The organism is Chloroflexota bacterium (assembly GCA_015478725.1).
Taxonomy (GTDB): Bacteria; Chloroflexota; Limnocylindria; order Limnocylindrales; family CSP1-4; genus C-114.
This window is the reverse complement of the sequence record JADMIG010000013.1, coordinates 1-57,383: the sequence shown is the minus strand read 5'-3', so window position 1 is coordinate 57,383 and position 57,383 is coordinate 1. Positions and strand designations below refer to the sequence as shown.

Annotated in this window: 53 protein-coding genes and 1 riboswitch (1 of these 54 running past the window's edge); of the genes, 29 read left to right on the top strand and 24 right to left on the bottom strand. The window is 69.7% G+C overall.

From position 1 onward, the window contains the following. On the top strand, nt 1-716 hold the 3' portion of the coding sequence (locus IVW53_09730; GenBank protein ID MBF6605846.1) for an alcohol dehydrogenase catalytic domain-containing protein. 280 nt of this gene lie to the left of the window's left edge; 716 of the gene's 996 nt are visible here — the last part of the coding sequence; its start codon lies beyond the left edge, outside the window; the stop codon is at nt 714-716. A gap of 28 nt (nt 717-744) precedes the next feature. Here the strand turns inward: IVW53_09730 and IVW53_09725 are convergent, their stop codons facing one another. Further along, the gene (locus tag IVW53_09725) at nt 745-1,710 is read right to left on the bottom strand and encodes a helix-turn-helix domain-containing protein (GenBank protein ID MBF6605845.1); all 966 of its coding nucleotides are present in this window, start codon (nt 1,708-1,710) and stop codon (nt 745-747) included. A 234-nt stretch (nt 1,711-1,944) separates the two neighbouring features. On the opposite strand from IVW53_09725, the gene IVW53_09720 reads away from it, so the two are divergent. Genes IVW53_09720 through lhgO form a run of 5 tightly spaced genes read left to right on the top strand, consistent with a single transcriptional unit; the run spans nt 1,945 to nt 7,974 of the window. Continuing rightward, nucleotides 1,945-3,468: an aromatic amino acid lyase gene (locus IVW53_09720; protein MBF6605844.1), complete on the top strand. Its 1,524-nt coding sequence runs from the start codon at nt 1,945-1,947 to the stop codon at nt 3,466-3,468. A 41-nt stretch (nt 3,469-3,509) separates the two neighbouring features. After that, nucleotides 3,510-4,262, top strand: a complete 753-nt coding sequence (locus IVW53_09715) for a glucose 1-dehydrogenase (GenBank protein ID MBF6605843.1) — start codon at nt 3,510-3,512, stop codon at nt 4,260-4,262. Further along, nucleotides 4,259-5,581: a histidinol dehydrogenase gene (gene hisD / locus IVW53_09710; GenBank protein MBF6605842.1), complete on the top strand. Its 1,323-nt coding sequence runs from the start codon at nt 4,259-4,261 to the stop codon at nt 5,579-5,581. The genes IVW53_09715 and hisD overlap by 4 nt, the downstream gene beginning before the upstream one ends. A gap of 56 nt (nt 5,582-5,637) precedes the next feature. Further along, complete coding sequence (locus IVW53_09705) at nt 5,638-6,732, top strand: alpha-hydroxy-acid oxidizing protein (GenBank protein ID MBF6605841.1); 1,095 nt, start codon at nt 5,638-5,640, stop codon at nt 6,730-6,732. 15 nt (nt 6,733-6,747) lie between these two features. Further along, nucleotides 6,748-7,974: an L-2-hydroxyglutarate oxidase gene (gene lhgO, locus IVW53_09700; GenBank protein MBF6605840.1), complete on the top strand. Its 1,227-nt coding sequence runs from the start codon at nt 6,748-6,750 to the stop codon at nt 7,972-7,974. A 270-nt stretch (nt 7,975-8,244) separates the two neighbouring features. On the opposite strand, the gene IVW53_09695 is transcribed toward lhgO, so the two are convergent. Together IVW53_09695 and hutH are read right to left on the bottom strand one after the other, a co-directional pair. Beyond that, nucleotides 8,245-9,018 (bottom strand): hypothetical protein, encoded by a 774-nt coding sequence (locus IVW53_09695; protein MBF6605839.1) that lies wholly within the window; start codon nt 9,016-9,018, stop codon nt 8,245-8,247. 14 nt (nt 9,019-9,032) lie between these two features. After that, a complete protein-coding gene (gene hutH / locus IVW53_09690; protein MBF6605838.1) occupies nt 9,033-10,709 on the bottom strand; it encodes a histidine ammonia-lyase in 1,677 nt (558 codons plus the stop codon). Nucleotides 10,710-10,783: 74 nt separating this feature from the next. Here hutH and IVW53_09685 point away from each other — a divergent pair, with 74 nt between their 5' ends. Beyond that, complete coding sequence (locus IVW53_09685; GenBank protein ID MBF6605837.1) at nt 10,784-11,440, top strand: DedA family protein; 657 nt, start codon at nt 10,784-10,786, stop codon at nt 11,438-11,440. Nucleotides 11,441-11,470: 30 nt separating this feature from the next. On the opposite strand, the gene IVW53_09680 is transcribed toward IVW53_09685, so the two are convergent. Together IVW53_09680 and IVW53_09675 are read right to left on the bottom strand one after the other, a co-directional pair. Then, the gene (locus tag IVW53_09680) at nt 11,471-12,757 is read right to left on the bottom strand and encodes an MFS transporter (protein ID MBF6605836.1); all 1,287 of its coding nucleotides are present in this window, start codon (nt 12,755-12,757) and stop codon (nt 11,471-11,473) included. Further along, complete coding sequence (locus IVW53_09675; protein MBF6605835.1) at nt 12,711-13,391, bottom strand: histidine phosphatase family protein; 681 nt, start codon at nt 13,389-13,391, stop codon at nt 12,711-12,713. Before IVW53_09675 ends, IVW53_09680 begins: the two co-directional genes overlap by 47 nt. 43 nt (nt 13,392-13,434) lie before the next feature. On the opposite strand from IVW53_09675, the gene IVW53_09670 reads away from it, so the two are divergent. Next, nucleotides 13,435-13,584 carry a hypothetical protein gene (locus tag IVW53_09670; GenBank protein MBF6605834.1) on the top strand — a complete coding sequence of 50 codons (150 nt, stop codon included), beginning with the start codon at nt 13,435-13,437 and terminating at the stop codon, nt 13,582-13,584. Between the two features lie 37 nt (nt 13,585-13,621). Here the strand turns inward: IVW53_09670 and IVW53_09665 are convergent, their stop codons facing one another. The 8 genes from IVW53_09665 to IVW53_09630 all read right to left on the bottom strand — a co-directional run bounded on the left by IVW53_09665 (nt 13,622) and on the right by IVW53_09630 (nt 21,005). Continuing rightward, on the bottom strand, nt 13,622-15,325 hold the full coding sequence (locus tag IVW53_09665) for a formate--tetrahydrofolate ligase (GenBank protein MBF6605833.1): 1,704 nt from the start codon (nt 15,323-15,325) through the stop codon (nt 13,622-13,624). Further along, entirely contained in the window at nt 15,322-16,170 is an 849-nt protein-coding gene (locus IVW53_09660; protein MBF6605832.1) for a bifunctional 5,10-methylenetetrahydrofolate dehydrogenase/5,10-methenyltetrahydrofolate cyclohydrolase, read from the bottom strand. Before IVW53_09660 ends, IVW53_09665 begins: the two co-directional genes overlap by 4 nt. Nucleotides 16,171-16,211: 41 nt before the next feature. Continuing rightward, on the bottom strand, nt 16,212-16,892 hold the full coding sequence (locus tag IVW53_09655; GenBank protein MBF6605831.1) for a cyclodeaminase/cyclohydrolase family protein: 681 nt from the start codon (nt 16,890-16,892) through the stop codon (nt 16,212-16,214). 155 nt (nt 16,893-17,047) lie between these two features. Beyond that, nucleotides 17,048-17,311 carry a hypothetical protein gene (locus tag IVW53_09650; GenBank protein MBF6605830.1) on the bottom strand — a complete coding sequence of 88 codons (264 nt, stop codon included), beginning with the start codon at nt 17,309-17,311 and terminating at the stop codon, nt 17,048-17,050. A 209-nt stretch (nt 17,312-17,520) separates the two neighbouring features. Further along, entirely contained in the window at nt 17,521-18,801 is a 1,281-nt protein-coding gene (dinB, locus tag IVW53_09645; protein ID MBF6605829.1) for a DNA polymerase IV, read from the bottom strand. 8 nt (nt 18,802-18,809) lie between these two features. Further along, entirely contained in the window at nt 18,810-19,973 is a 1,164-nt protein-coding gene (locus IVW53_09640) for a hypothetical protein (protein MBF6605828.1), read from the bottom strand. A 25-nt stretch (nt 19,974-19,998) separates the two neighbouring features. Further along, entirely contained in the window at nt 19,999-20,445 is a 447-nt protein-coding gene (locus IVW53_09635) for a 50S ribosomal protein L9 (GenBank protein ID MBF6605827.1), read from the bottom strand. Then, nucleotides 20,442-21,005, bottom strand: a complete 564-nt coding sequence (locus IVW53_09630) for a DUF1232 domain-containing protein (protein MBF6605826.1) — start codon at nt 21,003-21,005, stop codon at nt 20,442-20,444. Before IVW53_09630 ends, IVW53_09635 begins: the two co-directional genes overlap by 4 nt. 201 nt (nt 21,006-21,206) lie before the next feature. Between IVW53_09630 and lexA the strand changes: the two genes are divergently transcribed. From lexA to IVW53_09590, 8 genes are all read left to right on the top strand, one after another. Further along, nucleotides 21,207-21,857 carry a transcriptional repressor LexA gene (lexA, locus tag IVW53_09625; protein MBF6605825.1) on the top strand — a complete coding sequence of 217 codons (651 nt, stop codon included), beginning with the start codon at nt 21,207-21,209 and terminating at the stop codon, nt 21,855-21,857. 173 nt (nt 21,858-22,030) lie between these two features. Continuing rightward, the gene (dnaB, locus tag IVW53_09620) at nt 22,031-23,377 is read left to right on the top strand and encodes a replicative DNA helicase (protein MBF6605824.1); all 1,347 of its coding nucleotides are present in this window, start codon (nt 22,031-22,033) and stop codon (nt 23,375-23,377) included. Nucleotides 23,378-23,568: 191 nt separating this feature from the next. Next, complete coding sequence (locus tag IVW53_09615; GenBank protein MBF6605823.1) at nt 23,569-23,880, top strand: zinc-ribbon domain containing protein; 312 nt, start codon at nt 23,569-23,571, stop codon at nt 23,878-23,880. 49 nt (nt 23,881-23,929) lie between these two features. Continuing rightward, entirely contained in the window at nt 23,930-24,109 is a 180-nt protein-coding gene (locus IVW53_09610) for a dodecin domain-containing protein (GenBank protein MBF6605822.1), read from the top strand. Between the two features lie 111 nt (nt 24,110-24,220). Further along, nucleotides 24,221-27,607 (top strand): hypothetical protein, encoded by a 3,387-nt coding sequence (locus IVW53_09605; GenBank protein ID MBF6605821.1) that lies wholly within the window; start codon nt 24,221-24,223, stop codon nt 27,605-27,607. Nucleotides 27,608-27,715: 108 nt separating this feature from the next. After that, a riboswitch (cyclic di-GMP riboswitch) is annotated at nt 27,716-27,799 on the top strand. 622 nt (nt 27,800-28,421) lie between these two features. Beyond that, nucleotides 28,422-29,477, top strand: coding sequence for an HD-GYP domain-containing protein (locus IVW53_09600; protein MBF6605820.1), 1,056 nt, complete (start codon nt 28,422-28,424; stop codon nt 29,475-29,477). A gap of 3 nt (nt 29,478-29,480) precedes the next feature. Next, on the top strand, nt 29,481-31,613 hold the full coding sequence (locus IVW53_09595; protein ID MBF6605819.1) for an MFS transporter: 2,133 nt from the start codon (nt 29,481-29,483) through the stop codon (nt 31,611-31,613). Nucleotides 31,614-31,685: 72 nt separating this feature from the next. Beyond that, nucleotides 31,686-32,273 carry a hypothetical protein gene (locus IVW53_09590; protein MBF6605818.1) on the top strand — a complete coding sequence of 196 codons (588 nt, stop codon included), beginning with the start codon at nt 31,686-31,688 and terminating at the stop codon, nt 32,271-32,273. 37 nt (nt 32,274-32,310) lie between these two features. On the opposite strand, the gene IVW53_09585 is transcribed toward IVW53_09590, so the two are convergent. Beyond that, entirely contained in the window at nt 32,311-33,789 is a 1,479-nt protein-coding gene (locus tag IVW53_09585) for an ATP-binding protein (GenBank protein ID MBF6605817.1), read from the bottom strand. Between the two features lie 130 nt (nt 33,790-33,919). Here IVW53_09585 and IVW53_09580 point away from each other — a divergent pair, with 130 nt between their 5' ends. From IVW53_09580 to IVW53_09570, 3 genes are all read left to right on the top strand, one after another. Further along, entirely contained in the window at nt 33,920-35,008 is a 1,089-nt protein-coding gene (locus tag IVW53_09580) for a PIG-L family deacetylase (GenBank protein ID MBF6605816.1), read from the top strand. Between the two features lie 72 nt (nt 35,009-35,080). Beyond that, on the top strand, nt 35,081-36,205 hold the full coding sequence (locus IVW53_09575) for a DUF2029 domain-containing protein (protein MBF6605815.1): 1,125 nt from the start codon (nt 35,081-35,083) through the stop codon (nt 36,203-36,205). A 35-nt stretch (nt 36,206-36,240) separates the two neighbouring features. Continuing rightward, on the top strand, nt 36,241-37,161 hold the full coding sequence (locus IVW53_09570) for a DUF2029 domain-containing protein (GenBank protein MBF6605814.1): 921 nt from the start codon (nt 36,241-36,243) through the stop codon (nt 37,159-37,161). A gap of 52 nt (nt 37,162-37,213) precedes the next feature. Here IVW53_09570 and IVW53_09565 read toward each other — a convergent pair whose 3' ends face one another. Genes IVW53_09565 through IVW53_09555 form a run of 3 tightly spaced genes read right to left on the bottom strand, consistent with a single transcriptional unit; the run spans nt 37,214 to nt 39,858 of the window. Beyond that, nucleotides 37,214-38,125 (bottom strand): DUF2029 domain-containing protein, encoded by a 912-nt coding sequence (locus tag IVW53_09565; protein MBF6605813.1) that lies wholly within the window; start codon nt 38,123-38,125, stop codon nt 37,214-37,216. 18 nt (nt 38,126-38,143) lie between these two features. Continuing rightward, the gene (locus IVW53_09560) at nt 38,144-39,139 is read right to left on the bottom strand and encodes an NAD-dependent epimerase/dehydratase family protein (GenBank protein ID MBF6605812.1); all 996 of its coding nucleotides are present in this window, start codon (nt 39,137-39,139) and stop codon (nt 38,144-38,146) included. Beyond that, on the bottom strand, nt 39,136-39,858 hold the full coding sequence (locus IVW53_09555; GenBank protein MBF6605811.1) for a glycosyltransferase family 2 protein: 723 nt from the start codon (nt 39,856-39,858) through the stop codon (nt 39,136-39,138). Before IVW53_09555 ends, IVW53_09560 begins: the two co-directional genes overlap by 4 nt. 74 nt (nt 39,859-39,932) lie before the next feature. On the opposite strand from IVW53_09555, the gene IVW53_09550 reads away from it, so the two are divergent. After that, the gene (locus tag IVW53_09550) at nt 39,933-40,970 is read left to right on the top strand and encodes a DUF2029 domain-containing protein (protein ID MBF6605810.1); all 1,038 of its coding nucleotides are present in this window, start codon (nt 39,933-39,935) and stop codon (nt 40,968-40,970) included. Nucleotides 40,971-41,130: 160 nt separating this feature from the next. Here IVW53_09550 and IVW53_09545 read toward each other — a convergent pair whose 3' ends face one another. The 6 genes from IVW53_09545 to IVW53_09520 form a co-directional block, all read right to left on the bottom strand. Beyond that, entirely contained in the window at nt 41,131-41,766 is a 636-nt protein-coding gene (locus IVW53_09545) for a helix-turn-helix domain-containing protein (protein ID MBF6605809.1), read from the bottom strand. A gap of 151 nt (nt 41,767-41,917) precedes the next feature. Continuing rightward, on the bottom strand, nt 41,918-43,120 hold the full coding sequence (locus tag IVW53_09540; GenBank protein ID MBF6605808.1) for a glycosyltransferase: 1,203 nt from the start codon (nt 43,118-43,120) through the stop codon (nt 41,918-41,920). A gap of 1 nt (nt 43,121) precedes the next feature. Beyond that, entirely contained in the window at nt 43,122-44,288 is a 1,167-nt protein-coding gene (locus IVW53_09535) for a GNAT family N-acetyltransferase (protein MBF6605807.1), read from the bottom strand. A 149-nt stretch (nt 44,289-44,437) separates the two neighbouring features. Beyond that, complete coding sequence (locus tag IVW53_09530) at nt 44,438-45,703, bottom strand: hypothetical protein (protein ID MBF6605806.1); 1,266 nt, start codon at nt 45,701-45,703, stop codon at nt 44,438-44,440. A gap of 291 nt (nt 45,704-45,994) precedes the next feature. Next, complete coding sequence (locus tag IVW53_09525) at nt 45,995-47,071, bottom strand: DUF2029 domain-containing protein (GenBank protein ID MBF6605805.1); 1,077 nt, start codon at nt 47,069-47,071, stop codon at nt 45,995-45,997. Then, nucleotides 47,068-47,886 carry a glycosyltransferase family 2 protein gene (locus tag IVW53_09520; GenBank protein ID MBF6605804.1) on the bottom strand — a complete coding sequence of 273 codons (819 nt, stop codon included), beginning with the start codon at nt 47,884-47,886 and terminating at the stop codon, nt 47,068-47,070. The genes IVW53_09525 and IVW53_09520 overlap by 4 nt, the downstream gene beginning before the upstream one ends. Nucleotides 47,887-47,975: 89 nt before the next feature. Between IVW53_09520 and IVW53_09515 the strand changes: the two genes are divergently transcribed. Beyond that, nucleotides 47,976-48,794 carry a hypothetical protein gene (locus IVW53_09515; protein ID MBF6605803.1) on the top strand — a complete coding sequence of 273 codons (819 nt, stop codon included), beginning with the start codon at nt 47,976-47,978 and terminating at the stop codon, nt 48,792-48,794. Between the two features lie 53 nt (nt 48,795-48,847). Here the strand turns inward: IVW53_09515 and IVW53_09510 are convergent, their stop codons facing one another. Continuing rightward, nucleotides 48,848-50,071, bottom strand: coding sequence for a DUF2029 domain-containing protein (locus IVW53_09510; GenBank protein ID MBF6605802.1), 1,224 nt, complete (start codon nt 50,069-50,071; stop codon nt 48,848-48,850). 121 nt (nt 50,072-50,192) lie between these two features. On the opposite strand from IVW53_09510, the gene IVW53_09505 reads away from it, so the two are divergent. The 8 genes from IVW53_09505 to IVW53_09470 form a co-directional block, all read left to right on the top strand. Continuing rightward, nucleotides 50,193-51,854 carry a glycosyltransferase family 39 protein gene (locus IVW53_09505; GenBank protein ID MBF6605801.1) on the top strand — a complete coding sequence of 554 codons (1,662 nt, stop codon included), beginning with the start codon at nt 50,193-50,195 and terminating at the stop codon, nt 51,852-51,854. Beyond that, entirely contained in the window at nt 51,851-53,497 is a 1,647-nt protein-coding gene (locus IVW53_09500; protein ID MBF6605800.1) for a hypothetical protein, read from the top strand. Before IVW53_09505 ends, IVW53_09500 begins: the two co-directional genes overlap by 4 nt. 59 nt (nt 53,498-53,556) lie before the next feature. Next, entirely contained in the window at nt 53,557-54,579 is a 1,023-nt protein-coding gene (locus IVW53_09495) for a sensor histidine kinase (protein MBF6605799.1), read from the top strand. A gap of 5 nt (nt 54,580-54,584) precedes the next feature. After that, nucleotides 54,585-55,322 (top strand): response regulator transcription factor, encoded by a 738-nt coding sequence (locus IVW53_09490; GenBank protein ID MBF6605798.1) that lies wholly within the window; start codon nt 54,585-54,587, stop codon nt 55,320-55,322. Between the two features lie 14 nt (nt 55,323-55,336). Further along, nucleotides 55,337-56,650, top strand: a complete 1,314-nt coding sequence (locus tag IVW53_09485; GenBank protein MBF6605797.1) for a hypothetical protein — start codon at nt 55,337-55,339, stop codon at nt 56,648-56,650. Further along, nucleotides 56,647-56,817, top strand: a complete 171-nt coding sequence (locus IVW53_09480) for a Flp family type IVb pilin (protein MBF6605796.1) — start codon at nt 56,647-56,649, stop codon at nt 56,815-56,817. The genes IVW53_09485 and IVW53_09480 overlap by 4 nt, the downstream gene beginning before the upstream one ends. 131 nt (nt 56,818-56,948) lie before the next feature. Beyond that, a complete protein-coding gene (locus tag IVW53_09475; protein MBF6605795.1) occupies nt 56,949-57,119 on the top strand; it encodes a Flp family type IVb pilin in 171 nt (56 codons plus the stop codon). A 112-nt stretch (nt 57,120-57,231) separates the two neighbouring features. Further along, nucleotides 57,232-57,383 (top strand): hypothetical protein (locus IVW53_09470; protein MBF6605794.1); only part of this gene is annotated, 152 nt, incomplete at its 3' end.

Below are 57,383 nucleotides of genomic sequence, written 5' to 3'. Positions count from 1 at the left end.
GCCTCGAGGGACAACTCCAGCGCTGCCCACAGCTCGGTTTCCTGGGCGAGGTCTGCGACGGTGGGTTCGCCCAATCGGTGGTCGTGCCCGGCGATCACGTCTGGACGATTCCAGACGGTCTGCCGTTCGAGGTGGCCGTCCTCGCCGAACCAACCGCGGTGGCGCTGCACGCTTGGTCCCGCCTGCGCGCTGTCGCGCGTGACGTTGCGCGCGTTGCCATCCTCGGCGCCGGTCCAATCGGCGTGCTCCAGGCCCTCGTAATCCCTGAGGCGATTGAGGTCCTGCTTGTGGAGCCGAATCGCGGGCGGGCGCAGGTCGCGCGCAGGATCACCGGTCGGTCGGTCGTCGCCCCGGGCGCCTTGCCTGCCGGCGCTGATGGGTTCGACGCCTGCTTCGACTGCGCGGGTTCCGGCGGGTCGATCTCAACGGCCGCCCTCATGGTGCGGCCGGGCGGAACCGTCGCCGCCATCGCGCTCCACCACTACCCAGAGGAACTCGACACGAACGTGATCATCGCACGCGAGATCGTCATCACCGGCGCTCACGTCTTCGCCGACGAGATGCCCGAGACGCTGGAGTTGCTCCGCATCCAGACGGGCCGCTTCGCGCCCGTCGTGGACCGCACTGTTGGTCTGGAGGAGCTTCCGGCGCTGGTCGCCGCGGCCGCCGATGGACACCAAGAGCACCTCAAGCTTGCGGTGGCACCCTGGGCCTGATTGCCGGAAACGTCGTTGACCAGAACTGTCATCGGCGATTGTCCGTCGAACGATGCATCTCGCCGGTCCCGGTCGGCTCCGGCGCGGATCCGACCACAGCCGCGCGCGATCGGGAACTCGCCAGCTGCGCAGTCAGCTCGGCCCCGATCCGCGCCGCCGTCACCTCAACGTGGTGCATCGCTACCTTGAGGTCCGACCCAACCAACCGGAACGATGGGGCCGTGATGCTAACGGCAGCGGGCGGGTGGCCCGACCACGAGATCCGACAGGCAACGGCGGTGATCCCGGCCTCCACCGCGTCCGCCGCGACTTGCGCCCCACCAAGACCGGACAGAGCTGCTCCACCTGCCGTTCCGATGAGAGGTACCGTCCGTCCGGCCCAGCCGCTGTGGCGTAGCGCTCGAGGGCTCTCTACCTGGTCGAGGAAGACGGACTGGGTCCCGTCCTGGACGAGGAGGTTCGCCGTTTCTCCAGTTAGATCGCGGAGTTCGCTGAGCAGGGGGAGTGCGATCGTCCGGAGAAGCTCGATCGGCTCGATCCGCGCGGCGAGCCGAACTGTACGAAGTCCCAGCGAGTAGAGCCCCCCCGGGGCCACCGCGACAAGGCCTTCGGCTTCCAGGACCGAGAGGGTGCGCTGCACCCGTTCCAGATCCAGGCCGGTGCTCTGGGCCACCGATGCTGCGGTCTGGCGTACGACCTGCCGGTCGAATGACTCGAGGATCTGGAGAGCCGTCGGGATCGTCGGGACCTCGGCGCCGATCTCACGGGCCCGATCGCCGACGGCCCACGTCCGCCCCGTGTGATCGTATTTCACGAAGCCACGGTCGCGCATCGTGTTCAGGAGTTGGTGAGCGCTCGACTTCGGTATGTCGCACTCGCGCGCGACGACCATGGTGGGCAGCCCGTAGCTGCGGCGTTCCAGGAGATCGAGGACTCGCAGTGCGCGGTCGGCCGACCTCGAGGCGCCGAGCACGGGCGTTTGTCTGTCCACCATATCGCCTCCAGCAGGCGCGTTTTGAAGAACCGGCGGATATGGCCTCTGTCTTCAATACTAGACGGAAGTTCGGCACGTCGCCCTTGTTCTTGTACGGAAGGGCGTCGTAGGCTGCTCGCATGAATGCCGCTGAGTCCAGCATCTTGGACAGTTCGGAGAACCTGCCGCGCACGCACCGGCGGTGCCCAAGCAGTGTCGTCCAAAACCCGGCCCGACGCACCAGGGAAGCTGCCGATGTCCATCGTCCTTGATGGCTCCTCGCTCACAATCGAGAAGCTCGTCCGGATCGCCCGCGACGGGGAACCGGCGACGCTCGATCCGGCGGCAATCAAACGGATTCGCGCCTGCCGGACGATGCTCGAGGAGAAGCTCGCCGCGCACGAGACCATGTACGGGGTGAACACTGGGATCGGCGAGTTCTCCGAGGTGGTCCTGACGGACCAACAGGTCGAGCAGTTCCAGCGCTATCTCATTTACAACCACGCCGCAGGGATCGGCGAGCCCGCCTCGATCGAGTCCGTCCGGGCCGCGATCGCCGGCAGGGTCAACGTCCATGCTCACGGCAATTCCGGCCCTCGTCTGGAGATCCCGCTGACGCTCCTCGATATGCTCAACCGCGACGTCACCCCGGTCGTCTGCCAGAAGGGCTCCGTCGGTGCGTCCGGCGACCTTGCTCCGATGGCCCAGGTGGCGCTTCTGCTCATGGGCGAGGGCGAGGCCTACCACCGGGGCGAGCGGCTGCCCGGACGCGTGGCGATGGAACGGGCGGGGATCCCGATCCCGGGCCTCGCGGCGCGCGACGGCTTGGCCACGATCAACGGCTCGAACCTGCTCACCGCGATGAGCGCGATCGAGCTGTACGACATCGACCGGCTCCTGCGCCAGGCTGAGATCGCCGCTGCGATGACGCTGGAAGCACTGCTCGCCAACCTCAAGCCCTATGACCCGCGCCTCCACGAGCTGCGCGGCTTCCCGGGCGCGATCCGGAGCGCTCGTTCGATCATGGCCTGCATCGCCGGCAGCGACCTGGTGACCGACAAGGTGAAGACGAAGGTCCAGGACGCGTACTCGATGCGTTCGTCGCCGCAGGTGATCGGCGCCGCCCACGATGTCGTCGCCTTTGCCTGCCGCCAAGTGGAGATCGAGCTCAACGGCGTCGGCGACAACCCGATCTTCCTGCCCGAGGAACGGCTCACGCTCACCGGCGCGAACTTCCAAGGGACACCGGTCAGCCTGCCCATGGACATGGTGGGCGCGGCCGTGACGATGGTCTGCGTCCTCTCCGAGCGCCGGCTCAACCGGCTCACGAACCCGGCCCTCAGCATGGGGCTGCCCGCATTCCTGACCAAGGGTGCCGGGATGTTCTCGGGGATGATGCTCAGCCAGTACACGGCCGACACGCTCATCACCGAGCAGCGCATCCTCTCCGCGCCCGCCTCGATCCTCTCGATCCCGGCCGCTGCGGACCAGGAGGACTTCGTCTCGATGGGCATGAATACCGCGATCAAGACCGGCCAAATCCTCGCCAACGCCTACGGCGTCATCGGGATCGAGATGATGGCTGCCGCGCAGGCCCTCGACTTCCGGAACTTCACGTTCGGCGCCGGTGTCGAGGCCGCCCGCTGGGCCATCCGCCGCCAGGTTGCTCATCTTGACGAAGACCGCCCGCTGCATGTCGACCACACGGCGATCGCGGAGCTCGTCCGCTCCGGTGAGATCCTGCGTGACGTCGAGGCGGCGGTGGGGCCGCTCGCGTGACGGAACCGGCCCCGAATCAGGGCTCCTTGATCATGCGGCGGATGACCGGCCGGACGGCCTTGGTCACCGGCGGCACCAGCGGAATCGGCTTGGCTGCCGCCACGCGATTGGCCAGGGAAGGTGCGAGCGTCTTCGTGGTCGGCCGCGACCGGCACCGCCTCGACGGCGCTCTCGACGAGATTCGCGCAGCCGTTCCCGGCGTCACAGTCACGGGCAGGGCTGCGGACGTCACCGACGCTGAGGCGATGGCAGCCGCTGTCGCCGAGGCCGCCCGGTTCGGATCGCGACTCGACGTGCTCGTTGCGGCGGCCGGCATCGACGGCGAGGGCCGCGACGTCCTGGACCTCGACCCGTCTGCCTTCATGCACGTGCTCGACATCAACGTGCGTGGCCTGTTCGTCGCCGCGCAGGCCGGGGGTCGGCGGATGGCGGCCGATGGCGGTGGCGGAGCGATAGTTCTGGTCGCGTCCGTGAACGGCCTCGTAGCCGAGGTCGGCTTCGCCGACTACAACGCCTCGAAGGGTGGCGCCGTGCTGCTCGCCCGTTCGATGGCCCGCGACCTCGCCGACCGCCGGATCCGCGTCAACGCGGTGTGCCCGGGGTATGTTCGTACCCCGATGACCGCGGGGTACCTGGCTGACCCGGCCACGATGGCCACGATCACCAGGGGGATACCGTTGGGGCGAGTCGCGGACCCCGACGAGATCGCGGCAGTCATCGCATTTCTCGTCTCCGATGAAGCGTCCTACGTCACCGGATCAGCCATCGTCGTCGATGGCGGGAGGACTGCATGAGGGTGCTCACCCTGCGCCGTTGGGCGGAACTCGACGCCGCGGAGCGGAACCGGATCCTCGAGCGCGCGACGAGCCAGATCCTGGATCCCAAGCTGCTTGAATCCATCGGCCGGATCTACGCCGACGTGGCAGCTCGCGGCGACGCCGCCGTGGCCGACGCGACCGAGCGCTTCGACGGCGTGCGGGTCGACCCGAATGCGCTGCTGGTCGACCAAGCCGATATCGACGCGGCGCACGCGGCGCTCTCGCCGCCACTCCTCGATGCGATCCGCTTCGCGATTGCGTCGGTTCGTTCGTTCAACGAGGCGCAGCTGGCGGCCAGCCCCGACTGGCGCCGCGAGATCCGCCCCGGCGTCGAGGTGGGCGAGCGGATGCTGCCCATCCCCAGCGCCGGGCTCTTCGTGCCCTGCGGCAAGGGTTCGTACCCGTCAGTCCTGGTGATGATCGGCACTCCGGCGGTCGTGGCTGGGGTGCCAGAGATCACGGTCGTCGTGCCGCCGATGCCCGGTACGGACAGGGTCGACCTTGGCGTCCTCGCGACCGCGAAGGAGCTCGGGATTCGGCGGGTCCTGCGGGCGAACGGGCCGGCCGGCGTTGCCGCGGTCGCGCTCGGCACGGCCACGATCCCACGCGTCACGAAGATCGTCGGGCCGGGCAGCCCGGCTGTCACGGCCGCCCAGGTCCTGGCTCAGATCCACGGGGTCGCCACGAACATGCTCTGCGGGCCGTCGGAGTCCCTCATCATCGCCGACGAGTCGATCGACCCCGTCCGCCTCGCCGCCGACCTGCTCAATGAGGCTGAACACGGCGCCGATTCGGCCGCGCTGCTTGTCACCGACTCTCTCTCGGTCGTCGAGGCGGTCGACAACGAGATCGCCGGCCAACTCGCCCGCCTGCCTGAGCCCCGCGCGTCGTACGCGCGATCGGCCCTCTCGGTGCTGGGTGGTGCGTTCCTCTTCGACTCCATGGACGAGGCGGTCGAGTTCGCCGGGATCTACGCGCCGGAGCATCTTCAGATCGCGACGAGAGACCCGGAAGCGACCCTCGCGCGACTGACCTACGCGGGAGAGGTGCTGCTCGGCCAGGATTCGCCGGTGAGCGCCGCGAACTTCACGATCGGTGTGCCGGCGACGCTGCCGACCGGCGGCTTCGCCCGGATCAACGGCGGCGTCACGTCGCGGACCTTCATGACGACCACGTCCATCGCCAGGCTCACCGCCGCCGGACTGGCGTCGCTCGCGGCGGCGACGCTCGCGCTCGCCGACCACGAGGGATTCCCCGCCCACGCAGCAGCGCTGCGCATCCGGGGCCTGGGGTGACCGACCGGCCCGGCCCGGCCGTCGGCCGGTCTCCGGTGGACCTCGGCATCGCGCCCGTGGAGGGAGGGCCCGGGCCCCTCAACCTCGCCGAGTTCGAGGCGTTGGCCCTCGCCGAGCTCGATCCCGGGGTCGCCGCGTACTTCGGCGGCGCGGCGGCCGACGAAGTGACTCTGGCGGACAACCTGGACGCGTTCCGCCGCTGGCGCATCGTTCCGCGCGTCTTGGTGGACATCGAGACACGCGACCCGTCGGTGGAGATGCTCGGCCGACGCTGGCCCGCCCCGATCATGGTGGCGCCGATGGCGCTCCAGCGGATGGCCCATCCCGACGGGGAGGTGGCCGTCGCCCGCGCCTGCGCGGCTCGCGGGATCACGATGAGCCTGTCCACGGTCGCCAGCGCCACGATCGAAGACGTGGGCGCGGCCAGCGCGCCCACGTGGTTCCAGCTGTATCTCCTGCGCGATCCTGGACGCAACCGCGAGCTGCTCGACCGGGCGGCCGCAGCCGGTTACGAGGCGATCATCCTGACGGTCGACGCTCCCATCCTCGGTCGGCGGGAGCGGGACCTGCGGACCCAGTTCCATCTCCCCCCGGGCGTGGGGTACGCCAACATCCACCGTAGCGGAACGAAGCGCGACCATGCGAAGGGCGACGATATCTACGGCGACGACGACATCAAGCCCGCGAACACCCTGGAGGATCTCGACTGGACGACGGCCAACACGCGCCTGCCGGTCATCGTGAAGGGGATCCTGCATCCCGTGGACGCACGCGCCGCGATCGACCACGGTGCGGCCGCAGTCGGCGTCTCGAACCATGGCGGCCGCCAGCTCGACAGCTCGATCGCCGCGCTCGACGCCCTGCCGGGCGTCCTCGACGCGGTCGTCGGGCGCGTCCCCGTCATCCTCGACGGCGGCATCCGGCGCGGCACCGACATCCTGATGGCGCTCGCCCTGGGGGCTCGCGCGGTGATGGTTGGTCGTCCCATCCTGTGGGCCCTCGCGTGGGGTGGCGAGCGAGGCGTCGGGCTCGCCCTCGACATGCTGGTGAAGGAATACGACCTGGCCCTGGCGCTGGCAGGCGTGCCGCGGTCGGCATCCCTGTCGCCGGGGCTGCTCGTCCGCGCGGCCTCCGCAGCGGCCGGGGCCTGACCGCGCGGTATCGGCGTGACCGGCGACCGCTTCGACCTGGCGATCATAGGCGGCGGGATCGTCGGGCTGGCGACGGCCGTCCAACTGCAGCGCCGGCGGCCGGACCTGCGCATGGTGGTGCTCGAGCAGGAGGGGAAGCTGGGGGCCCACCAATCGGGCCACAACAGTGGCGTCCTCCACGCCGGCCTCTACTACGCCCCTGGCTCGCAGAAGGCACGCCTGTGCCGCGAGGGCAAGGCAGAACTCGAGGCGTTCTTGGAGGGGCACGCAATTCCATTCGAACGGTGCGGCAAGCTCGTCGTGGCGCTGACGCTGGACGAGTTGCCTCGCCTGGAGGAACTCCGGCGACGGGCGACCGCGAATGGCGTGCCCCGGCTGGAGGAGATCGGCCCGGAGCGCATCCGAGAGATCGAGCCGCACGCGGCCGGCCTCCGGGCCCTCTGGAGCCCCACGACCGGGATCACCGATTTCCGGCTGGTCGTCGCGGCCCTCGCCCGCGAGATTCAATCGGCCGGCGGCACGATCGAAACCTCCCGCCGGGTCACGGGAGTCGCAGATCACGGAAGGGATCGGGTTCTTCAGACGAGCCGCGGTCCGCTCATCGCTCACAACGTCATCGCCTGTGCGGGGCTGTGGGCCGACCGGGTGGCGAAGCTCACCGGCGACTCCGGGCGTGATCGCATCGTCCCGTTCCGCGGCGACTATTACACGCTCACCGCTGACGCTAGGTCACTCGTCCGCGGCCTCATCTACCCCGTCGCCGACCCACGCTTCCCGTTCCTCGGAGTCCATTTCACCCGGCGCATCGACGGTGAGGTCTGGGCCGGGCCGAACGCAGTGCTGGCATTCGCTCGCACCGGCTACCGGCGGACCGACGTGAACCTGCGCGACCTGGTCGATACACTCACCGATCGCGGGTTCCTGCGCCTGGCGGCCCGCTTCTGGCGGATGGGAGCCGTCGAGTTGTGGCGCGACTGGTCGAAAGCCGCGTTCCTCGGGGCACTCCTCCGTTACGTTCCGGAGCTCCGAGCGGACCAGCTGGTCTTTGGGCCTTCCGGCGTCCGCGCCCAGGCGCTCGATCCGGACGGGACGCTCGTCGATGACTTCCGGTTCGGCGGCAACCGCCACGTCCTTCACGTTCGGAATGCCCCATCTCCCGCAGCCACGGCGTCGCTCGCGATCGGCCGGGAACTCGCCGAGCGAGCCATCGAACGATTCGAGCTCACTCGCGCGCGTCCGTAGGTCGCCCAAGCACTTCGTCGGATTCGGTGACGGTCGCCCCTCCGCGGGTTCGACGAACATTGGGGCGCCGCGGCACGTCAGCTCGGAGCCGCGCGGAGCGCGGACGGGCCGGGCGCCCGGGAGCGCCGTGCCCCGATCCGAGCCGCCGACCGTCGCTGTCATCCGCGTCCCTCCCGAGGCCTGGGTCAATGCCACCGGAGTCCTCCGTCAGGCGCGCCCTCCGCCGCTCGTGGCGTGACGGTAGCACTCCCGCGATCCGTCGGAGTCCGCTCAGAGTTCGCGGCGCACCACCGGGAAGTGCGGGTCGTCGACCGCGAGGGTGAACCCGACGCCGAGCCAGAACGCCGTGGTCGCCGCGCTCGTCGCCTCGGGCCGCGCGCCGATCTCCGGATACGCCTCCACGGCGGCGAACCCGCGCCCGGCGAGATCCGCGCAGACCGCGTCCACCAGTCGCCGGGCGTGACCGGCATGACGACCGTCGGCCGTGCTCGCGACGCAGGTGATGACGGCCGGGGGTGGCGCATCCGGCAGCTGCCGATACAGCTCCCGAACGCGAGCCGCTCGCGGATACGCGGACAACGGCCCGAATTGCGCATACGCGAGCGGGACGTCGTCCACGAGGAGGACCTTGGCGTAGCTCCCGAAGACCGCGGCGCCGCGCCCGAGGAGGGCGAGTTTTCGAGGGGCGACCGGAGCGGGTCCGCGGGCTGGCGCGCGCCGCGGGGCGAACGGATTGTCGACGAGCGGATCGGCGTCGCCGGGCGCGGCGAACGGATTGGATGTCGGGGCGCGCTGGACCGCGGGCGCGAACGGGTTGAGCGAAGGGTTGAGCGAGGGACCCTCGCCGAAGGGGTTCGGCCGGGGACGCAGGGCGGCTGCTGCCGCCGATGTCGCCTGGGCGGCCGGGGAGACCCGCGCCCGTTTGGAGCCTCGGTCCGCGTCCTCCCAGTAGTCGCAGGTCCGATGGTCGAAGGCCGGGTCGGCGCACGGTGGCAGGACGGAGAACGACACCTCGTCCTCGACGTCCACGATCCGGACCGCCATCGCGACCGTCTGCCTCAGGACCGGGACCGCACGTCCGGGCGGGGCCCGGGGCCAGCAGCAACGGTCAGGCCGGCGGGTACGGCGAGGTCCGCTGGACCCGCGAGGTGGGAGAGCGTGCCGTCATGGACGAGTGCGAAGGCTGCGGCGAGGTCCGGGCCCGGCTCTCGATCCACCTCGAGCCGCGGGATCGCCGCCCGGATGATCCGGTGGGCTTCGGCGACCCCGGCTCCCGGTCGAGCATCCGGGAGCTGATCGAGGCGGAAGTCGAGCGCCTGGGTGGCGCATATGAGCTCGATCGCGACGATCCGCTCGACGTGCTCGAGGACGGCCCGGGCGTGCCGTGCGGCGATCGAGCCCATCGAGACGTGGTCCTCCTGGTTCGCGCTCGTCGGGATCGAGTCGGCCGAGGCGGGATGCACGAGGACCTTGTTCTCGGAGGCGAGAGCGGCGGCCGTGTACTGCAGGATCATGAGGCCGCTGTTCGTGCCCGGATCCGCGGCGAGGAACGGCGGCAGACCCCCGTTGAGTCGCGCGTCCACGAGGAGTGCCGTCCGCCGCTCCGAGATCGATCCGAGCTCGGCAACAGCGAGCTTCGCCGCGTCGAGGGCGAGGGCGACCGGCTCACCGTGAAAGTTGCCGCCGCTGATGACGAGGCCGCCGCCTGTCGCGATCGCCGTCGGGTCCGCCGCGCCGCCGCCCGCAAAGACGAGCGGATTGTCCGTCGCCGAGTTGAGCTCGATGTCGAGCACCCGGCGGAGGTGGTCGAGCATGTCGCGGACCGCACCGTGGACCTGCGGCACGCAGCGAAGCGAGTACGGGTCCTGGACCTTGTGGGCGTCGCCGTGGTGGCCGGTCTGGAGGCTCGAATCGCGGAGGAGGTGCCGCAGCTCCGCGGCCACGGCGATCTGGCCCGGGTGCGGACGAGCGAGCTGGTACGCGGCGGAGAATGCGACATCGGTCCCGAGAAGTGCCTCGACGGACATCGCGGCCGCCACGCTTGCGGTCCGGGTGAGCCGATCCGCGTCGGCCAGGAGGAGCGCTCCGAGCGCGCTCATCATCTGGGTCCCGTTGAGGAGCGCGAGACCCTCTTTCGCCTCGAGGACGAGCGGCTCGAGCCCGGCCTCGCGGAGCGCGAGGAGCGCCGCCATGCGCCGGCCGCCGAACTCCACCTCGCCACGGCCGATGAGCGGGAGGGCAAGGTGGGCCAGCGGTGCGAGGTCGCCGGACGCTCCCAGGCTCCCCTGTTCGGGCACGACGGGGTGGATCCCCGCCTCGAGGAACGACAGCAGCCGATCCACGAGGTCCGGCCGGCACCCCGAGTGGCCGAGGGCGAGCGTGTTCGCCCGGAGGAGGAGCATCGCCCGGACGATCTCGCGCGGGAACGGCGCACCCACGCCGGCCGCGTGGCTCATGAGGAGGTTCTGCTGGAGTCGTCCGACGTCCTCGCGGGGGATGAACGTGGTCGCCAGGTCACCGAAGCCGGTCGTCACGCCGTACACCACGGCGCCCTCCGCCACCAGCCGCTCGATGACCCCACGCGCCTCCGCCATGCGGGCCCTGGCGTCCGGGTCGAGGACCGCCCTCCTCCCCCGTCGAGCGACCGCCTCCACGTCGGCGATCGTGAGGTCGGCGCCGGTGAGGATGACGGCGCTCGGGGTCTCGCCGTTCTGTTCAGTCACGCCCCGGAGCATAGCCGCCCGCCTCGGCTCGGCGCAGCCGGTCGAGTCGCGAGCGTTCCGGGCGTCCCCTCGGCTATGCTCCCCCGATGCTCGGTTTCATCGACACGATCGTCATCCCGTTCCTCAACAGCCTGTACGGTGCCGTCGGGTACGTCGGCGTCGCCGTGGCCATGGCGATCGAGTCGGCCATGATCCCGCTCCCGTCCGAGCTCATCCTCCCCTACGCCGGGTTCCTCGTCTCCGACCCGACGCAGATCGAACCGCTGACCCACGGCCCGTGGTCCTTCTGGATCGTCGTCATCGTGGCGACCATCGGCAACACGATCGGGTCGCTCATCGGGTACGCGATCGGCGCGTACGGGGGCCGACCGCTCCTCGCCCGGTGGGGCCGCTTCCTCCTCATCCGCGAGGACGAGCTCGCCGCCACCGAGCGATTCTTCGCCCGACATGGCGCGGCGACGGCATTCGTCAGCCGACTCCTCCCGGTCGTGCGGACCTTCATCAGCTTCCCGGCCGGCGTCGCTCGCATGCCGCTCGCCACGTTCATCGCCTTCTCGGCCGCCGGCGCATTCCTCTGGTCGGTCGCTCTCGTCTTCGCCGGCACCCAGCTCGGCGCCCACTGGCAGGACATCCGCCACACGCTGCAGCCGTTCGACACCCTGATGCTCGTGGTGGTCGTGGCGCTCGTCGCGGTCTTCGTCTGGTGGCGGCTCGGCCGCCCTGGCTGGCGCCGCGCGAGCTGACCGCCTCCCGGTTCTCGCACCGCCTCCCGGCTACTCGAAGATCTCCTCCGGCGGAGGCATGCCGCGGAAGCGCCGGTACAGCGCGATGTCGTAGACGATCTTCAGCGCACCGGACAGGTAGAACGGGATCGCCGCGAGCGCGGCGGCGCCCACGAGTGGAGCCGCGATGAGCGGCGAGACGGCCGCTCCAGTCGTCCGCGCGATGCCCGTCACGCCGGCGGCGGCAGATCGTTCGTCCGGCTCGACGATCGCCATCGTGTAGCTCTGCCGGGTCGGCACGTCCATCTGGCTGATGCTCGCCCGGATGAGGAGGAGGAGGATCGCGAGGGGCAGACTCGGCATGATCGGGATGAGGATGAGCAGGATGTTGCTCGGCAGGTGGGTGAACACCATCGTCCGGATGAGGCCGAACCGGGCGGCAAGGCGCGACGCCGAGAGCGCCGAGATGGCCGCGAGGATGTTCGTCCCGAAGAAGATCGCCCCGAGGACGGCCGGATCGACCTGCCATCGGAGGTGGAACCAGTACGCGACGAGACTCTGCGTGACGAGGCCGCCGGCGAACGCGTCCAGGCCGAAGAGGGCCGACAGTCGGAGGACGATCGACCGCGACCGATGCAGTCCGAACCGCGCTCGGACGCTCGCCGGCACCCCGCTCCGATCGAACTCCACGGCCGGTGTGAGGCGACCGAAGCCGAGGGCAAGGAGGAGTCCGACCACCGCGTAGACGACGAGGACCGCCCGATAGCTGTCGATGGGCGTCGTCCCGGCCGCCTGGAGCGCCTGGGCGATGAGCCCCCCGGATAGCGCGCCGACCGCCGCGGCCACGGAGCCGACGAGGTTGTACCAGGCGAAGACATGGGTCCGCGACGCGCCGGGGATGGAGATCGTCAGGGCCGCCTGCTCAACGGCGAGGAACGGCCCCACCTCGTTGCCGGATGGCGAGATCACCCCGATCGTCGCGGCGAGAAGAAGGAGCAGCGGATCGCGCGTCACGACGAAGACGGCTCCCGCGGCCGCCATGAGCAGCGCGCCGGCGATGAGCACGCGCCGCCGACCGAGCCGATCGGCATTCGTCGTGAGCCACAGGCTGACGAGCGTGTCGCCGGCGAGGGTGAGGCTGAGCACCACCCCGATCTGCGGATCGGACAGGCCGACCGCGGCGAGATAGAGGACAAGGACGACCGCCACCGATCCGTAGGCGAACATCCGGAGCGTCCGGGCGACGAACAGCGCCCGGCCGTCGCGTGTCAGTTCCGGCACGGTCGACGGTTCACTCCCATGGCGTCGCCGTGGCCGGACGGACGTGGGCAACGTCATTGAGGAGGACGAGACGGGCATCGGACGGGCCGATGCCGTGCTCGAACCGGAGGACCGTGAGGTTCACCTGGCTCTGGAGGAAGCGGAGCCGGAACTCGCGGACCGGCAGATCGAGGGCGACGCAGACGAGGATCCGGTTGAAGCTGCTGTGGCCGACCGCCAGGACCGCGAGCGCGCCGGGATCGTCCGGCTCATGGCTGTCCGGGTGTGCGACGAGGAGGTCGTCGAGGAAGCTCCGGGCCCGAGCCGCGACATCGCCGCCGGACTCGCCCCCGGGACAGCGGAACGATGCGGGATCGGCCTCCCAGGCATGCCGACGCAGCCGGTCCGTCGCCTCGATCTCATCGTACGTGTGGCCCTCCCATTCGCCGTAGTCCATCTCGAGGAGACGGGGATCGGTCGTCACCGGTGCCGGATCCGCGAGCCCGGCGACGATGATCTCAGCCGTCTGGCGAGCACGGAGGAGGGGGCTCGAGACGATCCGCTCGAAGCGAGTCGCTGCGAGCCGGATGGCGAGCGCCTGGGCCTGGGCGCGACCGGCGTCCGAGAGCTCCACGTCGATGCGCTGGCCGAGATGCTGCTCGGGCACGGACCGTGGAGTCAGGCCGTGCCGCGTCAGGACGAGAGTCAGCATCGCGGCACAGTGTAGGATGCCCGCCGGAGGCACCGCCGACTGGATGATCGACCCCAGACCACCCGCCGCTCACGACGATCACGGCCACGACGTGGCGCTCGGGCCGCCCGACTGGGCCGCCTGGGGCGCGGGGCTCCTCGGGGTCGCGCTCGGCCTCGCCGTCTGGATCTGCCTCGCCGTCGCGACGGGCTGAGCGCAACGACGGGCTGAGCGCACAAGGGCGGCGTCACTCAGAAAAGGCCGACAACCTCGCCGTCCGCGTCGATGTCGATCTTCTCTCCGCCCGGCCGCGAGGGCAGGCCAGGCATCGTCCGCATCTCGCCGCAGATGGCGGTGACGAAGCCGGCCCCGGCGGAGAGCCGGATCTCGCGGATGGGGACGGTGAAGCCGCTCGGGCGCCCCTTGAGGGCGGCGTCGTGACTCAACGAGTACTGCGTCTTCGCCATGCAGATCGGCAGCTGGCCATAGCCGAGATCCTCGTATTGCATGAGCGACCTGCGGGCCGCGGGAAGGAACTCCACCCCGTCGGCTCCGTAGATCCGTGTCGCGATCGTCGCGATCTTCTCGGCAAGCGGCATCTCGTCCGGGTAGAGAAGCCGGAACTCGGCGGGCTCCGAGGTCGCCGCCCAGACCGCCTCGGCGAGTGCCGTGGCGCCCTTCCCACCGTCCACGAAGTGCGTCGCGACGACTGCGTCGCGGGCACCCGCCGCGAGCGCGACCTCGCGGATCGCGTCCACCTCCGCCGGCGTATCCGTCGGGAACGCATTGATCGCGACCACCGCGGGGATACCGAAGAGCCGGACGTTCTCGATCTGTTTGGCGAGGTTCGCAGCACCGGCCCTGACGGCTGCCACGTTCTCCTCGAGGAGAGCCGGGTCGAGCGGCTTGCCGGCGACGATCTTCCCGACCCCCCCGTGCATCTTCAGCGCCCGCACGGTGGCGACGACGACCGCCGCGTTCGGCACGAGCCCCGACGCCCGGCACTTGATGTCGAAGAACTTCTCGGCACCCATGTCCGCCCCGAACCCCGCTTCGGTGCAGACGATGTCGTTCGTCACGAGAGCGAGGCGGTCGGCGATGATCGAGTTGTTGCCGTGGGCGATGTTGGCGAACGGCCCGCAATGGACGAACGCCGGCCCACCCTCGAGCGTCTGGAGAAGGTTCGGCTTGATCGCGTCGCGGAGGAGCACCGTCATCGCTCCGGCGACGCCGAGGTCCTCCGCGGTCACCGCCTTCCCGTCCGCCGTCGTCGCCAGCACGATCCGGCCGAGCCGGGCGCGGAGGTCGTGGAGATCGCTGGCCAGGGCGAGGACCGCCATGACCTCCGAACCCACGGTGATGACGAACTCCGTCTCGCGGGGGACGCCATCCTCGCGACCGCCGAGGCCGATGACGACGTGGCGAAGCGCGCGATCGCTGATGTCGAGGACCCTCGGCCAGAGGATCCCGTGCGGGTCGATCCCGAGCGGGTTCCGGTGGTGGAGGCTGTTGTCGAGGAAGGCCCCGGCGAGGTTGTGCGCCGCCCCGATCGCATGAACGTCGCCGGTGAGATGCAGGTTGAAATCCTCCATCGGGATCACCTGGCTGTAGCCGCCACCAGCGGCGCCGCCCTTGATCCCGAAGACCGGACCGAGGGACGGCTGCCGGATGTTCACCGACGCCCGATGGCCGATCGCGTTGAGCCCCTGCGCCAGACCGACCGTCGTCGTCGACTTGCCCTCACCGAGAGGCGTCGGCGTGATCGCCGTCACCACGACGTAGCGGCCGCGGGGGCGCTCGGCTTCGAGGCGTTGGATCGCCCCAAGCGTGACCTTCGCCTTGGACGGGCCATAGAGCTCGAGCTCATCGTCGCGGATGCCGAGGTCGGCCGCCACCGCCGCGATCGGGCGCGGGCGGACAGCTCGGGCGATCTCGAGGTCGGACGGGAAGCTCATGCGAGCCTTCGAGCCTGCTGCTCGGCGGCGCGAAGGACGTGGGTCATGAGGAGGGCGTTCGTCACCGGGCCGATGCCCCCGGGGACCGGCGTCAGGGCGGAGGCGACCGCTGCCACGGACTCCTCGTCGACGTCCCCGACGAGGCGCTCGCCGACGAGATTGATCCCCACATCCACCACGACCGCACCTCGCTTGAGCATCTGACCGGTGATGAGCGCCGGGACGCCGGCAGCCACGACGACGATGTCCGCCGCGCGGACGTGAGCCGCGAGGTCCTCCGTCCGGCGGTGGCAGACCGTGACGGTCGCATCCTCTCGAAGAAACAGGAGCGCCGCCGGCTTGCCGACGACATTCGATCGGCCGACGACCACGACCCGCCTGCCGCGGATCTGGACACCCGAACGCTTGAGGATCTCGACCGCGGCCTGCGCCGTGGTCGGCAGAAAGCCGTCGTTGCCGAGGGTGAGCCGCCCCGCGTTGAGGGGGTGGATGCCGTCGATGTCCTTCGCCGGATCGAGCGTCTCCGTCACCGTGACGAGGGGGATCCGCTTCGGCAGCGGCATCTGGACGATGATCCCGGCGACGAGTGGATCCTCGTTGAGGTCAGCGATGGCGTTCCGAAGCTGCGCTGCAGACGCTCGGCCCGGCACCTCGACGAGCCGACCGGCGATCCCGACGCCCCGGCACGTGCGAAGGATCTGCCGAAGGTAGACGGCCGACGGCGCGTCCCGGCCGACGAGGACGACCGCGAGCGTCGGCGCATACCCGTGCCGCCTCCGGAACGTCGCGACGTCCGCCTTGACGCCCGTCGTGATCTCCGCTGCGATCGGGGCGCCGAGGAGCATCCGGGCGTGCGTGGGTCCCCGTCGCCTTGGCGCTGCGACCGTCACTGCTCGAGATCGGCCGGCAGCGGGTCGCGCGCCTCGCCGGAGGCGACGACCGAGCGAGTCCTCTCGGCGAGCGAGGTGACCTGGACGAGGAGCGCGTCGACGCGACTCTCGATCTCCGCCGCGCGCGCGGGGTCGCCGAGAGCCGGGAGGTTGATCCGGACATTGGCCGCAGCGCCACGCGCCGCGGCCTCGCCGAGCAGCGACGCGACCGCCAGGTCACTCGCCGCGTTGACGTTGCTCCGGCCGGCGAGCTCCTCGGTCGCGGCCACGAGATCGCGGCACGCCTCGACACAGGCGAATGGAACCTGGGTGGCCGTGAGCGCCGCGGCTCGGAGTCTCGCCGATCGCCGGGCCCGGTCGTCTTCCGTCTCGCGCGGCATCTTCATCGCGATCGCAAAGGACCCATACGCCGCGGCATCGTCGTCCGCGAGCTCGAGGAACCGGCTGGCAAGACGGCGGCCGGTCGCGACGGACCGAGCATGGGTCGCGGCGTGATCGGCGTACCGAGGCCGGTCCGAGGACAGGGTCGCGACCATCGTGACGAGTGCGGCGCCGAGACTCGCGGCGACCGCCGACGCACTTCCTCCCCCCGGGACCGGCTCCTCCGATGCGAGCTGACCGATGAAATCCTCGACGGTCATCTTGCGGAATGGAACGGCCGCAGCCTCGGGTGGCACATCGCCGATTGTAGCCGCGGGGCGGTCGCTCGGGATGAGCGCGGTACCGGCGCACCCACCCCGAGCTCGCCCTGTCCGGCCGGATGGGGAGGAGCCGCCGGCCGGGATGGCCCGACGGTCGAACGTCGGGCGTCGTCGTGGAGCGGAGCCTCGCGTCAGGCGGCTGGACGCGCCTCGTCGAGCCCGTCGATCGTCCATCGGCGGCTCCGATGGACGTACGTCAGCGCGAGGCGGGCTCGCGGCGTCTCGACCTCGAAGATCGTCCGTGGCCCGACCGCCGCGGAATACGCGGAGGTCTCGTGACGGACGGCGGCGAGCGAGGTCACCGGAAGCCGTTCCGAGCCCCACGTGATCTCCCGCGGACGTCCATCGAACCAGTCGGTCCGGACGCGGACTGGAACGGGTTCGACTCGGATCATCGCCATCTCTCGATTCCCTTTCAGCGGTTCGTCGGCGATCCGCTGGACGACCTGGGCACGGGCTCGTCCATGACAGAACGGATGTTCGGTTGTTGCGGACTGTAGATCGAACGCCTGTTCTCTGTCAAGCGGTCAGGTGGACCATCCGGCCGCATCGTGCCATCTGTGTGACACACCGCGAGAAACCGGCGGAGGCACTCTCGCGGACGCTATGGCCGCCGCTCGGCGTCCGGGTCGGGCGGAAGCCCATGGCGAGCTTCCGGCCCAGGGACCCGTCCACCCTGCCGTCGCTCGGGGGCCGTCAACGGATCGCGTTCGAAGGGCGCCGGCAATCCCGTGCCGAGCAAGCGGGCCCGGGTGATGGTCCGCTCGCCATACCGTCGACGGATCGCGTCGGAGGCCTCGACAACGCTTCGTCGCCGCTCGTCGGCCCCCTCGAACAGCGCGATCTGCTCCCGCTCACCGAGATTCGAGGCCGTCACGCCGATGAGCCGGACGCGGATGCCGCGGACCTCCGGCCGGGCGAGCTCGAGCGCGGCGCGCCAGATGGGCTCGGTGAGATCCGTCGGCTCGACGAGCGTTCGCTGGCGGGTCACGGTGCGGAACGACGAGTCGCGGATCTTCACCGTCACCGTGCCGGCCCGGACTCCCGCGGACCGCAGGCGACCGGAGACGCCCTCGGCCATGGCGAGGAGCGTCCGCTCGATGACCTCCCGGTCGCTCGTGTCGACATCGAAGGTGTGCTCGTGGCCGATCGACTTCGCCGCGTCGCCCTGGCCGACCGGATCCGGATCGACGCCCCGGGCCCGCTCGGAGAGCGCGATGCCGTTCCTTCCGAACCGTCGCTCCACGAGCGCCGGATCGAGCGCCGCGAGGTCGCCGATCGTGCTCACGCCGAGCTCCCGGAGCGCCTCCGCCGTCCGGGCTCCGACGCCCCACAGCCGGGCGATCGGCAGCGGTGCGAGGAACACGGCCTCCTCGCCGGGGGGCACCACGACGAGCGCGTCCGGCTTGCGGAGATCGGAGGCGACCTTGGCGACGAGCTTCGTCGTCGCGACGCCCACGGACGCCGTGAGGTGGATCTCGTCGCTGATCGCCACCCGGATGAGCCCGCCGATCGTCGGCCCGTCGCCGAACAGGGACCGCGATGCCGTGACGTCGAGGAACGCCTCGTCGATGGAGATCGGTTCGACCAGCGGGGTGAAGCGCCGGAGGATCGCCATCACCTCGCGACTCACCGCCTGGTACTTGACGCCGTCCACCGGAAGGAAGACGCCCTGGGGACAGAGCGCGCCGGCCGTCCGCAGCGGCATCGCCGAGTGGACACCGAACGCCCGAGCCTCGTAACTCGCCGCCGAAACGACGCCACGATCGGTCGGCCCGCCACCGCCGACGATGACCGGCCGCCCACGGAGTCCCGGCCGGTCGCGCTGTTCGACCGCCGCGAAGAAGGCGTCGAGGTCGACGTGGAGGATCGTCCGGGTGGTCATGCCGCGCCTCAGAACGCCCAGTGGCCGATGACGAACAGGGTGAGGCAGACCGTGAGCAGCAACGTCAGGACGGCGATGACGAGCGGCCCAAGGTTCGGTCGGGCGATCCCGCGCCCCACGAAGATGAACAGGGCGGGGACGCCGAGCACGTAGCGCGGCAGGCTGATCGGCCAGCTCAGGGTGGCGAGCGAGACGAGCGTGATGAGGGCATACGTTGCATCAGCCGGACGGCGTCGAACGGACCGCAGTGTCCAGATGACCACGACCGCAAGAAGGACTTCCGCCGCCAGCGGCGCGACGTAGACGGTGAGCCACGACTCGTTCCAGCCTGGGCGCATGACGCCCGCGACGAGGGCCCGCAGGGCGTCCCACGGCCAGACGTTCTGGACGTGGAAGACCGTCCGCTGGATCTCGACGAACCTGAACGGGTCGCCGAAGGTCGTCACATTGATCCCGAGGTACAGCAGCGGGCCAAGGAACGGCAGAGCCAGCCAGCCAAGGTCTCGTCCCAACGAACGGTGCCTGACGAGGTACTCGACGCCGAGGGCGGGGATCAGGAAGGCGCCCTGGAGGCGGGTGAGCGAGGCCAGCAAGGCGAACACCCCGGCCCCGCGCCAGTCGTCCTCACGGGCTCGAACGAGCGACCAGACGACGAAGGCAAGGAACGGCGCCTCCGAATATGGCGCCACGAACGCGAATGCGGTCGGAAAGAGGTTGAGGGCGATGACGGAGGCCCGTGCCGTCCGCCGGCCATGGTCGTCGCGGGCCAGGTGGTACACGCCCACCGCGGCGAACACGGTGCCCGCGAATGAGACGAGCATCGCCGCCGCGAGCGGGCTGGTGAGAAGACTGCCCAACGCGATGAGAGCCGGGAACAGCGGGAACAGCACGATACGTGCAGGATCCGCGGGTGGCCCGTACCAGTACCGCGCAATCTCGAAGAAATGCGGGGCGTCCCAATGGGCCCAGATGCCGAACGGATCCTGGGTCAGGATCTCCGGTCGGAAGAACATGACGAGCAGGAACCCTGCCGCGATCGTGCCGATGTGGATCGCGATCGTGGGCAGGATGGCGTCCGCCCACTCCTCTGCGCGGCGGCGGTGACGCCACGCTTCCGACCCGGCGCCCAGGTCGACGATCGGCGCCGTTCCGACCGCGGGGCCGGCGGACACCGTCTGATCGCCGTGAGGCCGGTGCTCAGCCCTTCGGTTCGACCACGATCGTGACCTCCGGCGTCATGCCGGCGAAGACCTTGACCGCGACCTTGTACGTGCCGAGTGACTTGAGCGGCTCGTCGAGGTCCACCTTGTGGCGGTCCACCTCGATGCCGCGGCGGGCGAGCGCGTCGGCGATGTCCTTGGTCGTGATGGAACCGTAGAGCTTGCCGCCCTCACCGACCTTTACGCCCATCGTGAGGGTCGTGCTCGCGATGCGGGTGGCGTAGATCTCCGCCTCCTCCCGCTCGCGGCGACGCTTGTCCTCGCGGCTCGCGATGTCGTGCTGCCAGGCACGGTAGGCACCACCCGCGGCGGGCACGGCGAGATTCTGCGGGATGAGGAAGTTCACGGCGAAGCCGTCGGCGACCGACTTGAGCTCACCGCTCTTGCCGAGCTTGGCGACGTCGCTCGTGAGGATGATCTTCACGCTGGGGAACCCTCCCTGGAGATCCAGGACCGCAGGCGCGGCCCGATGTCGGTGGCTGAGATGGCGCGGCCGGCAGCCGAGGCGGCCTGCGGGACACGACGGAGCGTCCGCCGCACGGACTTGGGCGTGAGGCGGCGGATCTGGGCAACATCGCGATCGAAGGCGTCCCGCTCGATGCCGAGCTCGTCGAGCTTCTCGTGGAGCAGATCGCTCGGCACGCCATCGAGGAAGACATCGACGGCAAGGATCACGACGACCAGGTCGTCGATCCCGCCGAGGACCGGGATGTCGTCGGGAATCAGGTCGCGCCCGAGGAGCAGGTACCCGGCGGCTCCGGCGAGGACCGCCTTGCGGGCGAGGGGCGTCCGGACATCCTGGATGAGCGCGACGATGAGACGGACGTACGAGGGCGCCCGACTCGCGAGCGGCAGGAACGCCGCGTAGCCGAGCAGACGTCGGATCGACCCGGTCCGGCCCGGGTCGCGTCGTCCGTTGCGGGACGTCTTCGCTGCGCTGACCTTGGTCGCTGCAGCGTGATCGTTCGTGCGCGAGCGCGCCATCGTGTCGTCGTCGCCCTCTTGCCCGCGTGGCCATGGACACCCACCGAGCCTGTCTCGTCGCGGGACAGCGCAGTCTACCGCGGAGTCGTCGCGCGCGGCGAGCCGGCGACTGACCCGCCAGGCGTGCCGGACCGCTCCACGCGGAGCCCGCACTTGACATCGAACACCCGTTCTGTATGCTTCCAGGGAAAGGAGGCGCCCGTGACCAGGCACGACGCCGAGCGCAAGATCAAGATCCTCGACTACATCGCGGCGACGCTGCGCGCGCGGGGTTACCCGCCGTCCGTCCGCGAGATCGCGCGCGCGGTCGGCCTGGCGTCCACGTCCGCCGTCCACCATCACCTCCAGATCCTCGAGCGTGACGGTTACCTGGAGCGCGGCGCAGCGCAGTCTCGTGCGATCCGCCTCACGCCCACGGCCGCGATCCGCCTCGGGCTCGCCGCGGAGCTCGTCCCCCAGGCGGAAGCCGCCGCGTCGCGCGTGCTCCCGATCATCGGCGAGGTCGCCGCCGGCGGGCCGATCGAGGCGTATCAGGATGTTTCCGAGACCATGGCCGTGCCCGAGATCCTCGCGCCGAGCGGAGACGCCTATGTCCTCAAGGTCCGCGGCGACTCGATGATCGAGGCCCACATCGCGGACGGGGACTTCGTCCTCATCCGCCCGCAGTCCACCGCCCGCAACGGTGACATCGTCGTCGCCCAGGTGGAGGAGAACGCCGTCACCCTGAAGCGCTTCTTCCGCGAGAAGGACAAGGTCCGCCTCAAGCCGGCGAATCCGGCCTACCCGGACCAGATCTACGACGACGTGCGGATCCAGGGCAAGCTCATCGGGGTGATCCGCCGCCTGGACTGACGAGCGGGATGTGGTCGTGGTCCGGTCCCGACAGACCGCCTCCGTCCACGCCTCGTCCACAGCGGGTGCCCGGCGATCGCGCTTTCGTGGAGAACCTTCGTCGATAAGCCACTGGCCGCGCAGGCTGCCGGTCGGCAGGATGGTCGAGCCTCGCCGCATGGAGCCGCCACGTGATCGACCGCCTCCCACCGCAGAGCATCGAAGCCGAGCAATCGACGCTCGGTGCGCTTCTCATCGATCGAGACGCGATCATCGAGGTCGCGGACTTCCTCCGCGCGGAGGACTTCTATCGACCGGCCAACGGATCGATCTTTGCGGCGGCCCTCGACCTCTACGAACGGCGCGAGCCGATCGACATCGTCACGGTCTCCGAGACGCTCGAGCGACAGGGCTCGCTCGAGTCCATCGGCGGCCGGACGTACCTCTCGAGCCTGGCGAACCAGACTCCCACTGCCGTCCACGCCGTGCCGTACGCCCGGATCGTCGAGCGCAAGGCGATCCTCCGGAACCTCATCGGCGCCGCGGGGCGCATCGCCGGCATCGGATACGAGGATCCCGCGGAGATCCAGGAGGCGATCGATCGGGCGGAGAGTGAGCTCTTCACCGTCAGCCAGCGCCGGATCACGGTCGGGTTCAGCCGGCTCGATCGGCTCCTCCACGACGCCTACGACCGCCTCGATTACCTCCACGCCCATCGCGGCGAGATCAGCGGGATCAGGACCGGCTTCAACGACCTCGACGCGCTGACGACCGGTCTCCAGAAGAGCGACCTGGTCATCGTGGCGGCGCGACCGTCCGTCGGCAAGACGAGCTTCGCCCTCAACGTCGCCGAGCATGCCGCCGTGCGCGACAAGAAGAGTGTCGGCGTCTTCAGTCTCGAGATGAGCAAGGAGCAGCTCGTCCTTCGCCTCCTCTCGAGCGTCGCGAACATCGACTCGCAGCGCCTCCGGAGCGGATTCCTCGAAGAGTTGGACTTTGCCCGGATAGCGCCGGCGATGAACGCACTCTCGGAGGCGCCGATGTACATCGACGACACGCCGAGCATCTCGACGATGGAACTCCGGACCAAGGCCCGCCGCCTCCAGGCGGAGTCCGGACTCGACCTCGTGATCGTCGACTACCTCCAGCTCATGCAGGCGTCCACGACGAGCCGCGACGCGAACCGCGTCCAGGAGGTATCGGAGATCTCGCGCGGCCTCAAGGCCCTGGCGCGCGAACTCTCGGTCCCGGTCATGGCCCTCTCCCAGCTGTCGCGCCAGCCGGAGATGCGCGAGAGCAAGGAGCCGCGACTCTCGGACCTCCGCGAATCGGGCGCCATCGAACAGGACGCGGACCTCGTCCTGTTCCTCTGGCGGGACAAGGAGCGCGGTTCGGACGATGCCGCACAGGATGGCGAGGTCGTGAAGCTCAAGCTCGCGAAGCACCGCAACGGGCCGACGGGCGAAGTCGACCTCTGGTTCAAGAAGCGACAGACACGATTCGTCAGCTACGCCGGAGAGCGATACGCCGAGGCGGGTTGACTCGACCCGGTACCGTGCCCGCCAGCTGCCGCGATCTGCGATTTCCGCACGATCCGCTCCGGAGATCGCCGAGAATCCGGCCTCCCATGCGCTTGACGGTGCGCGTATCCTCCGCTCCATGTTCGATCGGTCGTCGAGAAGGGGCCCGACGATCGACGTCCGCGTCCAGCGCGTTGGAGGTCGGCGAGAGGGTGTATCAGGATCGCGTATTGACCTGTCGTGACTGCGGCGAGGAGTTCGTCTTTTCAGCGGGGGAGCAGGCGTTCTTCGCGAGCAAGAGTCTCCAGAACGACCCACAGCGCTGCGCGGGCTGCCGGGCCGCCGCCAAACAGGCCCGGATGACGACCGGGCCCCGCGAGTATCACACTGCGATCTGCGGCGAGTGCGGCGGCCAGGCGACAGTGCCCTTCGCACCGCGCAACGACCGTCCGGTCTACTGCAGCTCGTGCTTCGACAAGGTGCGGGCCGCCGCGGGGGTGGCGGCGAGCCCCACTCCGGCCTGATCGGGCGGCCAAGGAGGATTCCACGGTGGGCATCATCATCATCCGGGAGATGGTCGGGACCAGCCCACGTTCGTGGAGCGACGCAGCGCGCCAGGCCGTCGCGACCGCCTCGCGGACCGTCCGCAACATCAGGACGGTGGAGGTCGTGAAGTCCACCGCGATCGTCGAGGACGGCGAGATCGTCGAGTACCGGGTCGAGCTGAAGATCGGCTTCGAATACGAGGGCTGAACCGGTCCGCGAGCCGCCCGAGTGACCTCCGAGCCCGATGGCGCGCAGCTAATCGGCAGGTGAGCATGCGGCGCCACGATGCGCCGCATGGTGCTCCGAGATCGTCGCCCCGTGGTCTCCAGCGTTGACAGCCGCGTCGGCCGGTCCGTATCGTTCGCCGCGCCCGACCCCGCGACCGCCGCAGTCCAGCCCAGGGCCACGGCACGCCCACCGATCGCGGTCGGTCCGGGTCGTCCGGCGAGCGCGGCGCCGATCCACGTCCCGGGGAACAGCGACGTGAACAGCTTCCCCATCGACCTGTCCAAGGTTCGGAGCCCGGCCCTGCGGGACGAGACCCTGACCCGCGACCGGCTCCTCGATTGGCTCGACGCGAAGATCCACCATCGGCTCGTCCTCGTCACGGCGGAGGCGGGTTATGGCAAGACGACGCTCCTCGCAGACTTCTCTCGCCGCACCCGGATCCGGACGCTCTGGTACCGGCTCGACGAGACGGATCGCGACTGGGTGACCTTCCTCAACCACCTCGTTGCCGCGGGTCGCGTCACGGATCCCGGATTCGCGCCGTCCACGTGGTCCCTCCTCGGCGAGCTTGGGACGGGCGGCGCACCGATGATGACGATCGTGGCCACGTTCATCCGCGAGCTGGCCCGGCTCGCGGACCACGGGTCGGCGCTCATCCTCGACGATTACCACGCCGTCGAATCGGTCGCGGACATCCAGGCGATCGTCCGCGAGATCGTGACGCGCGCGCCGGAGCGACTCGCCGTCGTCATCGCCAGCCGGCATCAGCCGAGCCTGCCGACCGCCCGGTTGCGCACGCTGGGGGAGGTCGTCGAGCTGACCCGGGAGGATCTCCGATTCGAGCCGGCCGAGACCGAGCGCCTGTTCCGCGAGACGTATGGGCGACCGCTCGACGCCGATGTCCTCTCTGACCTCGACGCCCGGACACAGGGATGGGCCGCCTCCCTCCGGCTCGTCCAGGCGGCACTCCGGGAACGATCGATGGCGGAGACCCGCGCGTTCATCCGGGCCCTGAGCGGAGCCCGTGGCTCGCTGCACGACTATCTCGCCGAGGAGATCGTGGGCGACCTGGACCCGGCGATGCAGTCGTTCCTCATGCGGACAGCGATCCTGACGGACCTTGCCATCCCGACCGCGGCGCATGCGGCAAGCGTCGTCCCGGAGATCGCCTCGACGGCGATCGACGAGGCGGCTCGCGTCGGGCTGCTTCCCCGGGCTGAAGATTCCCTCCCGGCGCGCTATCACCCGCTGGTCCGGGAATTCCTCGAGGAGCGCCTTCGTCGCGAGATCGGAGCGGAGGGCATCGCAGCGCTCCACCGGAGTGTCGCGCGCCACGGCGAGCGCAGCGACTGGAAGCTCGCGGCGCACCATTTCGCCGCGGCCGGCGATCTCGAGGACCTCCATCGAGTCCTCGTCGCGGCGATCGGCGACATCATGGGCGGCGGCGGCTTCGCCCTGGCCGAGTCGTACGTGGATCGTTACCCTGAACTCGGCGCCGATCCGACCTTCGGCCTCTTCCTCTCACGCCGCGACCTCTACAACGGCGACTTCGATCGCGCCCTCGCTCGTGCCGAATCCGCTGTCGACGCCTTCCCGCCCGACCTCGGCAACCCGATCTCGCACTTCGCCCTCGCGAACCTCTCGAGCGTTCTGTATTCGCTTGGGGAAATTGAGTCAGCAGTGCTGCACGCTTCAGACCTCTTGCGGCTGACGCCTGCTCCGGAACTCGATGACATCGCGAATGGCATCCTTGTCGTAAGCGCGGAATCGGTCGATGGCAGCCTCGTCACGTCCGCCGGCCTACTCGAGAGGGCGCTCGTCGAACAACATCGCCGCGGCCATGCTCACTACGAAGGCATCTCTCATCTGAACCTCGCCTGCAACCTGCAGGCTCGAGGTTCTGCGGAGGAGGCGCTCGAGCATGCCGACCACGCTCTGAGGCTGCTCGCCAGTACATCCTCGGGGTCGGAGATCCCATCAGTCCACGCCGTGCGCGCGTGGGCCTTGCATCACCTCGGCCGAACGGAGGAGGGTATGGCGGAACTCCAGACTGCCATCTCCTCGGGGGGTCCGGATCAACGGATGGTCGCGATCGAGTGCGCCGAACTCGAAGCCCTGTACGGAAGTCCGGTCCACGCGCGCGCATTGCTTCAGGAGATCGAAAGGCTCCCGAAGGGCGCTTCACAGGAAGACGACTACGCACACCTCGTTTGGGCCGTGATAGCGGATTCGCCGGAGGAGGTGGCGTGGACGACTGCGGCTCTGCTGAACGTCGATCCGGCACGTCGACGTGGCATCTCAGCCTACGTGGGGCGCTGGCATCTCGCGCTCGCGCGCCTGGAAGCCAAGGCCGGCCGAGATCCTTCAACTCATTTGGTCTCGGGGCGACAGATACTCCAAGCACAGCATGCCATCCATTGGCTCAAGTGCGCCGAGATCCTGTCGGCGTGTTTCGAGTTCGATCCAGCAGCGCTGAATGGTTGGGTCGAGCGCCTGCGACCGGGTGAATCTGCGTACCTCTCCATCTGTGCTGAGGCGGTCGTCAGGCGACTTGACGACTTGTCGGTCCTCGCTGCAGAGCGCGTTCAATCAGAAGCAGCATTTCGACCCGAGCGGTGGCGACCGGCACTCCGTCGGGCTTTGGAGACTGAGGAGCCGGCGGCTCGCGGCGCTGCCGCGCTGTTGGATGTCGTTGGGGATGCCCGCGACGTCCGGCCCCTGCGGCGATACTCCAAAGCCCACCGTGGCGGATCGTCCTTGGGTCGAGGCCTCGCCCAACGGCTCGCACCGCAGGCACGGATAAGCGATCTCGGGCGCGTGGTGATACGCGTCCACGACCGGGAGATTGACAGCCCGAGCGTTCGTCGAAAGGTTCTCTCCCTGGTCTGCTTTCTGCTGACCAAGTCCGGCTTCGCGTCGACTCGCGACCAGGTCCTCGAGGCTCTTTGGCCTAGTCTCGATCCCTCCATCGCAGTGAACTCACTCAATCAGACCGTCTACTTCCTCCGCCGCGTCTTTGATCCCCGTTACAAGGAAGACGAGTCACCCAACTACGTGTACCACGACGGTGAGATCGTTCGGCTAGATCGGACCCTCGTGACCAGCCAGAGTGCGGCGTGCCTCGCTCTCATCGAGGAAGCACGGTCGGGCCTGAGCCCAGAAGTCGTCGATCGGTTGAGCCTCGCGTACGTCGATCAGTTTGCGATGGACTTTGAATACGAGGATTGGTCAGCACCATTTCGACAGACGCTCCACGCGGCCTATCTCGACGTGGTAGAGCAAGCGATTCGAGCCGATACAGAAGCTGGCCACTTCGATCGGGCTGCTGTCATCGCCAGGCGAGCCCTTGCCGTGGATCCGGACGCCGAGCCGATCGAAGGCGTCCTGCTGAGGATCTATCGGACCGCGGGATCCCACGCGGCGGCCTCCGAGCAGCACTCTCACTACGTCTCATTCAACGAAGAGGATGGCGCGTGAATTCCTCTCACCTAGGTGTGGATAGGTAACCTGACGTATTGACCGGGGCAGTTCAGGGTCCCTATAGTCCGGCCACTTCCTGGTACTGAAGTACTAGGAGGGAATGTCAAGACGCTCGGACGCGCCGATGCACCACCTGAAATGGGCACTTAGGGTGGAGCGGAGCGAGTAGTGCAACCGACCGACCCACAAGTCAGGTCGGTTTTCGTGTCGCTATGGCACGGAGGCCGCGAGGAGGAACGAGCGTGAACGCAGAGTCTGCAGCCAAGGGCTGGTAACCAAAGAGGGCATGCGTCGATGAAAGCCTTCATCGTTAGGCTGACAGCGACGCTCGGAGCGATCGCCCTTACGGCGATTGCTGGCGGAGCGTCACTCAAGGGCTTCTAGGACTAGAGGACCATTCCAGATTCTGGTTCGCAGGGCGTAAAGTCTGTGCGCAATCAGTTTCGAGGAGCCGGTGTCTAAGTCGCTGAAGTTCTATCTTGTCGGAGTCGTGGTCATTAGCGCGGGGGCGCTGGTAGCCACGACTCTGATTTTCCCTGTCGGCGCTGGGGTCGCTCTCAGGATCGGATCGCCTGACGGCCTCCCGCCTTCGACAACTGAGCTGATCACTGGTATCGGTTTCTGGGCCGTGATGACGATTTTGGCGTCGGCATCGCCCGTCCAATTGCCTCAGGGCACCCAGCTCGGTGTGTCGACCGCCCCGATCTTGGGGGCGATGGTTCTTGGTGGACCAGTCGTGGCCGGGTGGGTTGCCGCGATTGGCACTACGGAGATGCGCGAACTCCGCGGGCAGATACCCTGGTACGGAACCTTGGCGAACCACGCCGGAATTGTCCTGCCCGCGATTCTCGGCGGGATTGTCCGTGTGGCTATTCTCGGTGGCTCCCACGATCTCGGTCTCGACTTCGTGAGCATGCTCGTGGGCGCCGGCGTCTACTTTGTCGGAAATGTCACGCTTGCCTCCTCATTGGTTGCCTTGCGCACGGGCAAGAGTCCACGTGACATCTTCATCGGCGACTTCCGAGGAATCACACTCAGCGCTCTGGCCCTCGCCCCGCTGGCGTGGCTCATGGCGCAGGTTTACCTCGTCGTGTGGTGGGCCACCCTCCTATTCGCGCTCCCCTTGTACACCACGCGCGTCGCCTATCACCGGTTCGTGGAGATGCGGGAGATGTTCACGCAGACCATCCAGAGCCTGGCCAATGCCGTGGACAAGCGCGATCCATTCACGGCGAACCATTCCCAGCGGGTGATGCTCATCGCGACCGACATCGGACGGACGATGAAATGCAACGAGGCGGAGATGGAGGCACTCGAGTGGGGCGGCCTCCTCCACGACATCGGCAAGATCGGGGTGCGTGACGAGATCCTCCTCAAGCAGGAGAAGCTCACGCGCGATGAGCGGATGAAGATGAACGCCCACCCGGAGCTCGGGGCGCAGATCATCTCGCCCGTCCTGCGCCTGGCGCCGGAGTTGCCGATCATCCGGCACCACCACGAGTGGTACAACGGCTCGGGCTATCCGGACCGCCTCATCGGCGACGAGATCCCGAAGCTGGCACGGGTGCTCCACGTCGCGGATGCGTTCGAGGCGATGACGGCCAAGCGCCCGTATCGCATGACCCCGCTGACGGCAGAGCAGGCGCTCTCGGAGCTGCGGCGGTTCGCCGGGGTGCAGTTCGATCCGGTCGTCGTGGATGCGTTCGTCCGCACGCCATGGGTCGATGGCATCGTCGATCCGGGTCGGACGGTCGAGCCGCGGCCGATCCCGCTCCTCGCCCAGGCGGCCGGTCGCATGGCGCAGGCGTCGGCTCGACCGGACGCGAGCGCCCCACACTCGGCGGGCCGAGTCTCCGACATCAACTAGCGGGTGCTGCTCGGGAGCGTCGCCCTCGGCCTCCTCGCCGGGTTCCTGCTCGGCGGCAACCTGGGCGACCTCGTCGCCAACACTCGACGGCTTCGCTGGCTCGCGGTCCTCGTCCTCGGCGCGATCGTGCGATTCGGGACGGAGGCGGGGCTCCACGCGAGCATCGGAGCGTTCGCGACGTTCCGGCTGCCGCTCTTCACCCTCGCGTTCGGCCTCCTCCTCCTCGGCTGCTGGGCGAACCGGCGCGAGCCGGGTTTCGTCATCGCGTTCGTCGGCATCGGGATGAACCTCGTCCCGATCATCCTCAACAACGGCTACATGCCCGTCTGGGCGCCGAGCCTCGCCGCCGCCGGCTTCACGGTGGCCGACGTGCAGTCGGGGTTCCACGCGATCCTGTCCACCCCGCTCGACGCGTCGTTCCTCCTCCATGGCGGTCCCCTCGGGGACGTCATCCCGATCCCACTCCCGATCATCCAGAACGTCGCCTCCGTCGGCGACCTGTTCCTGGCCGGTGGGCTCGCGTTCTTCGCGTTCGCTAGTGTCATGCGTTCGTCGCTCGACGATCTGGGCGGCGCACCGGCCAGGGCGCCCGGTCCGCTCACCGGTCTCGCCGGGACGGCCCGCATCCCGCGGACGGTGGACGCGGCGATCCGAGGTCAGGGCATCCGCGCCGAGACGGGACTCGCCGCCGGCCTCGCCGAGGCGTCGATGCTCGAACGCCCGCTCGTCTTCGGAAGCGCGGGGGCCGGTCTTTCCTCGCCGGCGCTCGCCCTACTGCCCGGCGCGGAACGACGGCCGGCACGGACCGCCACGCCTCGCGCCGCCACCGCCACCACCGCCGCCGCCGCCGCGGTGACCGGTCCCTGGATCGCCGCTCCCGGCATCGCCGTCCGCCGCCCCCGGCACCCGTACATCCGGCTCGCCCTCAACGGCTCGTTCTCGGCGCTCTGGGTGGGTCAGCTCATCAGCCTGTTCGGAGACCGGGTCCACCAGATCGCCCTTGCGTTCCTCGTCTTTCGAGCCACGGACTCGCCACTCGCGGTTGCGCTCGTGTTCCTCTCCGCCTCGCTGCCGAACCTGATCCTCGGGCCGATCGCGGGTACATTCGTGGACCGCTGGGACCACCAGGAGATCATGGTCGTCAGCGATCTGCTCCGCGGCTCGATCGTCCTGCTCATCCCGATCGCCGCGGTGACGAACGTCTGGCTCGCCTACCCGCTCGTCTTCCTCGTGACGTCCGTGTCGCTCTTCTTCCGACCGGCACGGACGGCGATCATCCCCCGCATCGTGCAGCAGGACGAGCTCCTCACGGCGAACTCGGCGACGTGGCTCGGCGACACGATGGCGGACATCGTTGGCTACCCGCTCGCCGGACTCTTCGTCGCGTTCCTCGGATCGGCGCTCCCGCTCGCGTTCTGGATCGATGCCGGGACGTACGTCGCCTCGGCGCTTCTCATCGCGACGATGGCCGTGCCGGCGATGCGTCGGAGCACGGGCGGGACGGATCTCGCCGCGGCACCGAAGGCGGGGTTCTTCGCCGAGTTCCGTGAAGGCTGGAGCTTCCTCCGCAACGAGACGGTCCTTCTCGCGAACACGCTCCAGGGAGCGGCCGGCCAGTTCACGCTCGGGGTTCTCCTCGCGATCACCCCGGTCTACGCCGCGGAGGCGATCCAGCGCGGTCCGATCGAGGCGACGGCCGCCTACGCCTTCCTCGAGACGGCGATCGGCGTCGGCAACCTCATTGGTGGTTTCGCGGTGGGGCTCATCGGGGCACGTCTCGCGAAGGGTAGGATGGTGATCGTGGGCTACACGGCCTGGGGAATCTCGATCGCGGCCCTCGCGATCGCGGGGCAGCTGCCGATCGCGATCGGCCTCATGGTGGGCCAGGGCGTCGCGAACATGATCTTCATCATCCCGAGCCAGACGCTGTTCCAGGAGCGGACGCCGCCGGACCTCATCGGTCGAGTCGTGGGTTTCCGGTTTTCGCTCGTCTTCGGCTCGCAGACGATCGCCATGGCGGTGGCCGGGATCCTCGCCCTGCAGTTCGGTCCGGCCCCCGTCCTCGGGGTCTTCGGGTTGACGACGATGCTCGCCGGGCTCGCCGGTTTGCTCGTGCCGGCGGTGCGCGACGCCTGATTCGGTACACTGGCGGCCGCGCGGAGGGCCCGCGACCCTCGTCCGCGATCCCAGAGGAGCGATGTCGACCACATGACCGACCGCGAGCACGACGCGCCGTCCACGGCGCCGCTCGACCCGACGACGACCGAGCCCGAGGCCGAGCAGACCGAGGCCGAGCAGACCGACGCCGCGGAACCCGAGGCCGCCGAGGCCGAGCAGACCGCGGTCGAGCAGACCCCGGTCCCAGGCACCGCGCGACAGCCCGTCACCGCCGCCGGTGCTGCGCCCACCGGGCCCACCGTTTCGGAGCGGGCCGTCCACGTGCAGGATCGGGCGTCGAAGCTCTTCGTCGTCGGCGTCGTCGCGACGTTCGTCGCGATCTTCGCGTACGGCGTCCTCGGCGGACCGCACGGCCTCATCACGAAGGCCCTGCCGACTCCCGCCCCGTCGGCATCCGCCGTTCCGTCCGCGTCGAGCAGCACGGGACCGTCCACCGTCCCGAGCGCGACCCCGGGCGAGACGCCGGTGCCCACGCCGAACCCGTCGTTCAAGTTCCCGAGCCCGACGGCCACCCTCGGCCCGTCCGCGGCACCCTCGACCGCCCCGTCGGCGGCCCCGTCGGCCACGCCCTCGGCGGCTCCGTCGAAAACGCCCTCCGCCTCGCCGTCTCCGTCCTGAGGCGCGCCGGGCCGGGCGGAAGATCGCGGCGGCGCGATCAATCGCCCTCGTAGAGTCGCTGGAGGTCGATGAGTTCGACGTCCCGGCGCCCCCGCGCCGTCTCGATGACATCGGGAGCGAAGCCAGATCGCCCGAAGAGAAGGAGCCGGGCCTGGCTCACATCGGCCCGACCGGCCAGGAGGCTCCTGGCACGCCCGAGCCTGGCGAGATCGCCCATTGCCCGCACGGCGTCGCCGCCCTTGGCCTCGCCGATCGCGAGGAGCATCGGCTTCCCGCTCACGCGTGTGTCGGCGTCCGCGACCACGTCGATCTCGAACGCCTGCTTTGCCAGTGAGTCGTTCACCTGCACGAACCCCACCCGACGCGCGCGCCCACCGAGCGTCCGGGTGGACGCGTAACGCCTCGTCCACGCCCTCGCGAGCGCCTCGAAATGGGGCCCGAGCACCTGTGATGCGAAGCGGGCTTCCGACGCGGCCCATGCATCGTTCGTCAGTCGAGCCTCGAGCCGGGCGAGTTCCGGCCGCAGCACGGCGAAGTGGAACCGAAGAAGGGGGTCGGCGACGCGCAGGAGCGGGCGATTCGGTCGAAGGAGGTCCTGATCCCGGACGATGAACTGACCGCGCTCGAGCTGGTTCAGCGGGTAGTCGAGAGCGCTGTCGGGCTTCGCGAGCCGGCTGGCGACGCCCCGACGCGTCGAAGCACCCTCCGCGATCGTCGCGATGATCGACCGGTAGAGCGCTCGATCGACGAGAGTCGGGTCCTCCGTCAGAAGGTATTCGGCCTCCCGGAACAGCGCATGCGATGGGTTGAGCACGCCCGCCGCAAGCCATTCCCCGAACTCCGCGATCGACGACGGAACGGCCCCATCGAGGAGATCGCGGTAGCCCGGCGGACCGCCGATGACCGCGTGGACGAGCAGCGCCACCTCCAGGTCGGAGATGCCCCAGTAGCTCCGTGACTGCCGGAAGTCGAAGCTGTCGACGGCCAGGTCGAGGACGGCGCGACCGCGCAGCGCCTGCTGCCCCGTGAGAAGGCCGGTCATCACCGAGAGCGCGGATCCACAGAGGACGAGACGGAAGGCCGGATGCCGCCCCGACCGCGCGCCGTCGTAGGCAGCCTGGATGACCGACGGGAGTTCCGGCGACTCGCGAAGGAGGTAGGGGAACTCGTCAATCACCATCGGCCGCCCGCCCGCGAGGTCGGCGAGCGCCCGAAATGCTGCGGCCCAGTCGTCGAAGCGACCGCCCGCCCATGCGGGGGCACCGGCGAAGGCTGCCGCCGCGGCCGCGATGCGCTCAAGGGCCGGACGACGCGCTTCCTCGAGCGCCTGGTGGTAGAACCCGCCGGTCGCGGCCGTCAGGTTCTCGAGCATGAAGCTCTTGCCCTGACGACGCCGGCCATAGACGAGTCCCAGGCGCGGCGTGTCGTCCGGGCCGGCGAAGAACCCCGTGAGATCCGACCACTCGCTCTCCCGGTCGAACAGTAGCGGCGGGCGGGCGGGCGCCGGCTGTGCCATCTATGTCAACTCCACTTGGCCCAACTGGACTTGGCTCACCTGGAGTTATACCACGGCGACGCGGGGTCAATTCGACCGCGAGCCATCGCCCCGTCACGCGCAGCCGACGCGTCGGTATACTCGGCCGGCCATGACCCACGTCTTCGTCGCGCCCCACCCGGACGACGTCGCCCTCTCCTGCGGTGGGCTCATCGCGAGCCTCCGCGAGCTCGGCCAGAACGTCGCGATCCTCACCGTCTTCTCCGGCGACGGGACGACGAGCCCATTGACGCCGTACCAGCGCGAGGCGCTCGGCTTCGGCTCAAAGGCGATCTGGCCTGCGACGGAGGCGTTCAATCGGTCGAGCATCCGGAGCGACTTCCCGGCCCACCCGGACCCGGACACCACGCTCCCGCCATGGCAGGCGACGACGGACCGGCTCGATGCGACCCAGGTGGACGCGGACCAGGCGGCGAAACGGTTCTGGCAGCGCTCGTCGTGGTATCGCCGGGCGGAGATCCACAACGTCGCGCTCGGCGGCCGGCCGCTCATGGACGACGAGCCGAACCAGGGCGCGGTCATGACGGACGAGCTCCTCGACGCCGCGGCGGCCGGTGAGCTCATGGCGACCCGGCGCCTGGAGGATGAGCGCTACGCCCTGTTCGCGGAGGCATCCCTCGTGCTCCTCGACCTGCCGGATGCCGTCTTCCGCGGCTACGAGGGCGACCTCGAGCTCCTCGGCGCGCCCCGCGAGGACGACGACGTTCCGATCGCCGCCCTCCGCAATGAGATCACCCGGCTCGAGCCGCAGAAGGTGTACTTCCCGCTCGGGATCGGCGACCACGTGGACCACCAGCTCCTCCGGCGCGTCGGGATGTCCATGCTCGCGGACGGTCGACGCTGGATCATGCCCGGCCCTGAATGGGCGGGGACGGTGACCTTTTACGAAGACTTCCCGTACGCCTGGTGGAACGGCTTCACTCGGCTGGAGGACCTCGGTCCGGAGGCGCGGGCGGAGATCCCGGCCGGCATCTCCCTGTGGGCCGAATACGCCGACACGACGGACCAGATCGAGCGCAAGGTGACCGGGGTGCGCCTCTATGAGAGCCAGCTCGACCGGCTCTTCGGCGGCGTCCGGCCGATGGCGGATGCCGTCCGCGGGCACGGCCGGCGGGTGGCAGAGCTCGGCGGGCTCTCCGGTGCGTTCGCCGAGCGGTACTGGACGTCCGTCCGGGTCTGAGCGCGGGGTCCGGCGGCGGGGCGGTACTCTCGGGGCAGGGAATCGGCGTCCGGCGTCCGTAGACTGCAACGGATGACACCCACGAGCACGACGAAGCACCGCGCGACGGGGGATGGCGAGCCGCGCCGCGACTGGCATCGCCTGCCGGGGATCCGCGTCTTCGCCGCGCTCGGTGCGGAACGAACGCTCCGGCTCACGGCGGTCATCGCCCTCATCGTCGGATTGGGCTGGGTCATCGTGAACGCCCGGCCGTGGGATGGACCTCCCGCGAGCTGGATCCTCGACACCGGGAACTACTACGCGGCCGCCGAACGACTGAACGCCGGGCATTCCCTGTACGCGTACGCACCTGGCGACCGTCACGTGCTCGACCTGCTCTTCGGCCTGCCGTCGCCGTACCTCTATCCCCCCCTCATCGGGGTCCTGTGGCGGCCGATCGCGGCCTTCCTGCCATACGAGCCGGTCATCACCGCGTGGTGGGCGACCGGACTCGTCTCCTTCATGGGATTCCTCTTCTGGCTCATCCGTCGCGGCGGGATCGTCACCTCGCTCGGTGTGCTCATCCTTCTCGTGCCGCTCGTCGAGACCGCGTGGTCCGGCAACGTGAGCACCTTCATCACGATGGCGGTGGTCGGCACGTGGTTCGCGCTCGAGCGCGGACGCGGTCGGACCGCCGGCGCGATCATCGGGCTCACCACCGTCCTCAAGCTCACGCCGGTCTTCCTCGCCTGGTGGCTCCTCGTCGAACGACGCTGGCGGGCCGCCCAGGCGGCGATCGTCGTTGGGCTCGCGAGCCTCGCCGTCGGCATGCTCGGGGCGGGCCTGACCGCCCACCTCGACTACCTCCGGATCTCCGACGCGGTCGCCCGCGGTGGCGGGATCCAGGGCAGCATCGTCGGGGTCCTCACGGCGCTGGGGGCATCACGCGACCTCATGCCCCTTGTCGCACCGATCGTCTCCCTCGTGGGCATTGGCGCCGTTTGGATGCTCCGTCATCATCCCCGGGCGGCCTGGGCGGTCGCGATCGCAACGGGCGTCTTCGCCTCGCCGATCTTCAACCTGACGAACGTCACGCTGCTGCTGGCGGCGTTCGTGGCGCTGGACCGCGTGAGCGGTGCGAAGGGCTTGCGAGCGAGGGGGCGCGGACCTGCTCAGGTTTCGAGCCGCCCACTCCCGCTCGGTCCCGGCCGCCGTTGACGCGGGCCTGGCGACCAAGCTCCGGCTCGGGAGGAGTGCTTCCGCGGTTCCCATGGCGGCTCGCGCTTCTCGCGTGGATCGGCTTCTGGGTCATCCTCGCCTGCGGCCTCTTCCTCGGGTACGACCAGATCAATTACCAGGCGGCCGCCGAGAGGCTCAACGCGGGACATGCACTCTACTCACTGGGTCCTGGCGACAGACTCGTCACGATCAACCCGCCGTTTTGGTATTCGCCTCTCCTGTATCCACCCCTCATCGCGGTTCTGTGGCGTCCGATCGTTCTCGTGCCATTCGGAGCGGCGATCTGGTGGCTCGTGAACGCAGGGGCGATGCTCGCCACGACCGCGCACGTTGCTCGACGGTCACCGCTCGTAGTGGCACTGGCCGGCGTCGGCGTGGGGATCACGGTCGCATCCGGCAACGTCGGGTGCCTGCTGGTCGCCGGGATGGTAGCCTCGTGGCGCTGGAGGGACCGTCCTGAAGTCGGCGTGCTCGTGGCCACCATGGTCGCAGTGAAGCTGATCCCCGCCACCCTCGTCTTCTGGCTTCTGGCGACCCGGAGATGGCAGGCACTCGGATGGTTCATGGCAGCCTCCGCTGGCTTGTTCGTCGTGACGGTCATCGGCGCCGGCGCGGCGAACGCCTTGGCATACGTCGACGTGCTCCGGACTCCGGCGGTCCCCGTTCCCCTGAGCCTTTCTGGCTTGACCGGAATCCCGCCTTGGACCGCTGTGGCGCTCGGAGCTGTCGCGATCCTCCTCCTGCATCGGAACGACGCCCGAGCATTTCAGCTGGCAGTCATCCTGACTATCCTTGGCTCCCCATTCGTCGGCGTGGCGACGCTCGCCTCGCTGCTACCGCTCGGTGCGCTCTCGGTCCGAACCCCGAGCAATAGCCGCAACAATGGGGGCGGCATTGGCCATGTGGACGACGCGCCGGGCCGGCGGTCGACGTGAGGCCCCATCCGGATCGCCGTCCCATTGATGGGCACCCGCCAATAGGGCTCGCTCAGCCCGCGGGCGCCTGCGCGTGGATGGCGATTGGGCGTTGGTGCGCGACGTTGCGCCGGGTGACCTGGCGCGCGGCGATGGCTCCGATCCAGATCGAGAGGAACCACCAGTCGTACAGGGCCGGGAGCGACCACCCGACGCCGATCGGAACCGTCCAGTATCGATCGGTGCGAGCGCCCCAGATGATGAGACCGAGACTCATCAAGAGGCGTATCGCGAACGGCACCGGTACGAGAGGAAGCGGGGAGACGGACGCGTTGGTCTCGGCGAATGCCAACCATCGCCACCATGCGCCCGGGTCGACCAGGAACGACGCGAGACCGACGATGAGCGTCACGGTCACCGCGATCGCCAGCTGGCGCCACTCGCGGCGTACGGCAAACCACACGAGGCCGAGGACCGGAGCGAGCTTCGTGAGGATGCCGAACGAATACAGCGCCGGCCATCGATAGCCGGCCACCAGGGCGGCAGCGACGAGCACCTGGACGTTGCCGAGCAGGACCGCATCGACCACCGCGCCCGGCGCGACCACGATGAAGCGCCACGCGATGAGCCATCCGACGACGAACAGCAGGGACCACTTACGAGCGCAGTACCAGAGCGCGCAGAACAGCGTGACCATGAGTGACGCCACGAAGAGCCCGTAGCCGATCGGATGGATGAGTTCGACGATCTGAGCCAGCGGCGGAGGGTAGACGTACGCATTCGCGATCCAATGGGTCGGATACGAGGTCGAGGCGTCCCAGACCATGTGGGCGTCGATTCCACCGACGATGGATCCGGTCGCATAGCCAATCCCTGAGCCGATCCCCAGGGCGACGCACACGTACAGGGCCAGGCGATCGAGCGGCTCCGTCCACCGGCCAAGGGACGCGACGTGGCGCCCCACACGCACGGCTCGCCCCGTCATCGCTGCGCGGACCCGGTTCTACGACTGGGCCGCAGGGGGCGCCCCGTCCGTGCTCGCCGCGAACCCCGCGGCCTGGAACCACTCGGCGGTGAGATCGAGACCCCGCTGCATCCGGATCTGCGGGACCCAGTGGAGCATCCGGCGGGCCTTCTCGATGTTGACGACCCGGCGGCGGATGTTGTCGATGTCGCGGCGGTCGATCGTCTGGATCGTGACCTCGCGGCCGGTCGCGAGGCCGATCATCCGGGCGAGCTCGACGATGGAGGTCTCGATGCCCGTCCCGACGTTGAAGATCTCGCCCTCGGCGCGGGGATGGATGGCGGCGAGAAGGGTCGCCTCCACCGCATCGTCGATGTAGGTGAAGTCGCGGGTCTGGAGCCCGTCACCGTGGATGGAGAGCGGCTCGCCGGCGAAGGCGTTCGTGAGGAACTTGCTGACGACACCGCAATACGGATTGTCCGGCCGCTGACCCACCCCGAAGATGTTCGAGTAGCGGACGACGGCCATCGGGAGGCTGTAGCTCTCGTAGAACGCCTGGCAGTAGCTCTCGCCGCCGAGCTTGCTGACGGCATACGGGCTGAGCGGGACGATGAGGTCGTCCTCGTTGATGGGGATGCTCCGCGGGTTGCCGTAGACGGAGGTGGACGAGCTGTACACAACGCGCTCCACCCGCGATTCCCGGGCGGCGAGCAGGACATTGAGCGTTCCGCCGATGTTCGTCTCGAAGTCGTCCCGGGGGTTCTTCGTGCTGGCGATGATGTTCCGGGCGGCGAGATGGAAGACGAGCGAGTTCGCCGCCACGAGCTCGTTGACGAGCGCGACGTCCGTCACGGAGCCGTGGACGAACTGTGCCGCCGCCGGGACCGTCTCCGCCTGGCCGGTGAAGAGATCGTCGAGGACGGTCACCTTCGCCCCGGCATCGACGAGACGGCGGGCGACCGCGCCACCGACGAATCCTGCGCCGCCTGTCACGAGGATCCGCCGGCCGCCGAAGGACCGCTCCGGGTTCATCATCGCTTCACCCCGAATCGGAGGAGGATCGCCGGGCGGAACAGCCGCCACCAGTCGCGCAGACCGCGCATGTGCGTGTAGCCCTCCTTGGCGTGATAGACGACGGTGCACGGGTATTCGATGACCCGATAGCCCCGCCGGATGGCCTTGTACAGGACGTACGGCTCCAGATCGTAGCTGTCCAGCCACGACTGGCCGATGTCGATCGCCGGATCGGCGAGGATCGATGAGCGGAAGATCCGGAAGCCGTTCGTGGCGTCCGTGATCCGCCGGAAGGCGAGGACGCTGAAGACGGCCGAGTAGACGCGGGTGCCGAAGCCGCGCCCGCCACTGTCGCCCTCCACCCGGCCGCCGCGGATCCAGCGCGATCCCTGGACGTAGTCCGCGTTCGACGCGAGCAGGCGATCGAGCGCGCCGACGAGCTCCGCCGGTTCGTGCTGATCGTCGCCCGAGAGGAGGGCGAGGTATGGCCGCTCGCGACCGATGCCCGCGCGGAAGCCGTCCCGGATGGCAGCCCCCACACCGCCGCGAACCTCATGCCGGATGACGAGCGCCGCACCGTGCTCTCTCGCTTCGTCGCCGGTCCCGTCCGTGGAACCGTCATCCACGACGATCGCCTCGAAGCGGCCATCGCGCGGCATCTTGTCGAGGACACGGCCGATCTTCCCCTTCTCGTTGAGGGCGGGGATGACGACGGCGACGAGCGGCTCGGTTGTATGCAACACCCCGATGGTACCGGCCGCGGGCGTCCGACTCACTGCTCGTCGTGGATGAACGCTCGGCGTAGCATCGAGCGGTGAACGACTCTACTCGGCCTGCCGGGCACCGGGACGAGCGATTGATCGGACACCGCTCGTGGGCGGCGCGCTGGGTGTTCGTCGGCTGTTCGATCGGCCTCTTCGTCGGGATCATCCTCTACGCGATCCTCGTCCTTGGGTACGGTCCCGCCGATGGCGTCACCTACCTGGCGGCGGGCGAACGCTTGAACGCCGGACATCCGCTCTACGCCCTGTCGCCCGGCGATCGACCGATCGACATCCGACCCCCGTACTGGACCGTCCCGCTCCTGTCGCCGCCGCTGATCGCGGTGATCTGGAGACCGCTTGCGGCTCTTCCGGCCGAAGCCGGTCTATACATCTGGTGGGCGGCCTGCGCAGTGGGCATCGGTTCCACGATCGGCCTCATGCTCCGGGCGCGGCCGGTTCTGATGGCGGTTGCACTTTTCGTCTTTCTCGTCCCGTTCATCTACGAGATCCCGACCGGAAATGTGAACGGGCTGCTCCTCTTCGCACTTGTCGCCGTGTGGCTCCTCGTCCGCGAGGGCCACGATCGAGGCGCGGGTGTAGTGCTGGCGGTCGCGGCGGTCCTCAAGCTGACGCCGGCGATCCTCGTCATCTGGCTCCTCGTCCAGCGTCGCTGGCATGCCGTTGCCGCGTTCGTCATTGCGGCGGTCGCGCTCGCTCTGCTCAGTCTCATCGGAGCAGGCCTGCAGGCGCATCTCGACTACCTGCATGTGATCGGTCAGACGGCTTCAGTGGGTTCATCGCAATTCAGTCTGGCCGGGGTCGTGCGCGACCTCGGCGTCGCGACGGAGGTTGCGCGTTTCGTCCCGCTCGCCATCGACATCGTCGGGATCTCGGCGATGTGGGCGCTGCGCCGCGGGCCGGAGGTCGCCTTCTCGATCGCGGTCTTCACCATGGTCTGGGGTTCGCCGGTGGTGAACATGGACTGGCTGACCCTACTGCTCGTGGCGATGGCCCCAGGAATATGGCCTCTTGCGCGCTCCCGACCATCCCCGACCCGTGCACCGGAACCAGAAATGTGGGCCCGTTGACGGCTCCGTGACGAGCATGATCGGCGAATGATGGCCGAGGGGACTCAGCCAGAAGAACGGCGGCCGCGGCGTTCGTGCGCTTCTGCGTGTCGTTCCCGGTGTCCCGATGGCGCTGACCAAGGACCTGGGCATTTGCGGCAGCCGTAGTGGCGTCGACGGCTCACCCGACCGCACGCTTCGGCAGCGGTGGCGTCCGCTTGTAGCCCAGCCGCGCGTGCCAGTAGGCCCATGCGCGAGGGCCGAAGACTCCAGGTGACGCCTTGCCGAGCACGTCGCGAAACGCCGCTTCACCGAAGAGCGACTCAACGAACTCCATGTCCTCCCAACTGCCGACGGCCATGACCTGGGCGATGAGTCTCGCCGGCTCTTTCAAGGTCGCTCTCGCCGGCTGCCACCAGATCAGCCGTCGCGCCATGTCCTCCAATTCCTTGGCTCGGCCGGGATCTCGGAGCGCGGTCCGCAGAGCCCTCGTGGAGTCGACGCTCGGGTCGGACGCGGCGCTCATCGCAGCCGCCTGCTGGCGCAATTTCTCGGCCGCTTCCTGCGGCAGCCTCCACCCGGCTACCTGGGCGATGCCGTCGCGCGGCGCGTCGGCAGCGAGGCGGTAGCGCGGCCGCGACCGACGATCGCGGATGACGACCCCGTCGTCCTCCAGAGACTCGATGTTGCGTTGGAGGCTCGAGAGAGGGGCGGAGACGAGATGGGCAAGCTCGCTCAGCGTCGCGCCTTCCGGACGCTCGGACAGCACGAGGAGGACAGACGCAGTCCGCGTGTCGAGGAGTTGCCTCACACCCATGATAATCTACGCATTTTGCGTAGCAGTCAACGGATGGAGGACCGTCCGCAGGCACGGTCACCCGCGTGTTCATGCCCCGAACTGACTGAGCCGGGAGACCCCTCGCCGCCCCGCGTGCGTGGACCGGGCCTACCCGAACGCTGTGGCCTCGTCAGACCGCGACGGCCTCGCTCAAGCGCACGGCCGCGGCACCCGCCTCGTAGATCGATTCCGTCGCATTCACCATGAGCTGGATGCAGAAGCGATCGTGGACCAGGTCGTGACCGGCCCGGGCAAGGGTGTCCGCGAGGGGGTGATCGCGGAGGAGGCGGACGATCGCCGCCGCGAGCGCACCGGCATCGCGCGGCGGCACGAGCAGCCCCGTGACGCCATCCTCCACCATCTCGGGGATGCCGCCGACGTTGGACGCGACGACCGGGCGCGAGAGCGCCATCGCCTCGAGGATCGTCAGTCCCTGCGCCTCGCGATAGGAGGGCAGGACCGCGACGTCAAGGGCGGCGGTGACCGCCGGGATGTCGTCGCGACGGCCGGTGAAGACGACCCGATGGGCGATCCGCAGCTCGCGGGCCTGGGCCTCGAGGGCCTCCCGCCCGCTTCCCTCGCCGACGACGAGGAGGTAGGCGTCCGGGCACGACCGGAGGATGGACAGCCAAGCCTCGAGGAGCGTCGGGTGGCCCTTCTCCGGTTCAAGCCGGGCGACGACGCCGACGACCGGCGCCCCGGGTTCCAGGCCGTACTCCTCGGACAGCGCGGAGGGCGCCTCCTGATGGTCGTATCGATCGAGGTCGACGCCGTTGTAGATGAGGCTCACGGGGGTCGCACAGCAGCGCTCGTCCGCGATCTTGGCCACGATCGCCCGCGAGACCGCGATGAGGCGGTCCATGGACGGCGTCAGCGCCCGCAGGAGCTCCCGATCCTCGATCGAGCGGACCCGCGACGAGTGAACGGTCGAAACGACATACGGCCGGAGCCCAACGGACCGCTCGAGCGCAAGCGCCGCGCGCGTGCCCAGGACCTCCGCCCGGAACATGTGGTTGTGGACGACATCGGGACGGATCTCCCCGAGGTGGGCGGTGAGGTCCGCCACGGCGGCGCCGTCCTCCGGATCGTCGACGATCGTCACCGGGATGCCGAGCCGGGCGATCTTCCGGGCCGCGCTCCCGGCGGAGAGCGAGACGACGCTCACGTCATAGCGGTCGCGATCGAGGCGCGAGAGGAGGCCGTACAGGTGTTCCTGGGCGCCGCCGTTCGTCCCGGTCGCGAGGACCTCGACGATGCGGATGCGGCGGTCGTCCGGAAGTGGCAACCGGATCACCGGCTCGAGGCAGGGGTCGTCGCCGGCAGGTGCGCTCATCTCAGCGGGCCGTCCGCGTGACGAGGATGCGCTGGATCGGCTCGTCCACCGCGCCCCACTCGTACTTGTAGGGCTCGTCGCCGCGGAGGAAGTCGAAGCGGGTACGGCCGGCGGCGATCGCCGCGGCGAGGTGGCGGGCGAGCAGGATGACGCCGGGCGAGAGCTCGCGCGCGTCCGGGTCCACGCCGGCGTTGTAGTAGCCGATGGACTCGCCGTCGTCGAAGTGGATCCCCGCGCCGATCCGACGGCCGTTCACGGTGAGGAATGTCAGGCGGATCGCCCCGCCGGGCCCGAACTCCTCGAAGAGCCGCCGGATGAAGAGCCGGCTGGCGTCGCCGCCGGGGGTCGGCGGGAAGAGGCCATCGGCGCCCCAGCGGCGCTGGTGAAGGTCGATGAAGGCATCCAGTTCGGCGAGGGCGTCGTCCGATTCGGAGAGGCGGACATCGCCGGCGGCCTCGGCCCGGCGGATCTTCCGACGGATCTCGTGGCGGGCCTTCTTCTCGAGCGTGTCGAGATAGCCCTCGAAGTCGTGGCCTGGCTCGATCTTCACGATCGGGCAGACATCCTCGCGTTCGAGGATGACGTTCCAGCCCTCGCCGGGTGCCGCCGCGCGAAAGGCGGCGGTGAGCTCGTCCGCCGCGGGGTCGCCGCAGCGAAGACGCCGCAGGTCGACGACATCCCACGGGTCCGGATGGAGGTCGTCCCGGGTCGGCGTCGCCGCGAGGTGGGCGACGAGCGCTTGGGAGACGGCGGGGAGATCCGTGGGCGCGGTGAGGACCGTCGCGTAGTCGGCGTGATAGCTCGCCCCGAAGAAGATCGCCTTCGCGGTGGGCGGGACCGCGGTGAGCCGCTGCTCGCCGCCGTGGCGGAGAGTCGAATGCGTCGCCGCATCCGTGGGCTCCACCTCGTGGCGGTGCATGAGCGGGACGATCGCCACTGGAAGGGCGTCGGGGTCCGCGCGGGACTCGCTCGGGCGAACGCCGGGAGCCTCGACGACCAGCGTCTCGTCGTGGGCGTTCGCGCCGTAGGCGTCCCACCACGCTCGATGGAACGCCCAGCGGCTGAACGGGGTCGCGGCGGGGGTGCGATCCACGAGCGCGTCCCACGTCGCCCTCGGGATGTCGTCGAACGCAACGCGCCGGACGACAAGGGGGTGGTCGGTCGGCATCGCCGTCGAGGCAGATCCGGTTCGGTCCTGGGTGGCGGCCGCGGCCGCCGGGGGACAGGCAGGCTCGGCGTCGAGCGTCTGGGAGGTCACGCCCGCGAGGATAGCACCGGCTTCAGTTTACGGTTGCGGCCGCAACTTCCGGGCCGCCGTCACAACAGGTGATATGCCCAGTAGACCCCACCGAGGTTGACGAGGATCCCGAAGCCGATGACCGCCCGCCATCCCCAGCCGAGCCCGTGGCGGGCGACGGCGAGCGCGCAGAGAGCGAGGACGAACGGGATGGAGTCGAGGGCATACCGATAGCCGTACTGGAGCCACCCGCCGCCGTAGTAGAGGAGCGTCGGGATGAGGACGAGGAGGGCGGCGAGGCCGAGACCGATCGCCAGGCGCGACCGCCACGGTGCCCGGACGGCGAGGAGCAGCCCGGGACTCGTGAGGAAGATGGACATCCCGAGTCCGTCCGGTCGGAAGAACGGGAACCTCGGGATCTGCGTCGGGAGGTGGAGGAACAGGTAGTCGATGTTCATCCCGACGTGCGAGGTGGAGAAGAGCCCCTGCTCGCGGAGCGTCTCGAGGAACGGTGGGAGCGTCGCGAGAGCGTAGCCGGACTCGAACGGGCTGCCGAACCGCGCGTCGTTGTACCAGAAGAAGAGGGCGAGGCTCGGGAGCGCGCCGAGGCCGAACGCGAGCCACTCCCGGATCGGCCAGGACCGCGGATCCCACGGGGCGACGTTCGCGCGCGGCTTCACCCCGTCCTCCGCCGGCGTCACCTCGCCGTCGTCCGGCGCAACGTCGCCGTCGTCCGGCGCCCAGAGCAGGAGCGCATAGACGGGCAGCGCGAACGCGAGCGGCGGGCGGGTGAGGAACGCCGCGCCGCCGAGAAGTCCGAGAAGCCACGGCCGGCGGCGGCCGAACAACTCGATGAGGGCGCACAAGGTGAGGAACGTCGCGACGAGGTGGCCCGTGTGCCACACGCCACCGCGGGTGGTGACCCACCAGATCGCCGTGCTGAAGCCGAGGAGCACCGCGAGCCACAGGCGATCGACGACCCGCGTGACGCCCGCCCGGCTCGCGAGCCAGAACGCGAGGCCGACATCCGTCGCGGCGATGAGGCTGTTGACGATCGGCTGCCACGAATCGGCGGTGGTCGAGCCCACGACCGCGACGAGCGGCATGAGTGCGATCGCCGGGAACGGCGCGAACGGGACGAAGAACCGTCCGGCCCCGCCGTAGATGACGTCGTTCTCGCCGAGGGCGAACGGGAGCCACGTCCGGCCGTGGAGGAACGCATCGGCGAGATAGAAGAAGTCGCCCCGGCCGGCGTTGAACTGGCGGGAGCTGAGGAGGTAGATGACGAACGACGCGACGACGAGGGCGAGGCCGGCGGCGACGGTCGTGATCCGGCGCGTCGTCATCGGCCTGTCGGGCGACGAATGGCCGCGATATCGATCCATATCACGCGGGAGAGTCTACGGGGGTGGGCGAACGCCGGGTCAGCGCCAAGCCGAAGGCCCTTCGTATCACCGACGCACCGAGTGCGTGCAATGTCGGGCCGCCGGGGCGGTCGAGGCCTGCTGGGGGCAGGTTTGAGCTCGGACTCGAGCGCCGGGTCCGCCGGCAGGCTCCCGAGTCGCGTATACGACGCACCCCACGCGTAGGTGACACAACCCACGCGGGAGCGATCCTCGGCAAGCTCCTGCGAGCCCCTACGTGCCCCTCCGCGGCGCGGTGAGGATCGGACCGATGAGGCCGGCCAGGAAGACGATCGGATACGCGGGCGGCCCGAGCCACGGGAGCAGCGGAAGCGCGACAGCCCACCACTGTCGCCGCTCGAGGAGGAGCGCCGTCGGGAGGAGCAGCAGCATCGCGTAGTGCTCCCAGAGGAGCGGCGAGATGACCTGACTGGCGATCGCCGTCGTCACGTATCCCGTCTCCGCGTCCGCCCGCCACCAGGCCCCGAGCACGATCGCGACCGCGAGGGCGACCCAGCCCCACTGGATCGCGGTGGCGACGGCGAGGCTCGCGCCGGCACCGTACGCGAGCGCGCCGGGCGTGTAGTTGTGCGGGGTCGTCACGGGCGAGCTCACCCGGCCGAGGATCGCGACGTAGTCCAACCACACCCCCGACCCTGCGATCGCCGTCGCGACGAGCGACGCTCCCACGAGGATCACCACACCGATGACGACCGCCCGCCGCCGACCGGTCGCGAGCGCCCAGCCGAAGAGGATCGCCGGCTGGACCTTGATGAGCGCGCCGATCGCGATGGCCGCTCCGAGGATCCCCGGCCGATCGCGCCATCGCCAGCCGGCCGCGAAGGCGAGGAACAGGAGCGGACCGACCTGGCCGAGCTTGATCGAATAGAGGAACGGCCAGCAGATCCCGGCGAGGAGGAGGGTCACCCAGCGGACATCCCGCCGCACCGGGAGGATCGCCACGCCGAGGACGTACGCGATGGCGAGGACGGCAGTCCACACGGCGGGTCCGGTGCCTGCGGGGAGCCACGAGAACGGGACCATCGCCAAGGCGAACGGTGGCGGGTACAGGAAGATCGCGAATGGGCCCGCCACGTTCACGTTCGGGTCGTAGAGCGCCTGGCCGGCGACAAGGCGCTCTGCCGCGCGGACGTACGCCTGGTAGTCGTAGCCGAGCGTGTCCCGGGCCGCCCAGGCGATCGCCACCGTGGCGGCCACGAAGATGAGGATCGCGAGGACCGGGAGCACCGCCCGGCCGAGCCGCGCCGCCCTCCCGGGCCGTGCGTCGCTCGCCAGGGGAGCCGCCGTCATGGCTCGCGTTCTGACCGGGACCTCGCCTGACCCCGGCTCGTCCGTCGGTGGAGGAACGGGATGCGGAGCAGGTCCCACGCGACGCGGAGCGCGAGACCCGGTCGCGCCCTCATCCGGGATCCGCGTCGGTCCGCCCAGCGGATCGGGACGGTGGCGATCCGCAGTCCGCGCCGCCGGGCGAGGTAGATGAGCTCGACGTCGAAGACGATGCTCGTGATCCGCTGGTCTGCGAACAGCGCGTCCGCGGCCTCCCTCGTGAAGCCCTTGAACCCGCACTGCGTGTCCTGCACGTCCCCGACCACCCACACGGACGCGAAGGCGTGGAACGCCCGCCCGAGGAGTCGGCGGTACAGCGGCTGGCTTCCCCGCATGTCCGTTCCGTCCGGCTGGATCCGGCTGCCGAGCGCCACATCCTGATCTGCGAGCGCCTGGACGAGGAGGGGCAGCTGGTCCGGCGGCGTCGCCATGTCCGCGTCGGCGAAGACGGCCAGGTCCGAGGTGACCGCGAGCATCCCCGCCCGCACGGCCGCGCCCTTGCCTGCGTGCGGCACCCGGAGGAGCGCGAGCTCGGGCAGGGACGCGTCGGCCCCGATGGCCTCCGGGCGCGATGCGACGATCCCCGCCGTCCCGTCCGTGCTTCCGTCATCCACGACGAGGACCGTCACGAGGGGCGGCAGGCGCGCCGCTCCGGGTGCGCCGTCACGAGCGTTCTCGCCGCGCCGATGGAGATACCCGAACAGCTCGTCGAGCGCCGGACCGATCCGGGTCGCCTCCTGGTACGCCGGCAGGACGATCGTGAGCGACCGGGCTTCCATCCGGCGCAGTGTAGATGGCACCGCCGGACCGCGACGGGGTACTCTCGGGTCAGTGCCACGGTCATCGCGCGGAGGCACCATCCCGTCCCATGACAATCTCGGCTTCTCCCGATCCCCCACTCGTCCGACGACGCATCGTCCAGCGAGTCGTCATCGGTGGATCGATCGCGCTCGTGCTCATCCAGGCGGTGCTGTTCGCCACCGGCTGGTTCGCGAACCATGACACGATCCCGCTCGGCCTCGACTGGCTCGGCTACCGGGCGGGGTTCGATCGACTTCTCGCGACAGGCTCGCCGTACGCGCCATTTGAGCTCGCCGGCCCGTTCACGCCTGAACATCTCGACTTCATCCACCCCCCGAACTTCCTCGTCCTCGTCGCCCCCTTCGCCGTCCTCCCCCATCCGATCGATTTCATCCTCTGGGACGCGATCCCCATCGCCGTCTTCTGCTATCTGCTTCGCGGTCTGGTCTGGTGGGCCTGGCCGGCCGTGGCGGTCCTCTCGATGACGAACTCGCTGCAGTACCCGATCCTCAACGGCAACAGCTCGCTCTTCCTCTGCGCCGTGTTCGGGCTCGGGATCCGGTTCGGTTGGCCAGTCGGACTCCTCGCGATGAAGCCGACGCTCGCTCCGCTCGCGATCGTGGGCCTTCGGCGGCCGATCCCTACGGCGATCCTCGCGATCGTCCCGATCCTCCTGACGGTGCCATTGATCCCCGACTACCTCACCGTGCTCCGGAACATGCAGGGCGTCCCGATCTCCTATTCGATCGCCAATTACTCGCTCATCGCACTTGCCGTCCTGCCCTGGCTGGCCGAACGCGCGCCAGGATGGTGGTGGATGCTGCGGCGGCGCTCGCCCTCTTCCGCGTCATCCTTGACCCGGCCAGCGGGCCGGCCGGCTGACTGAGGCGGCAGTTCGCGGCCGCGGTCGCCGCCGCGGTCCGACGCCGAGGACGCGCGTCAGCTCGCCAGACGGCGCCGTACGCTGGATGTGGGGGCGAGCGCGACACCCGCGAGGACGAGCGCCACCGCGATCCACAGGGCGACGGGCGCGAGGATCGTGCCGCCGGCGCCGACGAGCGCCGCGATGAGCACGAGGCCGATCGGGCGGGCGGACGGCGTCCCGCGGGCCGCGACCCAGGCGGCGGCCGCGAACGGGACGATCGCCACCGGGTAGTGGAACCACGTGATCGGCAGGAGGACGAGCGACGCGGCCGTCGCGATCGCGAGGGAGAGGGTGGTCCGCGGAACGAACCACGCCCCGAACGAGATGACAAGGACAGCGCCCCCGCCGATCACCGGCGCGAGGCGGGCCGCGAGCGACGGATCGCCGGCGAGCAGGGCGAGCTGGCTCGCGGGACCGATATTGAGGGCGACGGCGAGCTGCGCCGAGGCGCCCGCCCGAAGGACGCCGACGTAGTCGGTCCATGGCCCGCTGCCGCCGACGAGGAGACTGCCGCCGACGGCCAGGGCGATCGTCGCGACGGCCGCGATCAGGGTGATCCATTCAGTCGGGAATGCGCGCCGGGTCGCGTAGCGGCCGCCGATCCACGTGTGGAGACCGCGGATCGCGAGCCAGCCGAAGAGCGCACCCGGGTAGAGCTTGGCGAGCGTTGCCAGCCCGAGGACGATGCCCGCGCCGGTCCGCCAGCGGCCGGACTCGTCGATCGTCGCCACGAGCACGGCACCGTAGACGAACGGGAACCACGCGTCCACGTTGCCGAACAGGAGTGCGATGGCGAACGGATAGACGAAGGGCGCAAGGGCGAGGACGGGGAGGACGACGTCGAGCCCCGATCGATCCCCGTGCGCGTGCGCGAGCCCGCGCGCCACGATCCCGAGGCCGAGCGACGCACCGAGCCCCGACAGCAGGAGGACGAACGGCGTCGTGAGCCCCACGACGAGCGACGCGAACTGAGCGATGGGTGGCGGGTACGAGAAGAAGAGATCCTCGGCGGACGTCCCGCCGCTGACCGCGCCGGCGAGATACGGGCTCGTGCCGGCGGCCACACGCCGCCCGGCGTCGAGGACGAGCGCGAGATCGAACCCCGCCTTCGGTGGCTGCTCGGCGAAGAGTCCGACGCCCAGCCCGACGAGGCCGGCCCAGCCGGTGATCCCCACGGCGACCCAGACGAGCCGCCTGAACCGCGGATCGCGGAACGGCCGAACCAGCGAGATGGACACCGTCGCATCGTAGCGTTCGACAGCGCCGGCGAAGTCCGGCCCCCGGGGCATCGGTCCGCCTGGCGGATGACCCATTCGTACCGGTCGGAAGCGGCCCGACCCGGTGCTACTGTGCACCGCGATGCGTATCGCCGCGGGTCTCTACCTGCTAGCCCTCGCCGTCCGCGCGATCGCCATCGCCCACTTCCCCGATCCGGCCTATCCCGATTCCTTCTATTACGTGGACGTGGCGCGCCAGCTTGCGGCGGGCCACGGGCTCAACGTCGATGTCATCTGGGCCTTCGTCGACGTGGGCGGCCGGCTCCCCGCGAACCCCCAGCTGCCGATCCCGAGCAACGCCCACTGGATGCCGCTCGCGTCCTTCGTCCAATGGCCATTCATCGCGATCTTCGGTCAGGCCGCAGCGTGGGCGGCGGACGCTCCGTTCGCGATCGTCGGCGCGCTCGCCGCCCCGCTCACCTGGGCGATCGCCCGCGAGGCGGGCGCCCGACCCTCTGTCCAGGTGGGCGCCGGGATCCTTGCCGCGATCCCGGGCCTCCTCACCCCGTTCATGGCCCAGCCGGACAACTTCGGCCTGTACGAGACGCTCGTCGCCGGAGCGCTCCTCCTCACGGCCCGGGCGCTCAAGGGCGACGCGCGCGCGTTCGCCCTCGCCGGCCTCCTCGTGGGCCTCGCGACGCTCGCCCGAAACGACGGGGTCCTCGTCGCGGGGACGCTCGGCCTGGCCGTGGTCTGGGATCGATGGCGTTCCTGGCGGTCCGGCGGCGATCGGCCCCCGGTCATCCCGATGTGGGCGATCGTCGCCTCGGCGGCCGGCTTCCTCGTGGTCATGGGTCCGTGGTACGCCCGCCAGCTCGCCCTCTTCGGGAGCCTCTCTCCGTCCACCTCGTCCGGCCGGATCCTCTTCATCCGCTCGATGTCCGATATGAACAGCATCATCTCCGACGTCTCGATCGGCGCATTCCTCGGTCAGGGCATCGGCCCGCTCGTCGTGAGCCGCGTGCTCGGCTTTGTGGCGGCCGTCGGGATCTTCGCCGTGCTGGTCTGCGGCGTCGTCCTCGTCCCGTTCCTCCTCGTCGGGGGCTGGGCGCGGCGGCGCTCGGTGGACTTCGGTCCGTTCTTCGTCTACGCCGCGATCCTCTTCGCGTTCTCCGCGATCGTGTCGGCGATCCACGTCCCGGGCGGCACGTTCATCCACTCGGCGGTCGCGCTCGCCCCGCACAGCTACGTCCTCGCCCTCGAGGGGATCGCCGTCCTCGTGGGCTGGGTCGCACGGCGACGTCGCGCCTGGGACCCGGTGCGAGCGTCGCGGGTCTTCGTGGGCGGGGCGATCGTCCTCACGGCCGGTCTCGCCGTGGTCTTCACGCCAGTCGTCCACGCGGCCTGGACGGTGGCCCGCGATCCGCGCCTCGCCGCCGGCGCGTGGCTCGACGCGCATGGGGCACCCTCCACGGACCGCATCATGTCCATCGACGCGAGCGGCTTCCGATATCTCACCGGCCATCCGGGCGTCGTGACCGTGGATGACCCACTGTCGACCGTCGAGACCGTCGCCCGCGCGTACGACATCCGCTGGCTCGCCCTCGAGCGCCAGTCCATCGTGCGGGCCATGGTCCCGATCATCGAGGGCGGACCGCGCCCGTCGTGGATCGGCCCCCCGGTGCTGACGATCCCGGCGACGGCCGAGGAGATCGCCGCTGGCGACGCGGCACCCACACTCGCCCTCTACCCGATCTGCACGATGACCGCGGACACCCGATGCGGCGGCGGAGCGGCGCCGTGACCCGTCGCGAGCTGTGGCTGACCGCCGGCGGGCTGTTCGCGGTCGCGCTCGTCATCCGGGCGATCGTCGCCGCCGCGATCCCGTTCCCGACGCCGGAGGACACCGCGTACTACTACGGTGTCGCCCGGAACCTCGTCGAGGGACGAGGCCTCGTGTCCGACGCGATCTGGAGCTATCAGACGCCGCCGCTCGTCTTTCCGCGGCCTGCCTTCGAGGTGTGGCTGCCGCTCCCGGCGCTCCTCGCCGCGATCCCGATGCTGCTCCTCGGCACCGGGTTCCATGCCTCCCAGGTCGGGACCGTCCTCGTGGGATCGCTCGTGCCGGTCCTCGCCTGGCGGCTGGCGGCGGATCTTGCGGCGGAGCTGCGGCTGCCCGCCGGCCGCGCACGGACCCTCGCCGTGGGCAGCGGCCTGACGGCGGCCGTCTCGCTGCCGCTCCTCCTCCACAGCGCGCTGCCGGATTCGACGACGCCGTTCACGGCCATCGCGCTCGGGGCGTGCCTCCTCATGACTCGTCTGCTCCGCGATCCGCAGGGGGCTCGCGTCCGCGATGCGCGGGTCCTCGGCCTCGGCGTCCTCGTCGGCCTCGCGGCGCTCACCCGGAACGAGTTCGTCTGGCTCGGGCTCGCCTGGGTCGCGGTCGCATGGCTGGCGAGGGACGGGGTGGATGGCGGCGGGCGACGGCTCGATGGGGTGGTCCGGTTCCGGCTCATCGCCATCCCGGCGATCGTCGGCGGCCTCGTCCTCGTGCCCTGGCTCATCCGCGACTGGGCGGTCTTCGGCAGCCCCTTTCCCGGCCAGGCCGTCTCCAACGCCCTGTCCGTCACCGGGTTCGACATCTTCGCCTACGCACATCCGCCGACTGTGGCCCGGTATCTCGGCGAGGGCCTCGGGTTCCTCGTCGGCTCGCGGGTGGAGGGGTTCGGCCACAACCTCCTCGACGTGCTCCTCGTGCCGAGCTTCCCGGTCGGTGTCGTCGGGCTCGGGGCGCTCGTCGTGCTCCCCATGATCCGCGGCGCGGGAGTGCTCCGACCACTCATCGTCCTCTCCGGCCTCACGTTCGCGACAACCACGCTCCTCTTCCCGGTCTCCACGACGTGGGGGACGTTCCTCCACGCGGCGGGGCCGGTCCACGCCCTCCTCATCGTCGGCTGCCTCGCCGGTCTCGACGCGTTCATCGCCCGGGTGGGCCGCTGGCGCGGCTGGACGAACCCGGTCGCCTGGCTCGGGCCGACGCTCACGATCGCCGCCTCCGTCCTCTTCAGCCTCTCGCTCGCGAGCTACGGCGCCCAGGCGCGTGACGTCGCGGCGCGGTTCGCGGCGCTCGGGCCGGCACTCACGACGGCCGGGGTGACCGCATCCGAGCTGAACGCTCCGGTGGTCACGGACTTCCCCATCTGGTACGCGGAGGCGACGGGTCGACCGGCTCTCGCGCTCCCGGACGAGTCGCCGGCGGACGTCGTCGGGCTGGCGACCCGATTCGGAGCGCGGCTCCTTATCCTCGGCGCGGACCCGCGCGGAGCGTGGCCCGCGATCCTTGCGGCGGGTGGACCGGACGCGACGTGCTTCCGGGCGGTGCCACTCGACACCACGGGGACTCCGGCACTCGGCGGGACCAGGGCGTACCGGATACGCTGCCCGTGAGCGCGCGGGCCGAAAGGGCCGGACGTCGCCCGTTCGGGGGTCCCTATACTCGGGAGCCGATGGACCGATCCACCGCCCGATCCACCGCCGATCCCCGCGGGGATCCCTTCGACAGCCTCCACGCGGAGGCGAAGGCCGCCCTCAGCCAGGCGGCGAACAGTGTCCGCTCGATCCGTGACCGCTACCGCGAGGCCTATCACGGCGAGCTGGCTCGCTGGCATGCCGTTCACGATGAGGTCGATCCGGGCGGCAGTCCCCCAGGCCCCGATCGGAGCATGGTGACGGAGCTCGGCGAGGCGCTCGGGGTCCACGAGCGCGAGCTCTCGCGACTCGATCTCGCCCAGCGGAGCCTCGAGAGCTCATGGCTCTTCCTCGAGCACGGAGACGTCACGCTCATCAGCGACCCGGCGTCGGTGAGTCTGCCGACGGACCTCCAGATGCGGATCCTCGAGGCGCAGGAGGCCGAGCGCGGCCGGCTGGCCCAGGACGTCCACGACGGCCCCGCCCAGGCGCTGACGAACGCGATCTTCCAGGTCGAGTACATCGAGCGGGTGCTCCACGAGGATCCGGCGCTCGTCCGGACGGAGATCGGGATCCTTCGTGCCCAGCTCCGGCGCGAGCTCGACGAGGTCCGGACGTTCATCACCCACCTGCGCCCGCCGCTTCTCGATCAGCTCGGCCTGGATGGGGCGATCGCCGAGGCTGCGGCCACGCTCGCGGCCGTCGCCGGCATGCGGGTCGATACCGCCCTCGGCGCGCCGGCCGACCACCTCGCCGAGACCGAGCAGACGGTCGCCCTGCGCATCGTCCAGGAGGCGCTCCAGAATGTCCGCAAGCACGCTGCCGCCGACGGGGTTACCGTGTCGAGCCGGATGGCCGGCCCGGACTGGATCCTCGAGGTCCGGGACGACGGTCGGGGCTTCGATGTCGGGACCGTGGCGGCGCGGGGGCGCCGGAACTTCGGGCTCCAGTTCATGCGCGAGCGGGCGGAACTCATCGGAGCGCGATTCGACGTTCGGTCGAGCCCTGCTGAGGGAACGACGGTGACACTGACCATCCCGACCGGAGAGGAGAACAGGTGAAAGCCATGGACTACAGCGGACCCGAGCGGCGGCGGGGCGGGCCGGACCGCCGGACGATCGACGAGCGGACGAAGATCCTCATCGTCGACAACCACGCCCTGTTCCGGGTCGGCATCCGGAACATCCTCGAGAAGGAGCTCGACTTCGACGTCGTCGGCGAGGCCGACGAGAGCCGGCGCGCCTTCGACCTCGCGATCGAGACATCCCCGGACATCATCCTCATGGATCACTCCGTCCCGGGCTCCGGCGGGATCGAGACGACCCAGCGGATCAAGCGGGAGCTGCCGAGCGCGGCGATCATCGTCCTCGCGGCGAACGAGGACGAGGACGCGCTGTTCGACGCGATCAAGGCCGGGGCGGCGGCGTTCATCCTCAAGGATGTCGGGCCGGACGACCTGGTGACGATCATCCGTCGCGTCTCCCAGGGCGAGTACCTCATCAACGACAAGGTGTTCGCCAAGCCGGCAGTCGCGTCGCGCGTCCTCAAGGAGTTCCGCGAGCTCGCGGTGTACGGCCAGGAGGCCGCCCCGATCTTCGCTCCGCTCTCGCCCCGCGAGGTCGAGATCCTCGACAACATCGCCCAGGGGATGACGAACAAGCAGGTCGCCTATGCGCTGAGCATCAGCGAGCAGACGGTGAAGAACCACATGAGCTCGATCCTCCGCAAGCTGTCCGTGAACGACCGGACCCAGGCCGTCGTGTACGCCATGCGACAGGGCTGGATCCGGATGCCGGAGGACTGAGCGCGGCGCGCGCCATGACCGGATCGGACGACCCGCCGCCCGCCTCGCTCCACGACCTCCGGGCGCGGGCAGCCGCCGATGTGAGCGGCCTCGATCGCGAGCTGGCGGAGATCGATCTCCTCCTCCAGCAGGCCCGGGCGGAGGCCGGTCGTCACGAGACGAAGCGGGCGGCCGCCGCCACGCGCCTCGAAACGGCATCCACCGACGCGCCGGAAGGAGTCGGGGAGGCCATGGCGCTCGGTGCGCAGGTGGCCACGCTGACGAAGCGGGCCGCCCTCATGGATACCCAGGTCGAGGTCCTCGAGGGCAAGGTCAAGGTGCTGCGGCGCTACCGTGAGGCGCTCGCCGGGATCGTGGAGTCGCTGGAGGCGGCGAGCGAGACCGCGTCGTCGGCAGCGGTCGGACCGGATGCGGTCGGCGCCATGGAGGCCGCGGCCGCGGACGGCGACGACCGGGCGACGCTCTCGCCGGCGGTCGCGCGCGTGGTCCTCGCGGTCCAGGAGGATCTCCGGCGGGAGATCTCCCGGGCGATGCACGACGGCCCCGCCCAGAGCCTGACGAACATCGTCCTCCAGGCCCAGATCGTGGATCGGCTGGTGACGCGCGACCCGGAGCGGGCTCGCGACGAGGTCCGCCAGCTCATCGCGATGGTCCAGCAGACGCTCGAAGCCACCAAGACGTTCATCTTCGACGTGAGGCCGATGGTCCTCGACGACCTCGGGCTCGTCGCGACGCTCCGCGGGGCGGCACGCGATCGCGGTCGGCGGGCCCGGACCCCCGTCGAGTTCGAGTCATTCGGCCTCGACGTCCGCCTGCCGATGGAGCTCGAGTCCGGACTCTTCCGCCTCCTCGATGAGACGCTCGCCGGATTCCTCTCGAGCGCGCCGGAGCGGGTCGTCATCCGCCTCGACTGGAGCGACACCATCACGGCGACGGTCACGGCAGAGCGCGATGTCGCGACGACCGCGAACGCGGCGGAGGCAGGCCGAGGTTCCGGCGGCGCCGCTCGGGACGATCGTGGTCGCGGGAAGCGCGGCAAAGATCCGGACGGCAGGGATCCGGGTGGCAAGGGTCGCTCCGAGCCCCTGCCCGAGATCCTGCGGACGATGATCGAGGAACGCGATCTGGCAAGCGCGCTGGCGGCGGCCGAGGTCGCCCGGAAGACGGCCTGGGTGCCCATGCCGCCCGTGACGTGGCGGGAGATCACCGAGCGGGCGAAGACGCTCGGTATCCACGCCGGGTTGAGCGCGAAGGGCATGGAGGTCCGGATCGTCGCCGATCTCCCACGCGCCCCGGTCGCCGCCCCGCCCGCGGTTACCGCCGGCTGAGCGCGACGGTGGCCGACATCCGAAGGGCGGCAGGTCAGGGGATCGTGGAGTACGGGCTCATCCTCAGCCTCATGGCCGTCGTCGCGATCGTCATCCTCGTAGTCTTCGGGAGGACCCTCGCGGACGTCCTTGCCGCCATCGGAACGGCGATCGATCGCGCCAACTGACGGCCGACGGTCCGGGTGCGAGCGCGCACCGACGGTACGAAATGCCTAGTGGTGGCCATCGCAGGACGCCACGTATAGTGGCCGCCGACCTCGGGTATCACGGGGCGGAACTCATCATCAGGAGGCCATGCATGGCGCTCATCCACTCGGTCCTCGCCTCGCTTCGGCGGGACGAGGAGGGCCAGGGTCTCGCCGAATACGCGCTGATCCTCGCCCTCATCGCGGTCATCGCGATCATCGCCCTCATCTTCCTCGGCGGCCAGGTCAAGACGATCCTCAGCACGGTCGGCAGCTCGATCTGACGCCGGCCACGCGGAGACGACGACCGCCGGACACGCGCCCGGCGGTCGTCCGACCGGCTCTCGACGGTCCGGGGGGACACGGCCGATTCTTGAGGAAAGGAGGTACCTCCACATGACATTCTTCAATGCACTCATCGCATCCCTTCAGCGGGATGAGGACGGCCAGGGTCTCGCCGAGTACGCGTTGATCCTCGCCCTCATCGCGGTCGTCGCGATCATCGCCCTCATCTTCCTCGGCGGCCAGGTCAAGACGATCCTCAGCAA

What these genes read in the sequence shown, in the direction of transcription:
- IVW53_09725 (MBF6605845.1), bottom strand. Translation starts at nt 1,710, where the DNA reads ATGGTGGACAGACAAACGCCCGTGCTCGGCGCCTCGAGGTCGGCCGAC.
- IVW53_09720 (MBF6605844.1), top strand. Translation starts at nt 1,945, where the DNA reads ATGTCCATCGTCCTTGATGGCTCCTCGCTCACAATCGAGAAGCTCGTC.
- IVW53_09715 (MBF6605843.1), top strand. Translation starts at nt 3,510, where the DNA reads ATGACCGGCCGGACGGCCTTGGTCACCGGCGGCACCAGCGGAATCGGC.
- hisD (MBF6605842.1), top strand. Translation starts at nt 4,259, where the DNA reads ATGAGGGTGCTCACCCTGCGCCGTTGGGCGGAACTCGACGCCGCGGAG.
- IVW53_09695 (MBF6605839.1), bottom strand. Translation starts at nt 9,018, where the DNA reads ATGGCGGTCCGGATCGTGGACGTCGAGGACGAGGTGTCGTTCTCCGTC.
- hutH (MBF6605838.1), bottom strand. Translation starts at nt 10,709, where the DNA reads ATGCTCCGGGGCGTGACTGAACAGAACGGCGAGACCCCGAGCGCCGTC.
- IVW53_09685 (MBF6605837.1), top strand. Translation starts at nt 10,784, where the DNA reads ATGCTCGGTTTCATCGACACGATCGTCATCCCGTTCCTCAACAGCCTG.
- IVW53_09680 (MBF6605836.1), bottom strand. Translation starts at nt 12,757, where the DNA reads ATGACGTTGCCCACGTCCGTCCGGCCACGGCGACGCCATGGGAGTGAA.
- IVW53_09675 (MBF6605835.1), bottom strand. Translation starts at nt 13,391, where the DNA reads ATGCTGACTCTCGTCCTGACGCGGCACGGCCTGACTCCACGGTCCGTG.
- IVW53_09670 (MBF6605834.1), top strand. Translation starts at nt 13,435, where the DNA reads ATGATCGACCCCAGACCACCCGCCGCTCACGACGATCACGGCCACGAC.
- IVW53_09665 (MBF6605833.1), bottom strand. Translation starts at nt 15,325, where the DNA reads ATGAGCTTCCCGTCCGACCTCGAGATCGCCCGAGCTGTCCGCCCGCGC.
- IVW53_09660 (MBF6605832.1), bottom strand. Translation starts at nt 16,170, where the DNA reads ATGCTCCTCGGCGCCCCGATCGCAGCGGAGATCACGACGGGCGTCAAG.
- IVW53_09650 (MBF6605830.1), bottom strand. Translation starts at nt 17,311, where the DNA reads ATGATCCGAGTCGAACCCGTTCCAGTCCGCGTCCGGACCGACTGGTTC.
- dinB (MBF6605829.1), bottom strand. Translation starts at nt 18,801, where the DNA reads ATGACCACCCGGACGATCCTCCACGTCGACCTCGACGCCTTCTTCGCG.
- IVW53_09630 (MBF6605826.1), bottom strand. Translation starts at nt 21,005, where the DNA reads ATGGCGCGCTCGCGCACGAACGATCACGCTGCAGCGACCAAGGTCAGC.
- IVW53_09610 (MBF6605822.1), top strand. Translation starts at nt 23,930, where the DNA reads ATGGTCGGGACCAGCCCACGTTCGTGGAGCGACGCAGCGCGCCAGGCC.
- IVW53_09590 (MBF6605818.1), top strand. Translation starts at nt 31,686, where the DNA reads ATGACCGACCGCGAGCACGACGCGCCGTCCACGGCGCCGCTCGACCCG.
- IVW53_09585 (MBF6605817.1), bottom strand. Translation starts at nt 33,789, where the DNA reads ATGGCACAGCCGGCGCCCGCCCGCCCGCCGCTACTGTTCGACCGGGAG.
- IVW53_09580 (MBF6605816.1), top strand. Translation starts at nt 33,920, where the DNA reads ATGACCCACGTCTTCGTCGCGCCCCACCCGGACGACGTCGCCCTCTCC.
- IVW53_09575 (MBF6605815.1), top strand. Translation starts at nt 35,081, where the DNA reads ATGACACCCACGAGCACGACGAAGCACCGCGCGACGGGGGATGGCGAG.
- IVW53_09565 (MBF6605813.1), bottom strand. Translation starts at nt 38,125, where the DNA reads ATGACGGGGCGAGCCGTGCGTGTGGGGCGCCACGTCGCGTCCCTTGGC.
- IVW53_09560 (MBF6605812.1), bottom strand. Translation starts at nt 39,139, where the DNA reads ATGATGAACCCGGAGCGGTCCTTCGGCGGCCGGCGGATCCTCGTGACA.
- IVW53_09545 (MBF6605809.1), bottom strand. Translation starts at nt 41,766, where the DNA reads ATGGGTGTGAGGCAACTCCTCGACACGCGGACTGCGTCTGTCCTCCTC.
- IVW53_09540 (MBF6605808.1), bottom strand. Translation starts at nt 43,120, where the DNA reads ATGAGCGCACCTGCCGGCGACGACCCCTGCCTCGAGCCGGTGATCCGG.
- IVW53_09535 (MBF6605807.1), bottom strand. Translation starts at nt 44,288, where the DNA reads ATGCCGACCGACCACCCCCTTGTCGTCCGGCGCGTTGCGTTCGACGAC.
- IVW53_09530 (MBF6605806.1), bottom strand. Translation starts at nt 45,703, where the DNA reads ATGACGACGCGCCGGATCACGACCGTCGCCGCCGGCCTCGCCCTCGTC.
- IVW53_09525 (MBF6605805.1), bottom strand. Translation starts at nt 47,071, where the DNA reads ATGACGGCGGCTCCCCTGGCGAGCGACGCACGGCCCGGGAGGGCGGCG.
- IVW53_09520 (MBF6605804.1), bottom strand. Translation starts at nt 47,886, where the DNA reads ATGGAAGCCCGGTCGCTCACGATCGTCCTGCCGGCGTACCAGGAGGCG.
- IVW53_09515 (MBF6605803.1), top strand. Translation starts at nt 47,976, where the DNA reads ATGACAATCTCGGCTTCTCCCGATCCCCCACTCGTCCGACGACGCATC.
- IVW53_09505 (MBF6605801.1), top strand. Translation starts at nt 50,193, where the DNA reads ATGCGTATCGCCGCGGGTCTCTACCTGCTAGCCCTCGCCGTCCGCGCG.
- IVW53_09495 (MBF6605799.1), top strand. Translation starts at nt 53,557, where the DNA reads ATGGACCGATCCACCGCCCGATCCACCGCCGATCCCCGCGGGGATCCC.
- IVW53_09490 (MBF6605798.1), top strand. Translation starts at nt 54,585, where the DNA reads ATGGACTACAGCGGACCCGAGCGGCGGCGGGGCGGGCCGGACCGCCGG.
- IVW53_09485 (MBF6605797.1), top strand. Translation starts at nt 55,337, where the DNA reads ATGACCGGATCGGACGACCCGCCGCCCGCCTCGCTCCACGACCTCCGG.
- IVW53_09475 (MBF6605795.1), top strand. Translation starts at nt 56,949, where the DNA reads ATGGCGCTCATCCACTCGGTCCTCGCCTCGCTTCGGCGGGACGAGGAG.